The organism is Cupriavidus sp. H39 (genome assembly GCF_050271075.1).
Lineage (GTDB): Bacteria > Pseudomonadota > Gammaproteobacteria > Burkholderiales > Burkholderiaceae > Cupriavidus > Cupriavidus necator_B.
The window spans coordinates 1,071,950-1,129,620 of record NZ_CP189846.1; the positions used below are offsets into that span (position 1 = coordinate 1,071,950).

General features: G+C 68.0%; 44 protein-coding genes and 1 pseudogene (2 of these 45 running past the window's edge). 24 read left to right on the forward strand and 21 right to left on the reverse strand.

The window, feature by feature from the left end:
• From ACOCMH_RS05350 to ACOCMH_RS05405, 12 genes are all read right to left on the reverse strand, one after another.
• Positions 1 to 453: the 5' end (the start) of an ABC transporter permease gene (locus ACOCMH_RS05350; protein WP_427308124.1), read on the reverse strand. 702 nt of this gene lie to the left of the window's left edge; 453 of the gene's 1,155 nt are visible here — the first part of the coding sequence; the start codon lies at positions 451 to 453; the stop codon falls past the left edge of the window.
• A 12-nt stretch (positions 454 to 465) separates the two neighbouring features.
• Complete coding sequence (locus ACOCMH_RS05355; RefSeq protein WP_427308125.1) at positions 466 to 1,158, reverse strand: ABC transporter ATP-binding protein; 693 nt, start codon at positions 1,156 to 1,158, stop codon at positions 466 to 468.
• A 10-nt stretch (positions 1,159 to 1,168) separates the two neighbouring features.
• Positions 1,169 to 2,383: an efflux RND transporter periplasmic adaptor subunit gene (locus ACOCMH_RS05360; protein ID WP_427308126.1), complete on the reverse strand. Its 1,215-nt coding sequence runs from the start codon at positions 2,381 to 2,383 to the stop codon at positions 1,169 to 1,171.
• Between the two features lie 124 nt (positions 2,384 to 2,507).
• Positions 2,508 to 2,864, reverse strand: coding sequence for an ArsR/SmtB family transcription factor (locus ACOCMH_RS05365; RefSeq protein ID WP_427308127.1), 357 nt, complete (start codon positions 2,862 to 2,864; stop codon positions 2,508 to 2,510).
• Positions 2,845 to 3,309, reverse strand: coding sequence for an SRPBCC family protein (locus tag ACOCMH_RS05370; RefSeq protein ID WP_427308128.1), 465 nt, complete (start codon positions 3,307 to 3,309; stop codon positions 2,845 to 2,847). Before ACOCMH_RS05370 ends, ACOCMH_RS05365 begins: the two co-directional genes overlap by 20 nt.
• A gap of 100 nt (positions 3,310 to 3,409) precedes the next feature.
• Positions 3,410 to 4,363 (reverse strand): PDR/VanB family oxidoreductase, encoded by a 954-nt coding sequence (locus ACOCMH_RS05375; protein ID WP_427308129.1) that lies wholly within the window; start codon positions 4,361 to 4,363, stop codon positions 3,410 to 3,412.
• An 88-nt stretch (positions 4,364 to 4,451) separates the two neighbouring features.
• Positions 4,452 to 6,098 (reverse strand): APC family permease, encoded by a 1,647-nt coding sequence (locus tag ACOCMH_RS05380; RefSeq protein ID WP_427308130.1) that lies wholly within the window; start codon positions 6,096 to 6,098, stop codon positions 4,452 to 4,454.
• Between the two features lie 338 nt (positions 6,099 to 6,436).
• Positions 6,437 to 6,748 (reverse strand): CBU_0592 family membrane protein, encoded by a 312-nt coding sequence (locus ACOCMH_RS05385; RefSeq protein ID WP_427308131.1) that lies wholly within the window; start codon positions 6,746 to 6,748, stop codon positions 6,437 to 6,439.
• Between the two features lie 46 nt (positions 6,749 to 6,794).
• Positions 6,795 to 7,685 carry a TorF family putative porin gene (locus tag ACOCMH_RS05390; protein WP_427308132.1) on the reverse strand — a complete coding sequence of 297 codons (891 nt, stop codon included), beginning with the start codon at positions 7,683 to 7,685 and terminating at the stop codon, positions 6,795 to 6,797.
• A 173-nt stretch (positions 7,686 to 7,858) separates the two neighbouring features.
• Positions 7,859 to 9,595, reverse strand: coding sequence for a choline dehydrogenase (betA, locus tag ACOCMH_RS05395; protein ID WP_427308133.1), 1,737 nt, complete (start codon positions 9,593 to 9,595; stop codon positions 7,859 to 7,861).
• Between the two features lie 87 nt (positions 9,596 to 9,682).
• Positions 9,683 to 11,149: an aldehyde dehydrogenase family protein gene (locus ACOCMH_RS05400; protein ID WP_427308134.1), complete on the reverse strand. Its 1,467-nt coding sequence runs from the start codon at positions 11,147 to 11,149 to the stop codon at positions 9,683 to 9,685.
• 29 nt (positions 11,150 to 11,178) lie between these two features.
• Positions 11,179 to 12,297 carry an aromatic ring-hydroxylating oxygenase subunit alpha gene (locus ACOCMH_RS05405; protein WP_427308135.1) on the reverse strand — a complete coding sequence of 373 codons (1,119 nt, stop codon included), beginning with the start codon at positions 12,295 to 12,297 and terminating at the stop codon, positions 11,179 to 11,181.
• A gap of 235 nt (positions 12,298 to 12,532) precedes the next feature.
• Between ACOCMH_RS05405 and ACOCMH_RS05410 the strand changes: the two genes are divergently transcribed.
• Complete coding sequence (locus ACOCMH_RS05410; protein WP_427308136.1) at positions 12,533 to 13,546, forward strand: PAS domain-containing protein; 1,014 nt, start codon at positions 12,533 to 12,535, stop codon at positions 13,544 to 13,546.
• Between the two features lie 313 nt (positions 13,547 to 13,859).
• Here ACOCMH_RS05410 and ACOCMH_RS05415 read toward each other — a convergent pair whose 3' ends face one another.
• From ACOCMH_RS05415 to ACOCMH_RS05425, 3 genes are all read right to left on the reverse strand, one after another.
• The gene (locus ACOCMH_RS05415; RefSeq protein ID WP_427308137.1) at positions 13,860 to 14,951 is read right to left on the reverse strand and encodes a methyl-accepting chemotaxis protein; all 1,092 of its coding nucleotides are present in this window, start codon (positions 14,949 to 14,951) and stop codon (positions 13,860 to 13,862) included.
• A gap of 178 nt (positions 14,952 to 15,129) precedes the next feature.
• Positions 15,130 to 16,452 carry an MFS transporter gene (locus ACOCMH_RS05420; RefSeq protein WP_427308138.1) on the reverse strand — a complete coding sequence of 441 codons (1,323 nt, stop codon included), beginning with the start codon at positions 16,450 to 16,452 and terminating at the stop codon, positions 15,130 to 15,132.
• 62 nt (positions 16,453 to 16,514) lie between these two features.
• The gene (locus tag ACOCMH_RS05425) at positions 16,515 to 17,684 is read right to left on the reverse strand and encodes a M20 aminoacylase family protein (RefSeq protein WP_427308139.1); all 1,170 of its coding nucleotides are present in this window, start codon (positions 17,682 to 17,684) and stop codon (positions 16,515 to 16,517) included.
• Positions 17,685 to 17,806: 122 nt separating this feature from the next.
• On the opposite strand from ACOCMH_RS05425, the gene ACOCMH_RS05430 reads away from it, so the two are divergent.
• On the forward strand, positions 17,807 to 18,766 hold the full coding sequence (locus ACOCMH_RS05430; RefSeq protein WP_427308140.1) for a LysR family transcriptional regulator: 960 nt from the start codon (positions 17,807 to 17,809) through the stop codon (positions 18,764 to 18,766).
• A 65-nt stretch (positions 18,767 to 18,831) separates the two neighbouring features.
• On the opposite strand, the gene ACOCMH_RS05435 is transcribed toward ACOCMH_RS05430, so the two are convergent.
• Complete coding sequence (locus ACOCMH_RS05435) at positions 18,832 to 19,452, reverse strand: flavodoxin family protein (RefSeq protein WP_427308141.1); 621 nt, start codon at positions 19,450 to 19,452, stop codon at positions 18,832 to 18,834.
• 327 nt (positions 19,453 to 19,779) lie between these two features.
• On the opposite strand from ACOCMH_RS05435, the gene ACOCMH_RS05440 reads away from it, so the two are divergent.
• From ACOCMH_RS05440 to ACOCMH_RS05485, 10 genes are all read left to right on the forward strand, one after another.
• Entirely contained in the window at positions 19,780 to 21,975 is a 2,196-nt protein-coding gene (locus ACOCMH_RS05440; protein ID WP_427308369.1) for a TonB-dependent receptor family protein, read from the forward strand.
• A gap of 99 nt (positions 21,976 to 22,074) precedes the next feature.
• Complete coding sequence (gene mdtD / locus ACOCMH_RS05445; protein WP_427308142.1) at positions 22,075 to 23,499, forward strand: multidrug transporter subunit MdtD; 1,425 nt, start codon at positions 22,075 to 22,077, stop codon at positions 23,497 to 23,499.
• A gap of 129 nt (positions 23,500 to 23,628) precedes the next feature.
• Complete coding sequence (treF, locus tag ACOCMH_RS05450) at positions 23,629 to 25,416, forward strand: alpha,alpha-trehalase TreF (RefSeq protein WP_427308143.1); 1,788 nt, start codon at positions 23,629 to 23,631, stop codon at positions 25,414 to 25,416.
• Positions 25,417 to 25,757: 341 nt separating this feature from the next.
• On the forward strand, positions 25,758 to 26,306 hold the full coding sequence (locus ACOCMH_RS05455; protein ID WP_427308144.1) for a fimbrial protein: 549 nt from the start codon (positions 25,758 to 25,760) through the stop codon (positions 26,304 to 26,306).
• Between the two features lie 131 nt (positions 26,307 to 26,437).
• Positions 26,438 to 27,199, forward strand: coding sequence for a fimbria/pilus periplasmic chaperone (locus tag ACOCMH_RS05460; RefSeq protein ID WP_427308145.1), 762 nt, complete (start codon positions 26,438 to 26,440; stop codon positions 27,197 to 27,199).
• A 120-nt stretch (positions 27,200 to 27,319) separates the two neighbouring features.
• Positions 27,320 to 29,911 (forward strand): fimbria/pilus outer membrane usher protein, encoded by a 2,592-nt coding sequence (locus tag ACOCMH_RS05465; RefSeq protein ID WP_427308146.1) that lies wholly within the window; start codon positions 27,320 to 27,322, stop codon positions 29,909 to 29,911.
• A gap of 169 nt (positions 29,912 to 30,080) precedes the next feature.
• Positions 30,081 to 33,440, forward strand: a complete 3,360-nt coding sequence (locus ACOCMH_RS05470; protein ID WP_427308147.1) for a response regulator — start codon at positions 30,081 to 30,083, stop codon at positions 33,438 to 33,440.
• A 132-nt stretch (positions 33,441 to 33,572) separates the two neighbouring features.
• Positions 33,573 to 34,217, forward strand: a complete 645-nt coding sequence (locus ACOCMH_RS05475) for a response regulator (RefSeq protein WP_427308148.1) — start codon at positions 33,573 to 33,575, stop codon at positions 34,215 to 34,217.
• 248 nt (positions 34,218 to 34,465) lie between these two features.
• The gene (locus ACOCMH_RS05480; protein ID WP_427308149.1) at positions 34,466 to 35,122 is read left to right on the forward strand and encodes a LuxR C-terminal-related transcriptional regulator; all 657 of its coding nucleotides are present in this window, start codon (positions 34,466 to 34,468) and stop codon (positions 35,120 to 35,122) included.
• A gap of 93 nt (positions 35,123 to 35,215) precedes the next feature.
• Positions 35,216 to 38,527, forward strand: a complete 3,312-nt coding sequence (locus ACOCMH_RS05485; protein ID WP_427308150.1) for an ATP-binding protein — start codon at positions 35,216 to 35,218, stop codon at positions 38,525 to 38,527.
• Positions 38,528 to 38,552: 25 nt separating this feature from the next.
• On the opposite strand, the gene ACOCMH_RS05490 is transcribed toward ACOCMH_RS05485, so the two are convergent.
• Positions 38,553 to 39,635, reverse strand: coding sequence for a LysR family transcriptional regulator (locus ACOCMH_RS05490; protein ID WP_427308371.1), 1,083 nt, complete (start codon positions 39,633 to 39,635; stop codon positions 38,553 to 38,555).
• Between ACOCMH_RS05490 and ACOCMH_RS05495 the strand changes: the two genes are divergently transcribed.
• Both ACOCMH_RS05495 and ACOCMH_RS05500 read left to right on the forward strand, forming a co-directional pair.
• Positions 39,616 to 40,737 carry a pyridoxal-phosphate dependent enzyme gene (locus ACOCMH_RS05495; RefSeq protein WP_427308151.1) on the forward strand — a complete coding sequence of 374 codons (1,122 nt, stop codon included), beginning with the start codon at positions 39,616 to 39,618 and terminating at the stop codon, positions 40,735 to 40,737. The two genes, ACOCMH_RS05490 and ACOCMH_RS05495, sit on opposite strands and share 20 nt — an antisense overlap.
• A gap of 26 nt (positions 40,738 to 40,763) precedes the next feature.
• Positions 40,764 to 41,732, forward strand: a complete 969-nt coding sequence (locus ACOCMH_RS05500) for a tripartite tricarboxylate transporter substrate binding protein (protein WP_427308152.1) — start codon at positions 40,764 to 40,766, stop codon at positions 41,730 to 41,732.
• 72 nt (positions 41,733 to 41,804) lie between these two features.
• Here the strand turns inward: ACOCMH_RS05500 and ACOCMH_RS05505 are convergent, their stop codons facing one another.
• A complete protein-coding gene (locus ACOCMH_RS05505) occupies positions 41,805 to 42,839 on the reverse strand; it encodes an AraC family transcriptional regulator ligand-binding domain-containing protein (RefSeq protein WP_427308153.1) in 1,035 nt (344 codons plus the stop codon).
• Between the two features lie 167 nt (positions 42,840 to 43,006).
• Here ACOCMH_RS05505 and ACOCMH_RS05510 point away from each other — a divergent pair, with 167 nt between their 5' ends.
• From ACOCMH_RS05510 to ACOCMH_RS05525, 4 genes are all read left to right on the forward strand, one after another.
• Positions 43,007 to 43,483, forward strand: coding sequence for a 2,4'-dihydroxyacetophenone dioxygenase family protein (locus ACOCMH_RS05510; RefSeq protein ID WP_427308154.1), 477 nt, complete (start codon positions 43,007 to 43,009; stop codon positions 43,481 to 43,483).
• 54 nt (positions 43,484 to 43,537) lie between these two features.
• Positions 43,538 to 44,962 (forward strand): DUF1254 domain-containing protein, encoded by a 1,425-nt coding sequence (locus ACOCMH_RS05515; RefSeq protein ID WP_427308155.1) that lies wholly within the window; start codon positions 43,538 to 43,540, stop codon positions 44,960 to 44,962.
• A gap of 220 nt (positions 44,963 to 45,182) precedes the next feature.
• Positions 45,183 to 46,778, forward strand: a complete 1,596-nt coding sequence (locus tag ACOCMH_RS05520; protein ID WP_427308156.1) for an MFS transporter — start codon at positions 45,183 to 45,185, stop codon at positions 46,776 to 46,778.
• A gap of 31 nt (positions 46,779 to 46,809) precedes the next feature.
• Complete coding sequence (locus tag ACOCMH_RS05525) at positions 46,810 to 47,271, forward strand: MarR family winged helix-turn-helix transcriptional regulator (RefSeq protein ID WP_427308157.1); 462 nt, start codon at positions 46,810 to 46,812, stop codon at positions 47,269 to 47,271.
• An 11-nt stretch (positions 47,272 to 47,282) separates the two neighbouring features.
• On the opposite strand, the gene ACOCMH_RS05530 is transcribed toward ACOCMH_RS05525, so the two are convergent.
• Together ACOCMH_RS05530 and ACOCMH_RS05535 are read right to left on the reverse strand one after the other, a co-directional pair.
• Positions 47,283 to 47,948 (reverse strand): response regulator, encoded by a 666-nt coding sequence (locus ACOCMH_RS05530; protein ID WP_427308158.1) that lies wholly within the window; start codon positions 47,946 to 47,948, stop codon positions 47,283 to 47,285.
• 275 nt (positions 47,949 to 48,223) lie between these two features.
• Entirely contained in the window at positions 48,224 to 49,180 is a 957-nt protein-coding gene (locus tag ACOCMH_RS05535) for a LysR substrate-binding domain-containing protein (RefSeq protein WP_427308159.1), read from the reverse strand.
• 808 nt (positions 49,181 to 49,988) lie between these two features.
• Here ACOCMH_RS05535 and ACOCMH_RS05540 point away from each other — a divergent pair.
• The 5 genes and pseudogenes from ACOCMH_RS05540 (at position 49,989) to ACOCMH_RS05560 (ending at position 54,274) form a co-directional block, all read left to right on the forward strand.
• Entirely contained in the window at positions 49,989 to 50,279 is a 291-nt protein-coding gene (locus ACOCMH_RS05540; protein ID WP_427308160.1) for a transposase, read from the forward strand.
• Positions 50,280 to 50,349: 70 nt separating this feature from the next.
• The gene (locus ACOCMH_RS05545) at positions 50,350 to 50,730 is read left to right on the forward strand and encodes a hypothetical protein (protein WP_427308161.1); all 381 of its coding nucleotides are present in this window, start codon (positions 50,350 to 50,352) and stop codon (positions 50,728 to 50,730) included.
• A 52-nt stretch (positions 50,731 to 50,782) separates the two neighbouring features.
• Positions 50,783 to 52,129 carry a DUF3300 domain-containing protein gene (locus ACOCMH_RS05550; protein WP_427308162.1) on the forward strand — a complete coding sequence of 449 codons (1,347 nt, stop codon included), beginning with the start codon at positions 50,783 to 50,785 and terminating at the stop codon, positions 52,127 to 52,129.
• Between the two features lie 3 nt (positions 52,130 to 52,132).
• Positions 52,133 to 53,010: pseudogene (locus tag ACOCMH_RS05555) on the forward strand (DUF2950 domain-containing protein).
• Between the two features lie 175 nt (positions 53,011 to 53,185).
• A complete protein-coding gene (locus ACOCMH_RS05560; RefSeq protein WP_427308163.1) occupies positions 53,186 to 54,274 on the forward strand; it encodes an extracellular catalytic domain type 1 short-chain-length polyhydroxyalkanoate depolymerase in 1,089 nt (362 codons plus the stop codon).
• Between the two features lie 71 nt (positions 54,275 to 54,345).
• Here ACOCMH_RS05560 and ACOCMH_RS05565 read toward each other — a convergent pair whose 3' ends face one another.
• Positions 54,346 to 55,656, reverse strand: a complete 1,311-nt coding sequence (locus tag ACOCMH_RS05565; protein WP_427308164.1) for an MFS transporter — start codon at positions 55,654 to 55,656, stop codon at positions 54,346 to 54,348.
• Positions 55,657 to 55,964: 308 nt separating this feature from the next.
• On the opposite strand from ACOCMH_RS05565, the gene ACOCMH_RS05570 reads away from it, so the two are divergent.
• Positions 55,965 to 57,671, forward strand: the 5' end (the start) of a protein-coding gene (locus ACOCMH_RS05570; protein ID WP_427308165.1) for a DUF748 domain-containing protein. Its footprint extends 2,241 nt past the window's final position; only the first 1,707 of its 3,948 coding nucleotides appear in the window; the start codon lies at positions 55,965 to 55,967; its stop codon lies off the right edge, out of view.

A 57,671-nucleotide genomic window follows, 5' to 3' on the forward strand; every position in this document is an offset into this window, starting at 1 on the left:
GATCACGTCGCCCACCTTGAAGCCGAACTGGTCGGCCAGCTGGCGCCCCACCAGCGCGCCCTTGCGGTCGCGCTGGTAGTCGGCGCGCTGTGCGTCCGGGACGATGAATTCGGGGTAGAGATCGAGGTAGTTGTCGGAGACCGCGAACTGCGCGAAAAAGTTCTTGGGATCGCGATAGACCCCGCCAAACCAGTTGGAGCGGGCCACCAGGGTCACGCCGTCGATGCCCTTGATGCGGCTTTCGTAGCTGAGCGGCAGCGGAAACACCAGCGAGATCGCATTGCGCGTGACCAGCCGCGCGCTGGAGGCAGCCGAGGCGCCCGCATACCAGGCATCGATCACGGTCTGCAGCAGCCCGAAGGCCAGCACCGCGATCACCAGCCCGAACACCGTCAGCGCGGTGCGCAGCTTGTGCCGCAGCGCATTGCGCGCGATCAGCTTGAGCGTGTACATGGTGAAGGGAAGCTACGCCGGCTCGCCACGGATCAGCTCGCCTTTTTCCAGATGCACCAGCGATCCGGCCGCGGCGGCGGCGTGCGCGTCGTGCGTGACCATGATGATGGTCTTGCGCGCATCGGCGTTGAGCCGCTGCATCATCGACAGGATTTCGGCCGCTGAGGTGCGGTCGAGGTCGCCGGTGGGCTCGTCGGCGACGATCAGCGCGGGGTCGGTGATCAGCGCGCGCGCAATCGCCACGCGCTGCTGCTGCCCGCCCGACAGCTCCGACGGATAGTGGCTCATGCGGTCTGCCAGGTTGACCATGTCCAGCACCAGTTCCACGCGCGCGCGCCGCTCCGCGCGCGGCAGGCGGGTCAGCATCAGCGGCAGCTCGACGTTCTCGAACGCGGTCAGCACCGGCATCAGGTTGTAGAACTGGAAGATAAAGCCGACATTGGCGGCGCGCCAGTCGGCCAGCGCCGCTTCGGGCAGCTGCGTGATGTCCAGCCCCGCCACGCGCAGCGTGCCACGGTCGGGCCGGTCGATGCCGGCAATCAGGTTCAGCAGCGTGCTCTTGCCGGAACCGGAGGGTCCCATCAGCGCGACGAAATCGCCTTCGCCGATGTCCAGCGAGATATCGGTCAGCACCGGCACGGTCTGCACGCCGCGCCGGTACGACTTGGCGACGTGGTCGATCTGCACCAGCGGCGCGGCGCTCATGCGGGCCTCCTCATGGCTTTGCCGTGGTGACGCGGCTGCCGTCGCCGATCCGCTCGCCCGGGGACAGCACCACCACGTCGCCCGGCTTGACGCCCTGCACCGCGACCAGTTCGCCAAGCTTGTCCCCGGTCCTGACCGTCATCTCGTGCGCCTTGCCGTCCCTGACTACGTAGATTACCTGCCGGCCGTCGCGCGTGGCCACTGCCGCCGGCTGCACCGCGACCACCGGCTGGCGGTCCCGCGCGGTGGCAGCGCGGGACAGGAAGGCGATCTTGGCGCTCATGTCGGGCAGCACGCGTGGATCGCGGTCGACAAAGCGCACCTTGACCAGCACGGTGGCCTTGGAGCGGTCCACCGTGGGCACGATGCGCGCTACCTGCCCGGCCAGCCGCAGGCCGGGCAGGGCGTCGAGGAGCAGCTCGCAGGGCTGGTCGACGCGGATCCGGGCGATGTTGGATTCGGCGACATCGGCCTCGACTTCCAGCGTTTCCATGTCGGCGATGGTGACGATCGCGCCCTTGGTGTCGGCGGCGGCGGAGAAAGGCGTGATGTTGTCGCCCACGTTGGCATGCTTGACCAGCACCACGCCGTCGAACGGCGCGCGCACCACGGTCTGCTCGACCGCCACCTCGGCCGCGCGGGCATTGGCCTGCGCCGACACCACCGACGCCCGCGAGCTGTTCACCGACGCCCGCGCCTTGTCAAAGCGCGCCACGTCGGCGTCGTACTGGGTGCGCGAGATCGCGTTCGGCACGATCAGCACTTTGGAGCGGCGCAGATTAACCTCGGCGTCCTTGAGCTCGGCCTGCTGCAGCGCCAGGTTGGCCTGAGCCACCTGGACCTGCGCCTGCGCCTGCGCGAACGAGGCGGCAACGTCCTTGCTTTCCAGCCGCGCGATGACCTCGTCTTTCTTCACGCGCGAGCCTTCCAGCACGCCCAGCCATTCAAGCCGGCCCTGCGCCTTCGACGCGACCGCCGCCTTGCGCTGCGGCACGACATAGCCGGTGGCGTTCAGCAGCGTGAAGTTCTGCGTGGGGTAGGCGGAGGTGACGGTGGCGGTCTGCACCGGCCGCGGGCCGGCGAACCGGATGGCAATGCCGGCCAGTGCCAGCAGCACCAGCGCGATGGCGGCGTAGCGCAGCCATTTGCGCCGCGGGTGGATACGGGCGCCGGCCGCGGCGGCTTGCCGGTCGATCTTGAGCCTGGACAGGTCGTGGTCAGCCACTGCGCGCTTCCTCTCGCTGGAATGGGCGGGGCTGTCAGTATAGCGGTGATGGAGAAGGGTTTCGTCGCTTGCGAGGGTAGCCAACGTCCTCGGGTTTGCTCCCGTCTCCCGCTTGCGGGAGCAGCTAGTGCCGGCCCTCCACCGCCACCTTCAGCTTGCCCAGCGCAAACTCCCACTGCCGCCCGATCGCTTCCAGCGACCGGCGCGCGGCTTCCAGCTGGCCGGGTTCGAATTGCCACAGGCGTTCGCGTCCGGCGCGGCTGTCGCGCACCAGCCCGGCCTGCGCCAGTACCTGCAGGTGCTTGGTGACCGCCTGTCGCGTCATGGCGCTGCCCGCCGTCAGTTGCGCGATCGACATCGCGCCGCCGGCGCACAGCGCCGCCACCAGTCGCAGCCGGGTTTCGTCGCCGAGCGCGGCAAAGACCGCGGCGGCGTCTGGCAGGCCCAGGGAGGGTGGGGACTCAGGCCGCGCCGCCGACATGCTTGCGGATATTTTCCATCTGGCCATCCCAGCCGCCGCTGTTCATGCGGAAGGCTTCCATGCGGCGTTCCGGCGGGATCTGGTCGAAGCCGGATTCCACCACGGTCAGCAGCGTGCCGTCGCCGGTTTCCTTCAGTTCGAATTCCACCAGCGTCGGCGGCTCGGCCGAATAATCGCGGCCACGCTCCAGCGGCGCCGGATGCCAACGCCAGGACAGCAGCCGGGGTGGCTCCATGCGCTCGACCACCACGTCGAACTTCAGGTACTCGTAGCCGGGGTAAGTAATGCTGCCGACGGCGCGCTGGCCGGGCGCGAAGGTCGCGCCGTCGAATTTCACGCCAAACCAGCTGCCGAAGGTCTCGGCATCGGCCAGCGCGTGCCAGACGCGCTGGATGGGGGCGGCCAGCAGGATGCTGCGCTCGATGCGGTCGGTGGATGAAGCCATGTCCGGTCTCCTTGTGGGGGTGTCAACATGCAACGCTATGGTTGCATGTTAGGCGCCCGCACCCGGAAACGCAACCAAAAGGTTGCGAGTTGCCGGTCACTCACAGATCCAGCACCAGTCGCTGGCCCTTGCAGCGCGACACGCACAGCATCATGGTCTTCTGCGCAGCCTTCTCGGCGTCGGACAGGTACTGGTCGCGATGGTCGGCCTGGCCCTCCAGGATGGCGGTCTCGCACGAGCCGCAGATGCCCTCGCGGCACATGCAGTCCACCTTGACCCCGGCCTTCTCGATCGCGCGCAGCAGCGATTCGTCGGCGCCCACCTGCAGCGTCAGCCCGCTCTTGTTCAGGACGGCCTCGAAGGCGCCGCCCGTTGCGTCGACCTCGTTGCGGAACTGCTCGAAGTGGATGCGCGCGGCGTCCCAGCCGGCGGCGCGCGCGGCGTTGACCACGGCATCGTTGAGCGGGGCCGGGCCGCACACATAGACGTGGGTGTCGGCAGGCTGTGCGGCGATCAGCGCGGCGATGTCGAGCAGGGTGCCGCGGTCGCTTTCGTACAGATGCAGCTGGCCGGGCTGCAGCGTGGCGGGCAGCACGTCCAGGAAAGCGGCGGACTGCGCGTTGCGGAAGCAGTAGTGCAGTTCGAACGCGGCGCCGCGCGCGGCCAGGGCCTGGATATGCGTCATGAACGGCGTGATGCCGATGCCGCCGGCGATCAGCAGGTGGCGGCCGGCGTTGTGGTCCAGGCTGAACAAGTTGCCGGGCGTGCCGACCTCCAGTTCGTCGCCTTCGCGCACTTGTTCGTGCATGAAGCGCGAGCCGCCGCGCGAGGCTTCTTCCAGCCGCACCGCGATCTGGTAGTGGCCGGGCTCGCCCAGCGTGCTGGTCAGCGAATAGGCATTGCGCAGCCGGCCGCCGTCCATATGGACGACGACATGGCTGCCGCTGTCGAAGGCGGGCAGCATGCCGCCGTCGCGGGGTTGCAGGGTGAAGCGCTTGATGCCGGCGGCCAGCGGCTCGACGCGGCCGACGCGCACGCGGAGCGTGTCAGTCATGGCGGTACCTCGGAATTCAGGAAATGCAGGAAGTGCGGGAAGTACGGCAGGGAAGGCGGGCCGGCACGGCGCCGGCCCGCCCGGGCCATCAGGTAATGACCGTCAGCCTGGCGGCAATCCACACCACCAGGCCGCCGGCGACCAGCGCCACATAGGGCAGCACGCCGGCGCGCGCATTGGGCAGTTCCATGTCACGGCGCATCGACTCGGGGAAGCGGCCCTTGTCCTGGATGTAGTGGCGGTAGACGAACACCGGCACGATCAGCAGCGCGGCGATCAGGCCGTTGCGCAGCGTGTGCTCGCCCTGGAAGTTGGCGCCGGCGCCGACGAAGGCCAGGTCGAAGAAGCCGAAGAACGCGCCCAGCGCCAGCAGCCAGTTCTTGCACTTGTACGGCCGCGCCCAGTCCGGGCGGTCCATGCGGTGGATCCAGCCCGACTGCAGGTTCAGGAACACGAAGATCATGTAGCAGACGTTCGAGATCGACAGCACTGCCATGTAGTTCGACATCAGCAGCAGGAACAGGTTGAATACCAGGTCGGTCCACATCGCGCGGGTGGGCGAGCCGTGCTCGTTCACGTGCGAGAGGTAGCGCGGCAGCCAGCCGTCGACCGAGGCCTGGTACAGCGTGCGCGACGAGCCCATCATCGAGGTCATCACGATCAGCAAAATCGCCAGCACCAGCATCACCACGATCACGTTGAACACCACCGCGCCGCCGCCGACGAACCGCGCCATGGCCGCGCCCACGCCGGAACCGTCGACGATGTCCGGCGCCAGCATGCCCTGCAGCCCGAGCGAGCCCTGGAAGGCGATCGGCACCGCGATGAACATGAACAGGCACAGCACGCCGGACCAGAAGATCGCCTTGAAGGTGTCCTTCTGCGGGTCCTTGAACTCGCGGGTGTAGCACACCGCGGTCTCGAAGCCGAAGGTCGACCAGCATGCCAGGAACATTGCGCCCATCGCCGTGCTGATGCCCGCGGCGTTCCAGCCGCCCAGCACCGCGGCGCCGGCGGCGTCGTGCGTCAACGGCAGCAGCGGCAGGAAGCTGGTCGACGGCATGTCGCCGGTGAACAGCGGCACCAGCGCGATCACCACCAGCGGCGTCAGCGAGGCAATGCCCAGGATGCGCTGCGTGGTGGCCGCGGCGGAGGCGCCGCTGTGTTGCAGCTTGAAGGTGATCAGCAGGAACGCGGTGGCCAGCAGGAAGGTGGAATTCACCCGCAGCGTCAGGCCTTTGCTGACAAAGCCCAGGTCGAACAGCGTCAGCTGCCAGGTGTTGATCACCGAATCGGCTGGGAACAGCGCGCTCAGCATATAGCCGGCGGCCAGGCTGGTGCCGAGCGCCAGCATCGGCGACCACGCCACCCAGTTGCACCAGACCGAGACCGGCGCCACAAACTTGCTGTAGCGGACCCAGCCCAGCGCGCCGTACACCGACGCGCCGCCCGATTTGTGCGGGTAGAGGCCGGAGATCTCGGCGTAGACGAAGCATTGGGCAAAGCCGACCAGGATGGCGAGGATCCAGATCACCCAGGCCGGGTTGCCGATGGTGGCGGACACGCCGCCGATGGTGAAGAGCACGCCCGCGGGCACGCCGCTGGTGACCCAGAAGGCGTCCTTCCAGGTCAGCGTGCGCTGCAGTTCATGCGATGGGGTTTGTTGCTGGGTTTGCTGCGCGGGGGCGAGCGGCGCCTGCGCGCCGAGCGACAGCACGTCTTTCTGTGAATACACGATGTCTCCTTGCTTCCCGGGTCGCCGTGTTGCGGGAGCGGGGCTCCGTCACGGTCTGCCGTCTGCGGTCTGGGTAGGTACGTTGCGCTACTGCCTGCCGGGGTTACGACGGTCGGGAATGTCTGGCGGCGATTCTGTGGGCGTTTCTCATCGTTGTCTCCTGTTGTCATCCCGGGTTGCCAGTGGGCCTGTTTCCAGGGTGCAGCGGCATTCCGGTGGTTTAAATTCACTAAAAGTAAATTACATAACTTTTGGTGTTTCGGCCGAGTATAGAAACGACAGGGAGCTAAGGCAACGGGTGTTTTGTATCGCGTTGCAAAGCGTCCCGGCCGTAACGGCTACTGCTGCACGGGCTGGCCGGGGCGCGGCGCACCCAGCGTTTCCACCACCGCCCCCCCGGCCCGCAGCGATCGGCGCTTGCGCCACCAGCCCAGCAGCGTCAGCGCCAGCCAGAAGCACTGGGTCAGGAACGACGCCAGGTTGAACGCGCCGGTCAGCGAGATCAGGATGCAGCCCGGCCCGATCACGTTGAGGACGACGGCCAGCCTGCCGGTCGGGGATTTGTGCAGGACCTGCACGGCAAAATGCGCGGCGACGTAGGCGGCAACGCCGACAAGTCCGGTCGCGTCGGTAAGACCCAGGGAGGCCATGGTGGTGTGCTTCGTAAGGCGGTGGTACAGCGGTGGATGAATGCCGTCAGAACGTCTTGGTCAGCGAAACCAGGAACGTGCTTTTCAGCGGGTTGGACACCGCCGGATGGCCGGACGAATCCAGCGCGCCGGTGGTGTATTGGTCGTAGACGTCGGTGCGGCCCCAGCCGCGCGTGTAGGCGCCGGTCACGGTCCAGCCGCCTTCAAGGGCCTTGGACAGCGCCACCCGTACGTCGCGGAAGTTGTAGGCGGCGAAGTTGCGCACGCGCTCCTGGCCGTAGTGCAGCAGCAGCGAGACGCCGTGGCCCAGGTCGAAGGTACCGTTCACGTCGAGGTAGCCGGAACCGCGGCTATGCAGGTTGTTGCCGGCCATCAGCGAGGCGCTGTTGTAGCCGAAGTAGTCGGGCGTATAGGTCAGCCAGTACTTGACGTTGAACCACTTCCACGTCACCGACGCGACCGCCTCGCCGTAGTTGTACCTGGTCTGCGCGTATTGCAGCTTGGCGCCCGGGTACAGGTAGTAATAGACCTGCCCGGCATAAGTGAAATCGCCCACGGTGCCGGTGTAGCCGGCATACAGGTCCCATTCGACCGTGCCGCCCTCGATGAACTTGTCGCTGATGCTCGACATCCACGTGCCGGCGGAGAAACCGCTCGGATGGGCGTAGTCGATGCCGCCCTGCACGGCGGGCTTGCCCCAGGTCTGGCGGAAACCGCGCGAGACGTATTGCGAGGTCAGCGTCAGGTTGGCGCTCAGCGGCGCGGTGGCTGCGGCCTCGGCCGGCGGTACGGTTGCGGTGACTTGCGGCACCGGAGCCACCGCGAGCGTGGTTTCGCCACTGGCATTGGCCTGGGCCTGCGCGCCGAGTGCCTGGCACAGCAGCAGGGGCAGGGCGCCTTGCAGGGCCCGTTTCGAAGCAAAGCATTTGCGCAGCATGTGTGTCTCCTCCTTGCAGCCGGTCTGGTGGGTTGTTGGGGTAGCCGGCTTTGTGTTTGGGAAGGGGGGCGGCGCGCCAACCGCGCGCACGCTGCCCGCCGGGGACCGGAGTCCTCGGCAGTCCATGCGTCGGTCAGGGTTCTGGCGGGAAGCCCGCGCGCCGCGCCGCCCGGTCAGGCAGGCATCGGCATCGGCATTCGCGCGGTGGCGGGGGGATGCCGCGGCGCGTTCGCATGCGCCTCGGTGCCGGCCGTCGCCGCCTTGTAGTACGGCGCTGCCGAGCGCTGCAGCGGCGCGCGGCCGCGGATCACGTCCGCCAGCTTCTCGGCCATCATGATGGTGGGCGCGTTCAGGTTGCCGGTGACGATCTTCGGCATGATCGAGGCATCGACCACGCGCAGCCCCGACAATCCGTGCACGCGGCCCTGGTGGTCGACCACCGCCATCGGGTCGGAGGCATCGCCCATCTTGCAGGTGCAGGACGGGTGCAGCGCGGTCTCGGCATGCTCGCGCACGAAGGCATCGATCTCGGCATCGCTCTGCACCATCATGCCGGGCTTGATCTCGCGGCCGCGGAACTGGTCCAGCGCCTGTTGGCCGATGATCTCGCGCGTCAGCCGCACCGCGGCGCGGAACTCGCGCCAGTCGACCTCATGCGCCATGTAGTTGAACAGCAGGCGCGGCTTCACGCGCGGGTCGCGGCTGGCCAGCTTGACGAAGCCGGTGCTGGGCGAGCGCATCGAGCCCACATGGCACTGGAAGCCATGCGACTTCACCGGGTTGCTGCCGTCGTAGTTCATCGCCAGCGGAATGAAGTGGTACTGCAGGTTGGGCCAGGCAAACTCGTCGCTGCTGCGGATAAAGCCGCCCGCCTCGAAGTGGTTGGAGGCCGCCGTGCCGGTGCCGCGCAGATACCACTCGATGCCGATCGCCGGCTTGTTCCACCACTGCAGCGCCGGGTACAGCGAGACCGGCCTGGTGCATTCGTACTGCAGGTACATCTCCAGGTGGTCCTGCAGGTTTTCGCCCACGCCTTTCAGGTCCGCCACGGCGTCGATGCCGAAGGCACGCAGTTCATCGGCATTGCCCACGCCGGAGCGCAGCAGCAGCTGCGGCGACGCGATCGCGCCATTGCTGACGATCACCTCGCGGCGCGCGCGGGCTTCGCGCACGTGGTCGCCCTGCAAGTACGACACGCCGATGGCGCGCTGTCCGGCGAACAGGATGCGGTCGGCCAGCGCACGCGTATGCACGGTCAGGTTGGGACGCTCCCGGGCCTGGTCGAGATAGGCCAGCGAGGTGCTGCAGCGGCGCCCGCCCGCCGTGGTGGTGCGGTCCATCGGGCCGAAGCCTTCCTGCCGGTAGCCGTTCAGGTCGTCGGTGCGGCCATAGCCGGCCTGCTCGCCGGCCTGGATAAAGGCCTCGAACAGCGGGCTGATGCCGGCCTTGGGCGTGGTCACGTGCAGCGGGCCGTTGCCGCCGTGGTAGTCGTTGGCGCCCTTGTCGTAGGTCTCGGCCTTGCGGAAGTAGGGCAGGCAGTCGGCGTAGCTCCACTGCTCCAGCGACGTGTTCTCGGCCCAGCCGTCGTAGTCCATCGCGTTGCCGCGGATATAGACCATGCCGTTGATCAGCGACGAGCCGCCCAGGCCCTTGCCGCGGCCCTGGGTCATGCGCCGGTGGTTCATATGCGGCTCGGGCTCGGTGACGTAGGCCCAGTTGTAGGTGGTGCCCTGCAGCGGATAGGCCAGCGCGGCCGGCATCTGCGTGCGCCAGTCCAGGCGCCAGTCGGGGCCGCCTGCCTCCAGCAGCAGCACCGAGACACCGGCATCCTCGGTCAGCCGCGCCGCCAGCACGCAGCCGGCCGAGCCTGCGCCGACGATGATGTAGTCGTACTCATGGATTGCCTGCATGGTGCAATCTCCTTGTTTGCGTGACGCCGTGCGTGGCGGCCCCAGGGGGCGGCGCCGCCGCGCACGCGATGGCGAAGTCAGCTGCGCTCAGGCGCCAAACCAGCCCATCGGCTGGGGGGCCAGGTTGATATAGCTGTGCTTGAGTTCGGTGTACTCGTCCAGGCCGATGCGGGCCAGCTCGCGGCCGATGCCGCTGGCCTTGTAGCCGCCCCACGGCGCCTCCGGGAAGTACGGGTGGTAGTCGTTGACCCATACCGTGCCGAAGCGCAGCGCGCGCGACATTCGGTTGGCCTTGTCCAGGTCTCGAGTCCAGACCGCGGCGGCCAGGCCATACGGCGTGTCGTTGGCGGCACGCAGCGCTTCTGCTTCGGAGCCGAAGCGCTCGGCGGTGATCACCGGCCCGAAAATCTCCTCTTTCGCAATCTTCATGTCTGCCGTCACGTCGGCCAGCAGCGTCGGTTCCAGCCAGTAGCCCTGCTTGTAGACGTCACCGGCGGGACGCTTGCCGCCGTGGACCAGGCGCGCGCCCTCGGCAATACCGGCCTGCACCATGCCGAGGATCTTGTCGTGCTGTTGCGCCGACTGCACCGGGCCCATCTGGGTTTCGCCATGGAAGCCGTTGCCGATCACGATACGCGGCAGGCGCTCGGCCAGCCGGCCGATGAATGCATCATAGATGCTGTCCTCGACCATCAGGCGCGAGCCCGCCGAGCAGACCTGGCCGGCATGGAAGAAGGCGGCGTTGAGCGCGTAGTCGACCGCGGCATCCAGGTCGGCATCGGCAAAGACGATGTTGGGGTTCTTGCCGCCCAGCTCCAGGCCGATGCGCTTGAAGTTGCCGGTGGCGGCCTTCATGATGCTCTCGCCGGCCAACGCGCCCCCGGTGAAGGACACCAGGTCCACGTCGAGGCTTTCCGCCAGTTCCGCGCCCACTTCGGCGCCGCCAGTCACCAGGTTGAACACGCCCGGCGGCAGGTCCAGTTCCGCCACCAGTTGCGTGAAGTGGTGCGTAGTCAGCGGCGTCAGGTTGCTGGGCTTGATCACTACCGTGTTGCCGGCGCCCAGCGCCGGTGCGATCTTCCAGGCGGCCTGCAGCAGCGGATAGTTCCACGGCGTGATCAGCCCGCACACGCCCACCGGCTCGCGCAGCGTGCGGCTGATCACATGGTGCGGCGCTTCGTTGACGGCGCCCGATTCCGACGCCACCAGCCCGGCAAAGTAGCGGAAGGTGGCGGCAATGTCGCCCATGTCGGTGCGGCTTTCGGTCAGCGTCTTGCCGGTGTTGAGCGATTCGAGGTGGGCGAGCTTCTCGGCATCGCGCTCGATCAGTCCGGCGATCTGGTTCAGCAGCTTCGCGCGGTCGCGGATCGTGGTCTGGCGCCAGGGGCCGTCAAAGGCCCGGCGCGCGGCGGCGATGGCCAGGCGCGCGTCGGCGCGGGTGGCTTCGGCGGCGTGGGCGATCACGGATTCGTCGGCGGGGCTGACGATGGGGCGCGTGCCGCTGTCGATGGGCGACTGCCACTGGCCGTCGATATAGAGCTGGGTCTGGATCATTGCTGCGGTTCCGGTTGATCTTGGGGGTTTCAGGCAGCCAGGGCGTCGAGCACCATCTGCTGGAAGTGCTGCACGCCGTGCTCGCCGATGGCGGAGGTCTTGTCGTCGGTGACCAGCAGCGGGCCCTGCCCGTTGCGGTAGCCGCGCGACTTCAGGCCGCGCTGCACGGATTCGACGATGCTCAGGTCTTCCGGCTTGAGCACGTTCTTGTAGTACTCGATCAGCTGCTCCTGCTCGGCGGTGGGGGTGCTGTCGCGGAAGTAGAACTCGAAGTGCTGGATGGTGGTGTCGGCGTCCACCGGGAACATGTAGAACACGCCGTAGTTGCCGTCGCCCGGCAGTACGTTCAGCGTGACGTTGGGCCACAGCCAGTACGCGGCGAAGTCGGTGTTGGGCGCGTCGCTGTCATAGGTGAAGGCGTCGCTTCCCGGGCGGGTCTGGCCGACCTGGCTGGTGTAGAGGCCGCGCACTTCGTGCTTGTAGGTCTCCATCCTGATCGACTCGACCAGCGCCGGATGCGCGGTCTGGCAATGCAGGCATTCCAGGTAGTTGTCGACCACGACTTTCCAGTTGGCCTTCATCTCGTAGGTGAGCTTGTGCGCCGGCACCAGCGTGTCCACGTCCGGGCAGCGCGCGCGGATCTCGTCGTTCAGGCCGGCGGCCAGTTCGGCCAGCGGCCTGGCGTCCATGTCGAGGTTGACGAACACCAGGCCGCAGAACTCTTCCACGCGCACCGGCGTCAGGCCGGCGTTGTCCTTGCAGAAGCCCGGCACGTTCTCGGCGTTGCGCACGTGGATCAGCTTGCCGTCCAGGCCGAACGACCAGGCGTGGTAGGGGCAGGTGATCACGTTCTTGGCCTTGCCGGCGCCGTCGGCGAACAGCTCGTGCGCGCGGTGCGGGCACACGTTGTAGAACGCGCGCAGCACACCGTCGCGGCCGCGCACCACGAACACGTTTTCGCCGGCCACCTGGGCGGTGGCGTACTGGTTGTTCTCGGCCACCTGGCTCTGGTGCATCACGCAGACCCAGCTGCGCGCGAAGATGGTCTTCTTTTCCTGCTCGAAGACTTCCTGCGAGGTGTAGTAGTGGGCCGGCAGCGTGTAAGCCAGTGGCGCGGTGATGCAGGCGGGGGCGGCGGTCTCTTGCATGGGTGTCTCCTCGTTTTGATCTCTTTGCTTTGTCAATTCACTGATAGTTAATTAAATTACTCTCGGTGATGTGGGACCAAGTTTAGTGAGCGGCGCTGGTGTGTTGCAATTCAAAAAAGCGATGAAGTTATTGCGGACAATTGATGAAAGCTATGAATTCCCGTGTTTTCCGGTGATGGTGTAAGGTTCGAGTTACTCAATTCACCATCGGTTGAAAAAAAGCGGAGGAGTGCCCATGACGGAAGACACTTTTGCCACGCGCCTGAAGGGGGTGCTGGAGGGCAAAAGGATCATGCTCAAGCAGGTGGCCGAGGCCCTGTCGGTGTCGCCGTCGGCAGTGCACAAGTGGACCCGCGGCGGCGAGATCGAGTACGAGCGGCTGCTGGCGCTGGCGCGCTTCCTGGGCGTCAACTGGCTGTGGCTGCGCTACGGCGAGCAGGCCATCGCCGACCTCGAGGCCAGCACCGCTTCCGACCCGCACATCAAGGAACTGCGCCAGAAGCACCTCGCCGAAATCATGGAAAGCGAGGCGCGCATGAAGTTCGCGCAGGAGGTATCGGGCATCGTTACCTGGGAATGGAACGTGCTGACCGACGGCCTGACCTATTCCTCCAACGACGTCACGCTGTTCGGCCGCCATATCCGCAACATGGACGACTTCTGGGCCTGCGTGCATCCCGGCGACGTGGCGCGCCTGAAGGAAGTGCTGGCGCGCACGCTGGGCGCGCAGGAGATGCATGAGTGGGAATTCCGCGTGGTGCACGAGGACACCACGCGCTGGATCTCGTCGCGGGCCACGCTGGTGCGCGATTTCGACCAGCGCCCGGTCAAGATGATCGGCGTCAGCCTCGACATCACCGAGCGTCGCCGCGCCGAGGCCGCGCTGCGCCAGAGCGAGGCGCTGCTGGCTAAGGCGCAGCAGATTGCGCACCTGGGCGGCTGGTACTGGAACATCCAGACAGACGACTGCGCCTGGACCGACGAGGCCTATCGCATCTTCGGCTGGGCTCCGCAGGCGTTCAAGGTGACCATGGACCGCTACCTGGCGTCGATCGTCGAAGCGGACCGCCCGCGCGTGCAGGCGGCGATCCGCGCGGCCATCGTCGACAAGGCGCCGTATCGCGTCGACTACCGCATCCAGCTGCCGGACGGCAGCCTCCGCGACATCCATGAGGAGGGCGAGGTCACGCTGGACGAGCACGGCAACGCCCTGACCATGGTCGGCGCGTCGCAGGACGTCACCGCCTGAGCGGGCGGTGATACAGGTGGTACATCCCGGCCGGGCAGCGGCCGGGTCATCCGGTCATCCGGGGGAAGGGGCGGTAGGCATTGCCGCCCCTTTTTCGTTATGAGGGGCCGTTCCCGCCGCCCCGGACTGGGCCGGGATCGTTTGTTTCAGCGTTAACCATGGTGGAACATATGTTTCATCATCCGCTATGATGGCATCTCCTGGCGCCGGATCCCGCGCGCCTGTACAGGGAGGAGATCCATCATGTCCCTGGCCAAGCCAGCCGATGCGCCTACGCCGCAAGGATCCTGCCGTTAAGGACTGGCCCTCAACCCTACAGCCTGAATTCCCCCACCACCTGCTGCAGTTCCGTCGCCTGCCCCGCCAATGCCTGCGACGCGCTGGCCGCCTGCTCCACCAGCGCCGCATTCTGCTGCGTCACGGTGTCCATCTGCGCCACGGCCTCGTTGACCTGGGCAATGCCGGCGCTTTGCTGTTCCGACGCCGCGGTAATCTCGCCCAGCAGCCCGGTGACGCTGGCCACCGCCTGGACGATCTCCTGCATGGTTTCGCCAGCCCGGCCCACCAGCGCCGAGCCGCTGTCCACCTGCTGCACCGAATCGTCGATCAGCTGCTTGATCTCGCGTGCCGCGGCGGCGCTGCGCTGCGCCAGCGTGCGCACCTCGCCCGCCACCACGGCGAAGCCGCGCCCCTGTTCGCCCGCGCGCGCGGCTTCCACCGCGGCGTTCAGCGCCAGGATATTGGTCTGGAAGGCAATGCTTTCGATCACTTCGATGATGTCGGTGACCTTGCGCGAACTGGCGCTGATCGCCGACATGGTCTGCACCACGTCGCCCACCACTTCGCCACCGCGCGCGGCAATGCCGGAAGCGTTGGCCGCCATGCCGTTGGCGGCGCGGGCGCGTTCGGTGTTCTGCTGCACCATCGCCGTCAGTTCGTCCATGCTCGACGCCGTTTGCTGCAGCGCGGCGGCTTGTTCTTCGGTGCGCTGGGACAGGTCGGTATTGCCCGCGGCAATCTGGTGCGAAGCATCGGTGATGGAGTCGGTGGCGGTGCGGATGCGCGTCACCAGGCCGGTCAGCATGTCTTCCATTTCGCCCAGTCCGCCCAGCAGCCGGCCGAACTCGCCGCCCCGTTCGGTGTTGAACTCCTGGCTGAGGTCGCCCGCGGCCACGGTTTCGGCAATGTGGACGGCTTCGGCCAGCGGTGCCTCGATGCCGCGCGCCAGCCGCCAGACCGCGCCCACCGCCACGCACAGGCCGGCCGCGGCCAGCGCGATCAGCAGGCGCCGCGCGTCGGCGGCGTCCTGCAGGCGCGGCAAGGCCACCGCGGTCCCGATCGCCATCAGCGACCACATGGCGCCAAACGCCGCGCCCAGGCGTATGCGAATCCCCAGGTTCTGCATGTCAGTCTCCCTCCGTCCCACTGCGACTCTATTGCGACCCCATTGCTTAACGGCCGGGAGGGGCGAGGGCTTTAGCAGATTCTTTTAGGGACGATCGGGCCTGCACTGCCGCCCAGTCGCCGGGGCGGTCCGGGGCAGGGGACCGTCCCGGCCGTGCGTCCCGCGCAGCAGGCCGTACTCAATCCAGCCGCCTGCCTGCGGTCTCCTGCACCATCGCCAGTCCGACCAGCGAAATCAGGCCGCAGCCGATCACGTACAGCGCCGGCGCGCTGGCGTTGCCGGTCAGCTCGATCAACCAGGTGGCGATCAGCTGCGCAAAGCCGCCGAAAACCAGCACGCCGATGCAATAGACCACCGACAGGCCGCTCGCGCGGATGCGCCGCGGGAACAGCTCGGTGATCAGCACCACCGACGGCACCGTGTTCAACACCAGCAGCACGGCCAGCATCGCGACCACCGCCAGCAGCATCGCCAGCGACGGCCGCGCGTTGAGCAGCATGAAGGCGGGATAGACCAGCGCCAGCATGGCCACGCGCGACCAGAGGATGGCAGGCTTGCGCCCGATCCGGTCAGAGAGCCGGCCGGCATACGCGGACAGCGCGACCTGTACCAGTGCGGCGACGCAGCCGGCGGACATGCTGAGCCCGAGCGGGATCTTCAGCACCGTCGCCGCGTAGCTGCTCATGTAGTGCAGCACGATATAGGTCGCCGAGGTGCCGCCGATCGTCACCAGTACGCCGGCCACCACGACGCGGCCGTGGGCGCGGAAGATCTCGGCCAGGCCGGCGCCTTCATGGCTCGCCGCGCCCGCGGCCGGCGCTGCGGCGGTTTCCTCCAGGTGGCGGCGGATATAGAGGCCCAGCGGGATGACCAGGATGCCGATGGCGAACGGCACGCGCCAGCCCCAGCTTTGCAGGGCGTCGGCCGACAGCCCGTTGGTCAGCGACAGCCCGACCACCGCGCCAAGCAGCACGCTGACGCCTTGGCTGAACAGCTGCCAGCTGCCGTAGTAGCCGCGCGAATGGTCATCGGCATACTCCATCAGCAGCGCCGTGGAGGCGCCCACTTCCCCGCCCAGCGCGAAGCCCTGCAGCAGCCGCGCCAGCACGATCAGCAGCGGCGCGGCCATGCCCGCCTGCGCATAGGTCGGGGCCACCACGAACAGCAGCGAGCCCAGCCCCATCAGCCACAGCGTCAGCGCCATCGCCGGCTTGCGCCCGACACGGTCGGCATAGAGTCCGATCATCAGGCCGCCGAGCGGGCGCGCGACAAAGCCCACGCCAAAGGTCGCCAGCGATAGCATCAGCTGCCCAATACCGCCGGAAACCGGAAAGAACAGCTTGCCGATCAGAACGGCGAAGAAGCTGTAGACGGTGAAATCATAGAACTCGAGGCCATTGCCGATGGTGATGGCGGCAATCACGCGGCGGCGGGGCCTGGCATGGCCCGATGACGCGGCGAAGGCGCCGTCCAGCGGCGGCGCGGGAAGGGAAGTCGACATTCGGTGTCTCCGGTGAAGGGCGGCCGGCCTCAGGGCCGGTCTGCGCTGATGGCGGGCGCGGCTCAGCGCAGGTAGCGCTCGACCAGCTTTACCCAATAGGTGGCCGCGAGCGGCAGGCAGGCGTCGTTGAAGTCGTAGCCGGGGTTATGGACCATGCAGCCGCCTTCGCCATCGCCGTTGCCGACGATCAGGTAGCAGCCCGGGCACTCTTGCAGCATGAAAGAGAAATCCTCGCTGCCCGTCAGCGGCACCATGTTCTCGATCAGCCCTTCCTCGCCCAGCCAGTCGCGGGCGACCTCGCGTGCCATCCCGGTGGTGGCCGGGTCGTTGACCAGCACGGGGTAGCGGCGGTCGTAATGCACCTCGGCACAGGCGCCAAAGCTCTCGGCCTGCGCATGCGCCAGCGCAGTGATGCGTGCCTGCAGCAGGTCGCGCACCTCGGCCTTCAGTGCGCGCACCGACAGGCGCAGCTCGGCGCTTTCTGGGATCACGTTGGGAGCCTTGCCGGCTTCGATCGCGCCAACGGTCACGATGGCCATGTCGAGCGGATTCACGTTGCGCGCCACCACCGACTGCAAGGCCATCACCATCGACGCGCACGCCACCACCGGATCGACCGCCCGGTGCGGCACCGCGCCGTGGCCGCCGCGCCCGGTGACGCGGATCGTCACGGTATCGGACGATGCCATGAACGGGCCGTCCAGGAAGCCGAATTTGCCGACGGGGTGCCCGGGCATGTTATGCAGCGCAAATACCGCATCGCACGGGAACAGGCGGAACAGGCCGTCGCGGATCATCTCGCGGGCGCCGCCCATGCCTTCTTCTGCCGGCTGGAAAATGACATGCAGCGTGCCGTGGAAGGGCTTGTGCTGGGCCAGGTAGCGGGCCGCGGCCAGCAGCGTGGCAGTGTGGCCGTCATGGCCGCACGCGTGCATCTTGCCGTCGATCCGGCTGGCATACGGCAGGGACGTGGCTTCCTGGATCGGCAAGGCATCCATATCGGCGCGCAGGCCGATGGCGCGGCCCTCGCCGTGACGCAGCGTGCCGACCACGCCGGTGCGGCCCAGGCCGCGATGCACGGCATAGCCCCAGGCCTGCAAGCATTCGGCCACCAGGTCGCTGGTGGCGAATTCCTCGAAGCCCAGTTCGGGATGGGCGTGGATGCGGTGTCGCAGGTCCACCATCTCGGCTTCGATGGCGCGAATGCCGGGCAGGACGGGATCGGGATGCATGGCGTCTCCGGGAAGGTATTGGCGGGGCTTGGTGTGGAGCGATCTTAGGCAGCGCCAGCACGTGCCGATAGCCGCAATACTGTTATCCTGACAACCATTGGTTGTCACCTTGCCGAGCCGCCATGTCGATGAAACTGCACCAGATCCAGGCCCTTGTGGCGGTGGCCGATGCCGGCACCATCCGCGCCGCGGCGCGGCTTGCCGGGCTGTCGCAGGCGGCGGTGACCAAGGCACTGCGCGAGCTGGAAAGCGAGGCGCGGCTGCCCTTGCTGTCTCGCACCGCCAGCGGCGTGGCGCTGACCGAGGCGGGGCAGCGCATGCTGGGCCATGCCAGGCTGGTGGTCGGGCAACTCGCCCGTGCCCGTGAGGAATTGGCCACGCTGCGCGGTGAAGGGGTGGGCCGCCTGAGCCTCAGCGTCACGCCGTGGGTCATGCTGACGTTCCTGCCGCGCGTGCTGCTGCGCTTTCGCGAACGCATGCCGGGCGTGCAGGTGGAGATCTTCGAAGGCCTGACCGCGGTGGCCTTGCCTCGCTTGCGCGAAGGTACGCTGGACTTCGCGGTGGGGCCGTTCACCGCGGCAATGTCCACGCAGGAGTTCGAATGCGAACCACTGCTTGGGTACACCTCATGCGTGATCGCGCGGCGCGGGCACCCGTGCGCGGATGCGCGCTCGCTGCACGAACTGCTGGCGCAGGACTGGGTCGTCAACTACACCGCTGCCAGCTACGAGCCGTTCATGCGCAACCTGTTCTGGCAGCATGAAGCCCGCATCGATCCCGCGCGCCTGCACTGCGCACACTCGACCGCGTTGCTGCTGGAGTTGATCCGCAATGCCGGCATGATCAGCTATTGCCCGCAGCCGCTGCTGCTGACCGATCCGATGCGGGGCTGGATCCATCCGCTGGCTCTGGCCGAGCGGTTCGAGACCAGCCGGCTCGGCATCATTACGCGCCATAACGCCGTGCGCAGTCCGGCGGCGCAGTGCTTCACCGACTGCATGCTGCAGGAAATCCGGCGCCGCGCGCGCTCGGCAGCGCAGAAGGACATCGAATTGTTCGAGGTACTGGAGGTGCTGTATTGAGCGGAGGGCCCGCGCCGGGGTCAGTCCCCGGACATCGGGCCCGCCGCGACCGGCGCGCGACGCGCTCAGGCAGCTTCTTTCAGCGCCGCCAGCGCCTGCCGGCCCGCGACCAGCTGCTGCGCAACTTCGGCCACGCGCGCGCCCAGGTGCTCGGCGGTACGCAGGTCGGCCGGCGGCGGCGCTACCTCGGCGCTGACATCCGCATCCGACTGCGCGGCCGCGCCGAGGAAGAACCCGTGGCGGTTCAGCGAGTCCTCGGTCGACTTGGAGTTGTTGTGGCCCGGCGGCAGGCCCAGGTTGACCCAGTGCATGCCGTGCTGCGCCGCGAAGATGGCGATCTGCTGCAGCGTGGCCAGCTTGTCGCCGGAGCGCGAGGCCGCGTTGGTAAAGCCGGCGGCGACCTTGTTGGCCCATTTGCCGCCCTTGGCGAACACGTTGCGCGAGGTCGCGTCCATAAAGCCCTTGAACTGGGCCGAGGCGCTGCCCATGTAAGTCGGCGCGCCGAAGATGATGGCATCGACCTGTTCGAGGGTATCCCAGTGCTGGTCGATGTCCTCGACCGGAATCAGCAGGCTCTGGGCGCCCGCGACGCTGCCGGCGCCGCGCGCTACGGCCTGGGCTTGCCGGGCGGTGTGGCCGTAGCCGCTGTGGTAGACGATGGCAACGCGGGTGGTGGCGGTGGTCATGATGTCGGTCCTTTGATTTCGAAAATCTGAATATCCTTATGCTGCGTCGCGTATAAGGAGGGGCGCGGGATGCAGCGGCTGGTGAAAGCAGTGTAGGGTGGAGAAGGGCCGACGATTGAAGCCGTTGTGCAATCAGTTGTTGAAATTTTCTGAACTTCTATTCCAGGGGCGGCCCCGCCCCGATCCCCGGGTTTTCCCGGCGTCGTGGCGCGTAGCCATCATCACGGGGCCGGGATAAAGTTGCGCCATATCCACCCCCACCGGCGCAGCCCGTATTCGCGCCACGGCCCCCAACCGCAACTCCATCCGCAACCGCTTCCGATGCCCATCAACCCAGGCGGCAGGCAGATCCCGGTGCGGCAGCAGCGCCGTGCCTCCTATCGCTTCCCGGCTATCGATGCGCTGGCCTGCGCGGTGCTGGTGCTGGCCAGCGCCGCCGCGCGGGCGGCGGCGGGCGCGGATGCGTCCGGCACGGCCGTGGCCGCGGCCACCGGCGAGACCCTGCCCGACGTGGTGGTCAGCGCCACGCGCAGCGAGCAGCGCCGTTTCGACGCGCCCGCCGCGGTGGACAGCGTGCCGATCGACCCGTTGCGCAGCGCCACGCCGCTGGTGAGCCTGTCGGAGGTGCTGGCCGGCGTGCCGGGCGTGGCGGTACGCGACCGGCAGAATTATTCTCAGGACCTGCAGTTGGCCGTGCGCGGCTTTGGCACGCGCTCGACCTTTGGCGTGCGCGGCGTGCGTCTCTATGTCGACGGCATTCCCGCCACCATGCCGGACGGGCAGGGGCAGGCGTCGACGGCCGACCTCGCCAATGCCAGCCGTGTCGAGGTGCTGCGCGGCCCGTTCGCGCAGCTGTATGGCAATGCCTCGGGCGGTGTGGTGCAGGTGTTCATGCCCGATCCGCCCACGGACGGATTCACCGCGCGCGCATCGACCGGCCTCGGCAGCGACGGCCAGTGGCAGGCCGGCGTGGCGCTGGCCGGCGGCAATGACCGGCTCGGCGGCTCGCTCGATGCGTGGACCTACCAGACCGATGGCTACCGCGACCACAGCGCGGCGCGCCGCTACCAGCTCAATGGCCGGGTGGTGGCGCAGCCGGCCAGCGGCACGCGCGTGACCGGCCAGTTCAATTACTTCAACCAGCCGCTGGCGCAGGACCCGCTCGGCCTTACCCGGGCGCAGGCCGATGCCAATCCGCGCCAGGCCGTCGCCGCGGCCACGCAGTTCGATACCGGCAAGACCGTTGAGCAGGCCCAGGCCGGGGTGGTGGTCGACCACCAGGTCAGCGGCACCGACAGCCTGTCGGCACGCCTTTACGGCGGCACGCGCAACCTGTACCAGCGGCTGGGCTTCAGCGGCGCCGCACCCACCTCATCCGGTGGCATCGTCGACCTGGACCGCACTTACGGCGGCGCCGCGCTGTCCTGGAACCGGCGCACCACCACCGCCGCCGGCTTGCCCATGCTGTGGAGCGCCGGGCTCGAAGCCAATGGCATGCGCGACGGCCGCCAGGGCTACGTCAACCAGGACGGCACCCAAGGGGCGCTGCGCCGCGATGAAACCAATACCGCGACCGACCTCGGCGCCTTCGCGCAATTCGACTGGACCTTTCATCCGGCCTGGCAACTGGTGGGCGGGGCGCGCGCCAGCCGGGTGCGGCTGGGCATAGCCGACCATTTCATCACGGCGGCCAGCCCCGACGACAGCGGCCATGCCCGCTACAGCAACGTCAGCCCGGTGCTCGGCGTGGTCTGGCATGCGCTGGACGCCCTCAACGTCTACGCCAACCTCGGACGCGGCTTCGAAACCCCGACGCTGACCGAGGTGGCCTATGGTCCCGGCGGCACCGGCAGCAACCTGGGCCTGCAGGCCTCGACCAGCCGCCAGGGCGAGATCGGCATCAAGTGGCAGGCGGCGCGACAGCGGCTGGAAGCGGCGCTGTTCGATGCCGACAGCCATGACGAGGTGGTGCCGCTTTCGAACAATGCCGGGCGCACGGTCTACCAGAATGTCAGCGGCGTGCGCCGTCGCGGCCTGGAGCTGGGCTGGCGCGCCGGCTTTCTCGACGAAGTCGGCACGCCGGGGCGGGGCGGCGGCAGCCGGATCGAGGCGGGACTGGCCTATACCTGGCTCGATGCCAGCTTCGGCGACGGCTTTATCAACGCGCAGGGACAGGCCGTGGCGGCCGGCAACCGCCTGCCCGGCACCGCGCGCCACAGCGTGGCCGCGGAGCTGTCGTGGCGGCCGCTCGCGCCGCTGACGCTGGGGGCCGAGCTGCGTGCCGACAGCCGCGTCTATGCCGACGACCTCAACACCCAGGCGGCGCCGGGCTATGCCGTGTTCAACCTGCGCGCCGGCTATGCCTTCCGGATCGGCCCGACGCGTCTCTACCTGTTCGGGCGCATCGACAACCTGGCCGACCGGCGCTACCTCGGCTCGGTGATCGTCAACGAGGCCAACGGGCGTTACTTCGAGCCGGCGCCGGGCCGGCGCTTCTTCATCGGGCTGCGGGCCGCGCTGTAAGCCTGGCGCCGATTGCCTCGGCCGTCGTTGCCCTTTAAGGTGTTGGCTTTGGCCGGCGCGCACCGGGTCACCCTGCGCCGGCCGGACCGGAGCCGCACCATGACCACGCCCGCGCCCGACGACCGCACCCGCCGCATCATGCTGTGGGTGGTGGCGGTCGGCTTTTTCATGCAGACGCTGGACTCGACCATCGTCAATACCGCGCTGCCGTCGATGGCGCGCAGCCTGGGGGAGAGTCCGCTGCGGATGCAGTCGGTGGTGATCGCCTACTCGCTGACCATGGCGGTGATGATCCCGGCCTCGGGCTGGCTGGCCGACCGCTTCGGCACCCGCACCGTGTTCCAGACCGCGATCGCGCTGTTCGTGGCCGGCTCGCTGCTGTGCGCCTACGCGCCGACGCTGAACTTCCTGATCGGCGCGCGCGTGGTGCAGGGCGTGGGCGGCGCGATGCTGCTGCCGGTGGGGCGGCTCTCGGTGCTGCGCACCTTTCCGCGCGAGCAATACCTGCAGGCGCTGAGCTTCGTCGCCATCCCCGGCATGATCGGGCCGCTGATCGGTCCCACGCTGGGCGGCTGGCTGACGCAGGCGCTGTCCTGGCACTGGATCTTCCTGATCAACGTGCCGGTCGGCGTGCTGGGCGCGCTCGCCACCGTGCGCTACATGCCCAATGCGCGGCTGGCCGGCGTCGGCCGCTTCGATCTCGCGGGCTACCTGCTGCTGGCCACCGCCATGCTGGCGCTGTCGTTCTCGCTTGACGGGCTCGGCGGACTGGGCTTCCAGCACGCCACCGTGCTGGTGCTGCTGATCGCCAGCATGGCCGCGCTGACCGCCTACGGGCTGCACGCCAACCGCCGCAAGCAGCCGCTGTTCCCGTTGCGGCTGTTCCGCATCCACAGCTTCAGCGTCGGGCTGCTGGGCAACCTGTTCGCGCGCATCGGCAATGGCTCGATGCCGTTCCTGATCCCGCTGACGCTGCAGGTCAGCCTGGGCTATGCGCCGTTGGACGCCGGCCTGATGATGCTGCCGGTCACCGCGGCCGGCATGGCGTCCAAGCGGCTCGCCACGCGGCTGATCCAGCGTCATGGCTACCGGCGCGTGCTGGTGTCGAACACCTTCGTGGTGGGCCTGGTGATGGCGGCGTTTGCGCTGATCTCGCCGCAGCTGCCGCTGTGGCTGCTGGTGCCGCTGCTGGCGCTGTTCGGCATGGTCAATTCGATCCAGTTCACGGCGATGAACACGGTCACCTTGAAGGATCTCAGCGGCGCCGGTGCCAGCAGCGGCAACAGCATGCTGTCGATGGTGCAGATGCTGTCGATGAGCCTGGCCGTGACGACGGCCGGCGCGCTGCTGGCGACCTTCCAGCACCGCTTTGGCGATGATCCCGCGGCGGTGCTGCCGGCCTTCCATGCCACCTTTGCCTGCATGGGGCTGATTACCTGCGCGTCGGCCTGGATCTTCATGCAGCTGGGCGTGCGCGAGGCCGCGCCGGCGATCCCGGTGCAGCATGGCGAGAAGGAGGTATAGGGCGCGGAGCGGTTCGCCCTGGCGTGGCACATGCGGCGCTTTGCGCCGCGGCGGCGAACTTACCGTGCGCTGCGCGGCTCCTATTTCTATGCCATAGGAGCCGGCCGTGGCCGGTACGAGGAGGTGTCCATGCGGCCGACCGGCACGCCCGATTCCGAAACCGCGGTGCCACCGTCGCCCGGCACCGCGGCAAGCGGCAGCACGGTGCCGCGCAACGCCCCGGCCACGCCGGACGGCGCCGGCGCGGTGGCCGGGCCGGCCGCGGCGCCCGGCAAGATCCATGCGGCGGCGCGCCCGGAATGGATCACGCACCGCGACTGCCCGCCGCCGCAGGCGCTGCCGGGCTGCGCCTGCGCCGACATGCTGTCGCCCGCGGCGCGCTATTGCGAGCTGTTCGTCGACGTCCAGCACAGCGGCCTGTTCGCCGACAGCAAGACCTTTCCGGACTGCATCCCCAACTGCGACCCTGAGCTGATCGTGGCGCGCTATCGCGAGATGCGCGATACGCCCGGCTTTTCGCTGGCCGATTTCGTGCAGGCGTATTTCACCCGCGCCACCGTGCCGGACAGCCACTACGTGTCCGACCCGGCCAGCACCCTGCGCGAGCATATCGACGGCCTGTGGCCGGTGTTGACGCGCGAGCCCGTGGCCCATCCCCCACTGTCGTCACTGTTGCCGCTGCCGCACCGCTACGTGGTGCCGGGCGGACGCTTCGGTGAACTCTATTACTGGGATTCCTACTTCACCATGGAAGGGCTGGCCAGCAGCGGGCACGGCGACCTGATGGTGGAGATGACGCGGAATTTCGCTTACCTGCTCGATACCTACGGCCTGGTGCCGAATGGCACCCGCAACTACTACCTGAGCCGCTCGCAACCACCGGTGTTTGCGTTGATGGTGGACCTGCTCGAGCGCGAGCGGCTGGCCAGCGCGCTCGACTTCCTGCCGCAGCTGCGCCGCGAATATGCCTTCTGGATGGACGGCGCCGACGGCCTGTGTCCCGGCCACGCGCACCGCCGCGTGGTCTGCCTGCCCGGCGGCGCGGTGCTCAACCGCTACTGGGACGATCGTCCATGGCCGCGCGAGGAGGCGTTTCTCGAAGACATGGAGACCGCGCTGCGCAGCGGCCGCCCGCACCATATGGTGTTCCGCGACCTGCGCGCCGCGGCGGAGTCGGGCTGGGACTTCAGCTCGCGCTGGCTCGACGCGCCGGACCTGCCCGCCGGCCAGCCCACTGACCTGGCCACCATCCGCACCACGGCGATGCTGCCGGTCGACCTCAATGCGCTGCTGTGGCACCTGGAGATGCGGCTTGCCGCGCTGTGCGAGCGGGCCGGCGATGCCGCGGCAGAGGTGTACCGCGCCGCGGCGCAGCGGCGCGAGGCCGCCATCCTGCAATACCTGTGGGATGGCGCCGCGGGCGTCTTTGTCGACTACGACTGGTGCCGCGGCGCGCCGCGCCGGTCCCTCACCGCGGCCACCGTGATGCCGCTCTATCTCGGCCTGGCCCGCCCGGCGCATGCGCAAGCGGTGGCGCACGCGGTGCAGGACCGGCTGCTGGTGGACGGCGGCCTGGCCACCACGGAGTGCACCTCGGGCCAGCAATGGGACCATCCCAACGGCTGGGCCCCGCTGCAATGGCTGGCGGTGTGCGGCCTGGAGCGTTATGGCCACGCGGCCCTCGCGCGCGATCTCGCGCGGCGCTGGCTGGCCACCGTGGCCAGCCTGTACTCCCACCAATGCAAGCTGGTGGAGAAATACCGTATCCGGCGCATCGAAGGGGCCGCCCAGGGCGGTGGCGGCGGCGAGTATCCGTTGCAGGACGGCTTTGGCTGGACCAATGCGATTGCCGGTGCGCTGATGGCACGCTACGGCGAGGTGCCGGCAACGTGCCGCGCGGACGGCGCGGCGGCCTGAGGCGCGCACGTCAGGCGCATCGGCGCAGCGCCGGCCGCCGCGGCAAGCAGGGCTGCAGACGCTGCACGACATCAGTAGCGGTGACCCTGCAATAGGCTCGCTCTGCAAGCACGGGTGGTGCCGACGCATCATGCCGTGGCCCTGGTGTAGCAAAGGGAAAATTCCGAACCAGATCTAAGGCTTGCCTGATTGGTGGCATTAAGCCTCCTCCCTATATTCCACTTGTCCCCGGCGCCGGGCGGCAACGGCACAGCGTTATCGGCATTTGCACGACGGTACGGGGAAGGGCGGGATCCGCCGGATCCGCAAGCCATGACCCACCAACCTTTGAATCACCCATCATGACCCATCACAAGCTTCTCGCCGCACTGATCGTTGCCGGTACCGCCATGGGCGCGCAGTTTGCCCATGCCGCCGATGGCACCATCACCTTCAATGGCAAGATCACCGCCCAGACCTGCACCATCAACGGCAATGGCAGCGGCGCCCAGAACTTCAACGTGCAGCTGCCAGTGGTTTCGGCCACGACCCTGAACGGGCCCGGCAAGGTCGCCGGACAGACGCCGTTCAACATCGCCCTCACCAACTGCACGCCGAACACCGGCAACGTGCATACGTTCTTCGAGGCAGGGCCGACCACCGACGCCACCACCGGCAACCTGATCCTGGATGCGGGCGGCGCCCAGAACGTGCAGATCCGCCTGCTGAACGGCGGCACCGCCAACACCCCGATCAAGGCGGGCTTCACCGACCAGGCGCAGGGTTCGAATTCCGTGCCGCTCACCGATGGCGCCGCCACGCTCTGGTACTACGCGCAGTACTACGCCACCGGCCAGGCAAGCGCCGGTATCGCCAACTCCAGCGTGATGTACTCCATCGCCTACGAGTAAGCCTGCTGCCTCAAGGGGCGGAGCGTGTTACCGGCGCGCTCCGCGCCTTGCATCACCAGACCTCGCCGGTATCCTCTTCTCGCGGTTCACCCGGTTGCCGGTTCAGCCGAACCCGCCATCGCGCTGTCATCATGAACATGACGATCAAGTCCCTGATTTCCGCCGGCGTCGTTGCGCTCGGGCTCCTGAGTGCGATGCACGCCCAGGCCTCCGTGGTCATCGCCGGTACGCGGGTCATCTATCGCGCCCAGGAGACCGAGGCCACCATCAAGCTGACCAACGAAGGCAAGGCGCCGGCGTTGACGCAGGCGTGGATCGACACGGGCGATCCGAAGGCGGCACCGGCAGCCATCGAAGCGCCGTTCACCGTGACCCCGCCGGTGTCGCGTATCGATCCTGGCAAGGGCCAGACCCTGCGCATCCTCTACACCGGCGAGCCGCTGGCGCCGGACCGTGAATCCGTGTTCTGGCTTAACGTGCTGGAGATCCCGCCCAAGCCCGCGGCCGAAGACGCCGGTGCCAACACGTTGCAGCTCGCCTTCCGCTCGCGCATCAAGCTGTTCTTCCGGCCCGATGGACTGAAGGGCACGGCCGACGAAGCCCCGGCCAGCATCCGCTGGCGCCTGGTCCAGGCCGGCGGCAAGCCTGCACTGGAGGGCAGCAACCCCAGCGCCTACCACGTTTCCTTCGCCAGGATCGAACTGGTAGGGGGCGGCAAGACCGGCCGGTTTGAAGAGGGCGGCATGATCGCTCCGGGCGAAACCCGAACCTTCCCGCTTACCGGCGAGATTGCGCCCGGCCCCGACGCCAGGGTCCGCTTCCACACCATCAATGACTACGGCGGCGCCGCGCGCGGCGAAGCCGCGCTGGACGGCGGCGCCCCGGCCGCTTAGCGCTAGTCCTCGCCGGGCGGCGCCCGGCAATCTTCCAGGCTGCATTGCTTCGATTGATGATGCCGCGCCCGCGGCAGGGGCAAGTCTTGCCCGCGCAGTGCCAGATATCCGGCATAAACCATGAAAACCCAGAAGACCTCGTCGTTCCCGTCCCGGCTGCGTCCAGCCAGCGCGGTGGTATTGTCCCTGTTTGCCAGCGCGAGCGCGTGGGGGGCGTCTGGCAACACCGGCCGTCCGGCGTTGCTTGCCGAAGTCGAGTTCAACGACACGTTCCTGCAGCAGCCCGGTGGGGTCCGCATCGACGTGAGCCGCTTCAACAAGGGCAACGTGGCCTTGCCGGGCAACTATCGCGCCGAGCTATACGTGAACGACGTCTGGCTGGGCCGGAGCGAGGTAACGCTGCGCCCGGTGGGCGACGACACCCGCAATGTGCAGCCGTGCTTCGACCGCGCGGCGGTCGAGCGCATGGGGATCGACCTGGCGAAGCTGTCGCCGGAAGCCTCGGCAAGCCTGGTGGCCGGTTGCGTGGCGCTGCCCGGACTGGTGCCCGATGCCACCGCCAGCTTCGACAACGGCGAACAGCGGCTGGACGTGAGCGTGCCGCAGGTTGCCATGTCGCGGACGGCGCGGGGCTATGTCGATCCCAAGTACTGGGACGACGGCGTCACCGCGGCGCGGCTGCAGTACAACGCCAACGTCTACCATTCGGATGCGAGCGGGTTCTCGACCACGCAGAGCTACGTCGGCCTGAACGCCGGCCTTAACTTCGGCGGCTGGCGCTTCCGCCATGTCGGCAACCTGACGCATGGCGATTTCGACGGGACCCGCTACCAGAGCGTGCAGACCAGCCTGCAGCGCGCGCTGGCACCGATCCGCAGCCAGCTGGTCATCGGTGAAGCCTATACCGACGGCGCGCTGTTCGACAGCTTCGGCTTTCGCGGCGTGCAGGTGGCCAGCGACGACCGAATGTATCCCGAGTCGCAGCGCGGCTATGCACCGGTCGTGCGCGGCATTGCCAACAGCAATGCCCGCGTGCAGGTGCGCCAGGGCGGCAGCATCATCTATGAAACCACGGTTGCCCCCGGCGCGTTCGAGATCAGCGACCTGTATCCGACCGGATATGGCGGCGACCTGGAACTGGTGATCACGGAAGCCGATGGCAGCGTTCGCACCGCGCGCGTGCCCTATGCCGCGGCCGTCAATGCGCTGCGCCCGGGCATCACGCGCTACAGCATTACCGTCGGGCAGTACCGCAATGTGACGCTCCACAGCCGTCCGATGATGATGCAGGCAACGGTCCAGCACGGCATCAGCAATATGGTGACGGGCTACGGCGGCTTTATTGCCGCGCAGGACTACACCGCGGTCATGGGCGGCGGGGCGTTGAACACGGACCTGGGCGCCTTCGGTGCTGACATCACGCAAGCCTGGACCAGCCTGGACAACGCCGGCGGCCGCAGCGGCCAGAGCGTGCGGCTGTCGTACAGCAAGCTGGTGGCGCCGACCAACACCAACCTGACGCTGGCCGCCTACCGCTACTCCAGCAGCGGCTACCTCAGCATGGCCGATGCCATGGCGCTGCGCGACCTGGAGCAGCGCGGCATGGCGGCGGGCATGTTTATCGGCGGGATCCAGCGCGGTCGGCTGCAGGTGACCATCAACCAGATGCTGCCGCAGGGCTACGGCTCGTTCTACCTGACCGGGTCCACGCAGAACTACTGGAACCGCGGCGGCAGCGACACCCAGTTCCAGGCGGGCTACAACAACAGCTACAAGCGCATCAACTACGGGATTTCGGCGTCGCGCCAGTTCAACGTCAATGCCGGCAAATGGGACACCCGGGTGATGCTCACGGTGGGGATTCCGCTCGGCAGCGGCCAGCATGCGCCGTACTCGATGACCAGCGTGTCCCACGATACCCAAGGCGGCACCTCGCTGCAGCAATCCGTAACCGGCACGCTGGGCGACGATAACGCGTTCACCTACGGCGTCAATGCAGGCTACACCGGCGGCGGCAACAGCACCGACACCGCCACCGTCGGCGCCAATGTCGGCTACGTGTCGCCCTTCGCCAACCTCACCGCCAGTGCCAGCAAGGGACGCAATTACTCGCAGGCCGGTCTGGGCATCAGCGGCGGCATCGTCGCCTATGCCGGCGGCGTGGCGTTCACCCCGATGCCCGGCGACACCATGGCGATTGTCGAGGCCGCTGACGCCGCGGGCGCGCGCGTGGCCAATGGCAGCGGCTTGCGCGTGGATCCGTGGGGCCATGCCATCGTGCCGAGCCTGACCCCGTTCTCCACCAACCAGGTCGAGATCGATCCCAAGGGCCTGCCGATCAGCGTGGCGCTGAAGACCACGCAGCAGAACACGGCGCCGACCGCGGGCGCCATTGTCAAGATGAAGTTCGAGACCGACAACCCCGGGCGCGCGGCGATCCTGCGGGTCAGGGGCCCGGACGGAACGCCGCTGCCGTTCGGGGCGGAGGTCACCGATGCGCAGGGCCAGGCGGCTGGCACCGTGGGGCAGGGCGGACGCATCATCGTGCGCGGGCTGAAGCAAGACCATGGCGAACTGATGGTGAAATGGGGCAGCGATGCCAACGCCTCGTGCGCGCTGCGCTATGCCCTCCCGCCTGAAGCGGCGCGTCCGGCCAACCCGTTCGCCGTGCTTGACGCAGTGTGCGCGGCACCGGCACCGGCTGCGCGGTGACCTGGGGCCCCGCCTCGTCCTGGGCCGCCAGCGTCGTGACGCGGCTGGCGGGCCGCGACAGGCCGGGATGATGATGCATAATCCGTAGGCAATTCCTTAGCCATCGGGCGCGTAGTGACGCCCGGTCCCTGAGCGGGGTCAGACAGGTTGCTGAGAAGGAGCATCGCCAATGGCCAGTTGGCTGTCTCGCGCAGGCACGCAGTTTCCCGGTCGCCTTCTCGCCCTCGTTGCCACCCTGCTGATCGTGGTGGTCAGCGGCTGTCTCGCCTTGTTTCTGCATAGCCGGTTCCAGCGCGTGGTGTGGGAGCAGGCGTGGGCCTCGCGCCAGCACTTTGGCGCCGTGCTAACGGCCAAGGCCACCCACGAGTACTTTATCCGGCGCATGGCAGAGATCGCCGGGCCCGAGTACCGGCTGGTGCGCAGCGACCGGCCGGCAACCCAGCTGGAAGCCTTGCTGATGGCCGTGCCGGGCGGCAGTGCGCGTGCCATCGAGTTGCCCGGGCTGATCAATCCCGCCACCCTGATGCGCGGCGCGCCGGTGCCTGGCGCAGAGCGGTCCGCGGCGGTGTCGCACTTCATCCGCTTTGCCATCTTCGAGCGCGCGTACTGGGGCACGGCGCCGCAGGGCGTGCGCTCGGTGTTCCTGATGGCGGACGGCAGCGAGGCGCTGGTGACCCCCGCGCTGCCGGCGGCACTGCCGCTGAGCGGGCCGCTGGTTGCCGACGCCGTCAGCAACTGGGCCAAGGCGCTGGCGCGCCGCGCCCGCGAGGCGCAGGCCTCGACACCGCCGGGCACGCCGCTGTGGGCCGGACCCTATCCCGGAACGATCGGGCAGGAAACGATGCTGAGCTGTTTCCTGCCCGTTCGCAATGCCGCGGGAACACTGCTGGGCTATGCCGCGACGGCCATTCCGGTGCGCGTGCTGATGGGCGATGTCAGCATGCCGGGGGCCAGCCAGCCGGTATCCGGCAAGCGCGCCATATTTTTCGATGAACGCGGCAAGCTGCTGTTCCAGGGCCGCGATGCCGGCTGGTTGCGCCCCAACGCCCTCAACGAGCGGGTCGCCCGTGAACTGGCCGCCAGCGAGGCCGGCGTGGCCTACTGGTTCGAGCAAGGCAGCCTGATGATCGGCAGCATGGCGCGCGACCAGGGCTGGCGCGCGGCCTATGCCTATCCGCTGTCGCAAGGGCTGGCCGACCACGGACTGGCGCTGGCCGCGGCGCTGGGGCTCTACGGGCTCGGCATCGCGACGGTGCTGCAAGGTGCGCGCATGGTCAGGCGCCGGGTCCTGGTGCCGATGCAACGCAACGCCGAACGCATCGAGGACAGCGAGCGCTTCAACCGCACCGTGATGCAAGCCGCGCCGGTGGGCCTGCGGGTGGTGCGCATTGCCGATGCGCATGTGCGGGCCGAGAACGCGCTGGCCGCGCAATGGCTGCCGCTGGATGCGCGCACGCAAGGCCGGCCATGGCTGGACGCCATTCTCGCGCAGCGTGGCGAGGCGCCCGTGCAGCTGGAGGTGCGGGTGCCGGCAGGCGCGGGTGGGGCGCGCGACGTGCTGGTGGTCGGCCGCCGTACCCGTTTCGAAGGCGAGGACGTGCTGCTGTGCGCGATCCATGACGTCACGGACGAACGCGAGGCGCACCGCAAGCTGGCGCGCGCGCGCCAGCTTGCGGACGAGGCCAGCGCCGCCAAATTGCGCTTCCTGGCCACCATGAGCCATGAGATCCGCACGCCGTTGTACGGCATGCTGGGCACGCTGGAACTGCTGTCGCTGACCAGCCTCGCGCGTAGCCAGCGCGAAATGCTGTCGACCATCCAGTCCTCGTCGCAGGTCCTGCTGCAGATCCTGGACGACCTGCTCGACTATTCGCGCGCGGAAGCGGGGCAGATGCAGCTGGACAGCGTGCGGTTCGACCCGGTCGAGCTGCTTGAATCGACGGTGCGGTCGCACGCGCCGATCGCGCTGCAAAAGGGCCTGGCGTTGTCGTGCTATCCGGAGCCCGGCCTGCCCTGCCTGGCCGGCGACCCGGTGCGGGTGCGCCAGATCATCGGCAACCTGCTCGGCAATGCGCTGAAGTTCACCGCCACAGGCCATGTCATCGTGCGCCTGGGACGGGTACCTCAGGGCGATGTGGCGGATGTGCCAGCGCAGCCCGACGCGGCAGGCAGGATCGCGCTGCAACTCGAGGTGGCGGATACCGGGCCCGGCATCGCCCCGGAAGTCCAGGAACGGCTGTTCGAGCCGTTCGTGCAGGCCGATCCTTCCACCGCCCGGCGCTATGGCGGGACCGGCCTGGGCTTGTCGATCTGCCGGCGGCTGGCCGCGCTGATGCATGGCAGCGTATCCGTGCACAGCGAGCCCGGCCAGGGCAGCGTGTTCCGGGTCTTGCTGCGGCTGCCGCAGGCGGGCCCGCGCCGGCCGCTGGAACCGGTGCTGCCGCCGGTGGCGATACTGTCCGAGGACGACGACATCCGCAACCATGCCATCGACACGCTGCGCGCGATGGGGTGCGAGGCGATCGCTTGCGACGGGCCGGCGCCGCGAGCCGGCATGGTGCTGTTGGTCGCCTCCCGCCATATTGCGGCGATTCCGGAAGGTTATGCCGGCGTGGTGTTCGGCCGTGCCGATGGTCCGGTCGAGCCGCAGCTGGTCGGCGGCAGCTGGCTGGTCAACGCCTACCACCAGGCCGGCATCCTGCGCGCGCTGTGCCTGGCCGCCGGCATGACGCCCGCAAGCGCGCCGCCAGTGGCCACGGCAGCCGATCCCGTCCCGCAGCTGGGCCTGCAGGTACTGGTGGTGGACGACCATCCCTACAACCGGCTGCTGATGCAGCAGCAACTTGATCGCCTGGGCTGCCGGGCCACGCTGGCGGCCAGTGGCGAGGAAGCGCTGGCGGCGTGGCGGCAGCGCAGTTTTGACCTGGTGCTCACCGATGTCCACATGCCCGGCATGGACGGCAACGAACTAAGCCGCAGGCTGCGCGCGCAAGGGGCAACCGTGCCGATCGTGGGGCTGACCGCAAGCATCGCGCAGGACGAGGCACAGCGTTGCCTGGAAGCCGGCATGGACCGCTACCTGTCCAAGCCGGTCTTGCTCGGCCCGCTCGCCGAGTGCCTGCGCGCGCTGCTGCCAACGCATGCCGACGGGCCCGCGCAACCGGTCGCCGACCAGGCCGGCGTGCGGCCGATGGCGGACAGCGTTGCCAGCCAGGCGTTGCTGGCGCATACCATGCGGGATGATTTTGCGGCGCTTTCCGCCGCCGCGCGCAGCGGCGAACTGAAAGCGGTCCGAGACCATGCCCATCGCATGCGCGGCGCCATGGCGCTCGCCGCAGACGGCGAAGAAATCGTCGCGTTGTGCCGCGAGCTGGAACTGGACGTGGCCCAGGCCCGGGAAACCGTGCAGGCCCATATCGACAACCTGGCTTTGTATCTTGCAGCATACTTTGGCGGACCCGACGATCCGGCAAGGGGCCGGAACGGCAGTCCGAATGGCGGGCTCGGCGATTGGCCGAGTCATATTTAAGGAATGCCTTAATTCGGACTTTTCAGAAGACTCCTAATATTCAAGGCAGCGAAGATGACCGGTATTGAATGCCGGCTCAGTTCCCGGCACACCGGTGCGTGGCCACGGAACCGAAAAATCAAGGGGGTATGAATGATCAAGGTAATCATTGCCGATGACCACCCCGTCGTCCTGGACGGAATGAGCCGGGTGCTGGCGCTCGAAGTTGGCATGCAGGTGGTGGGCAGCGCGACCAATTCGACCCAACTGGTCGCATTGCTCGAAAGCACCGATTGCGACGTCATCGTGACCGATTACTCCATGCCGGGCGGACAGTTCGGCGATGGCCTGCCGATGCTGCAGATGCTGCGGCGCCGTTATCCCACCACGCGCATCGTGGTCATGACCATGCTGGATAATCCGGCGCTGATCCGCAATATCCAGAAGGTCGGTATTTCGGTGATTCTCAACAAGACCGATCCGGTCCAGGAATTGATTCCGGCGGTGCGCGCGGCGTTCAGCGGTTTGAGCTACCAGCCGGCATCGGTGCGCGCCATCCTGGCGTCGGGCGGGCTCGATGAACTGTCGCGCCGCCCCATCCTGACGCGGCGCGAACTCGAAGTGATCAGGCAGTGCGCGGCCGGCGTGCCAGTCATCGAGATTGCGCGCCAGGCCAACCGCAGCAGCAAGACCATCAGCGCGCAAAAGAGCATTGCCATGAAGAAGCTGGGTCTGGCCAACGATTATGAGCTTTATGAATATGCCCGCACCAACGGCTTGCTGGGCGGCGCCCGATAATCGCCGCCGCAGCGCGGCGGCCGCGTGAGCGCCGCGGTTTCTGCTTCTTTTTCTCTTTCTCTTTTCCTTTTCACTGTCGATTTCCGCGCGGGCGCTGGCCGGCAGGCATTGCCACGCCTCGAGCGCGCGCAGCCTGCTGAGCGGCGCCGGATCAGAAAATACCGCGGACTTTTCAGGCTTGGCTGATTTCGAAAGCCAGGCGAATGGCCCATCCTGAAACCGGGATAACGCTGGAGCGTAAGGCGGCCATGGAAAAGATCCGGGTGATCGTCGCGGACTCGCAACCTGTCATGCGGCGCCTGATGGGCCGGCGGCTCGCGGCCAGCGCCTGCATCGAACTGACTGGCCTGGTGGCCGATGAACGCGACCTGGTGCACGCACTGCGGCAAGGCGCTTGCGACGTGGTGGCAATGCGTTTCCCCCTCAGCCATGGCAACGATTCCGCTCCGTCCGGCTACGCCCGCCTGGGCGCGCGGCTGGCCGCGCTGGGGCGGCAGCGCGTAGTCGCCATTGCCAACATCGCGGATCGTGCCGGCGTGCTGCAGCTGATCAAGGAGGGCTGCCGCAATGTCGTGACCGCACGCGACCACGCCGACGAGGTCGTGAAGGCGGTCCGGATGGCACACCTGGAACTGGCCTCGGTCTCGGAAATCGCCTGTGACCTGATCTGGGGGCGGCGCTGCCGCAGCCTGGGCGACTACGGCGACTGGGCCGAGTTGCTCACCACCCGCGAAAGCGAAGTCCTGCGGCTCTATCTGTCCGGCTTGTCCGTGACCGAGATCGCCGTGCGTACCGGGCGAACCGTCAAGACGATCAGTACCCAGAAGCAGAGCGTCATGCGCAAGATCGGCGCCGACAACGACGTGGAGCTCGCCGCCTTCGCCATCCAGCGCGGCATGTTGTGACAGGCCAGGCGCTGCCTGCGGCGAGCGCACGCGTCACGACTTTCAAACCGGCCGGCGGCACCGGCCGGCCGCGACTTTGATACGAGGTAAGCAATGAAAAGGCTGATGCCGACCGACAGCAGCGCCGCATTGCCGTTGAGCATTCGCCAGATCCGCTATCTGGTCTACCTGTTCTCGGCCTGCGTGGTGGGCCTGACCGTCTTGTCCTGGGGCGTGCTGCTGCACTACCGCCTGCGCGAGGCCATCGACCGCCAGGGCCTGGTGCTGCGCGCACAGTCCGAACAACTGCAGTCGACGCTGCACCGGGCCGAGGCGCTGACGGTGCGTGCGCAGGGCTCGCTCGCGCGGCTGTCCGATATCGGCCTCGTCGACGCGGTGGCGGCTGCCCGCGACACGCAGTGGACCGACCGCCTGCAGCGGCGCGGCGACCGCCAGTACATCGCCCTGCTGGTCTCGTCGGCGCAGGCCGGCACGCCGGGCAAGCGCCTGAAGGACCTGGCCGACGTGATGACGTTCACCTTCCGGGTCAACAACCTGCAGTACCGCGACGTGCAGAACGCCTACCTGATCGACCTGCAGGCCGACCAGCTGTACGTCATCCCGCGCCGGCTGAATCCGGCGCGCGCGCTGCTGCAGGGCGACGACGCGCGCCGGACGTTCCTGCGCGACACCGTGCAGCGGCTGCGCAATGATGCGCTGCTGGCGCGCCTGCGCGCACACCCGGGGCAGGCGGTGATGCTGCCGCTGGCTCAGGACTGGATCAGCGGCATGCGCACGGTCACCTTTGCCACCCTGGTGCAAGATGGTGGCGAGCCGGCCGCGGTGCTGGCGATGGAGTTCCCGCTATCCCCGATGTTGCCCGACGTTCAGGCCGTGGACGGCGACTTCCTGCTGCTGACCGATGCCGGCATGGTGCTGACCGCCGATGGCATGCCTGCCGGCCCCCTTGATGCGCCCGTGGCCGCGGCACTCGCCGCCGCGGGCGCGCAGCCGGGCACGGTGCGTTCAGCGCTGGTGCGGCACGGCCTGTTGCAGCATCTGGTGGTGCTGGAGTACCCGCTCGACGCCTGGGGCTGGCGCACCGTGGGCGTGCTCGAGGTCGGCCGCGTGTGGCGGCAGTTCCGGGCAAACACCTTGTGGATGCTGGCGCTGACCGGCTCGTTGTCGCTGCTGATCTTTGCGTGGATCTGGCTGATCGACCGGCGCATCATGCGTCCTGCCCAGCGCCAGTCCCTGCGCCTGCAGGAAAGCGATGCGCTGGGTCGCTTCGTGATCGAGGTCGCGGGGGTGGGGCTGATGATCGTCGAGCGCAGCACGCGCCAGGTGCTGCTGGCCAATGCCGCCGCCCAGTCGCTGATCGACCAGGCCACGCCCGCCGGGCTGGCGCAGCTGCAGGACGCCTGCGCAGCGCGCCTGGCCAGCTGCGACGCCGGCGCCGAAGGGCCGCCGCAGGTGCTGCCTTGTTTCGACGTCGACATGGCCGGCCGCGACGGCGAGACGCGCTCGCTGGAAGTCCGCCTGGTGCAGATCACCTACGAGGTCCGCGCGGCGGTGCTGTGCGCCCTCAACGACGTCACCGGGGCACGGCGCGCAGAGGCGCGCCTGCGCGAAGCGATCCGCGCGGCGGATGCCGCCAACCGGGCCAAGTCTTCGTTCCTGGCCACCATGAGCCATGAAATCCGCACCCCGCTCAACGGCATGCTGGGCAGCATCGAGCTGTTGGGCATGACCCGGCTCGATCCGCGCCAGCGCGACCAGCTGGCCGTGATGCAGCACGCCTCGCAATCGCTGATCGACATCATCAACGACGTGCTCGACTTCAGCAAGATCGAGGCCGGGCAGATGTCGCTGCAGCCGCGGCCGTGCCGCCTCGATGCGGTGGTCGAGGAGGTGACCCGTGGCTTTGCGGCCGAAGCCGCGCGCAAGCACCTGCGCCTGCTGTGCATCCCCGATCCGTCGCTGTCCGAGCCGGTGATGGCCGATGTGGTCAAGTTGGAGCAGATCCTGAACAACCTGGTCAGCAACGCGGTCAAGTTCACCGAGCAAGGCAAGGTGATCGTCACGGCGCGGCGCGTGCGGGCTGGCCATGGCGGCAGCGCCGAGGGCGTCGAGATCCGTGTCATCGATACCGGCATCGGCATCGCGGCGCAGGACCAGCGCCGCTTGTTCGAGCCGTTCGTGCAGGCGGAGCAGCCCGATACGCGCCACTATGGCGGCACGGGCCTGGGTTTGTCGATCTGCCGGCGGCTGGTCGAACTGATGCGCGGCGAGATCCGCGTGGTCAGCGAGCCAGGGTTGGGCAGCTGCTTTATCGTCAGCCTGCCGCTGCCCGGTGCCGGCATCGAGCCGCCCGCGCAGGCATGGCCGCAGGCTGCGCTGCGCGGGCTGACTGTCGGCCTGAACGTCACCCTGCGCGAACTCTACCGGGGCGTTGAGCAACTGCTGCGGTTCTACGGCGCACGCGCGGTCAGCTACGATCCCGGCGCGCCCCCGGCAACGCCGGTCGACGTGCTGGTCTGCGACGAACAGGCCCTGTCTGCCTGCGCCGATGCCGATGTGGTGATTTCCGCGCTGGCGCCGGCCTCGCCGGATCTGACCCAGACTCCCGTGGTGGCCTCCCCGTACGCCTGGCAGGGCCTGGTCGCGGCAATCGCCACTGCCGCCGGCGCAGAGGTCGCAGCGGTGCCTGCGACGGCGCCGGCGCACGCCGAGGCGCCTGCCGCGCAGCTTGCCTTGCTGCTGGTGGAGGACCATCCCATCAACCAGTTGGTCATGCGCGAGCAGCTGGAAAGCCTGGGGCAATCGGTCGACCTGGCCGGCGATGGTCCCGAGGCCCTGTCGCTGGCATCGGGACGGCGCTACGACCTGATCCTGACTGACCTGCAGATGCCTGGCATGGACGGCTTCACGCTGGCGCGGCGCTTGCGCGACACCGGACATGCGATGCCCATCGTCGCCATTACGGCGAGCGTCGGTCCCGACGTGGCCGAGCGCTGCCGGCAGGCCGGCATCGACCGCTGCCTGACCAAGCCGGTCGGCCTGGCCACACTGCGCGAGCTGCTCGAGGACTTTGCCGGCCCCCGCGTGGGCGCACGCCCGGCGCCGGACCGGCATGCCGGCGGCGGCGCCGTGCTGCACGCCGACGCGCTGCGCCGCGATCAACGCGAACTGGCCGAGGCGCTGCGCGCCGGCGATGCCGAGACCTTTGCGCAGCGCCTGCACGGGCTGGCCGGAGCGTTGTCGGTGATCGGCCATCCGGTGCAGAGCCAGGCTTGCCGCTGGCTGGAGCAGACCGTGCGGCGCGCCGGGCTGGGCGCCATCGGTGCCGACTGGCAGGCAATCGATGCTGAACTGGAGCAACTGGCGGACAAGCTGGAAGCGCAGTGCGGCAGCCACGCCGCCTGACGCAGGCGCCGCAGTCGCGCGTGCATCACTGCAGATCGGCCAGGCGCTGGCGGCACAGGCTCACGAACTGCTGTGCCGCCGTGGACTGGCCCAGGGTCGGATGGAATGCCAGGATGGCGCGGAAGCGGACCGGAGCGGTCAGCGGTACGCTGCGCAGCCCGAGCGCGACGTAGGTGCGGGCGACCAGCGGATTGGTGATCGCCAGGCCGGCGCCGGCCAGGGCCAGTGAGCATTGCGTATGGCTGTACGGGGTCGTCGCCACGAAACGCGGCGCGATGCCGAGTTCGGCAAAACACGCCTGCAGCCAGCGTTGCGCGGGATCCGCGGCGTCCAGGCCGATCAGCGGCACCTCGACAAGGTCCTCGATGCCGACTTTCGCGCGCGTCGCGAACGGATGCGTCGCCGGCGCGACGCAAACGGCCTGCACCGCGTAGAACTCGGAAGCGGTCAGGCCGCTGGTGTCCGCTTCGTCGCCCATGAACGCGATATCGAGTTCGCGCTGAAGCAAGCGCTCGCGCAGGGCCCTGGAGCTGTCGACCTCGAGCTGGCAACGCACGCGCGGATAGCGGTGGACGAAGTCCGCCACCGCGGTCGGCATCACGCTGGACGCCATGGCGTGCAGCACCCCCACGCGCAGGACCGTATCTTCATGGGCCCGCAATTGATCGATCCGGCGTTGCACGGCGTCGAGGCCGACATAGACGCGTTCGACTTCGTCCATCAGGGACGCCGCCTCGGGCGTCGGCACCATACGTCCTTTGCTTCGATCGAACAGCCTCAGCCGCGCCGCCTTTTCCAGCTGCAGCACGATCTGTGTCACGGCGGGCTGGCTGATATGCAGGGCTTCGGCGGCCCGGCGCGCCGATCCGAGGCGCATGACCATGCGGAACACCTCGATCTGCCGGGCGCTGATGCCGGCTTCGGTGGCTGTCTCCATCTCTATCCTATAAGTTTTGCTTAAGTCGATCATCGGCGCGCCTGCGCATCCGTGGCGCCGCTTCGCATAGACTCGAGCCACTTTCACTCCGGCCTTTACCATGCGTGCCAGCCGCCATCCGCCTTCGACCAGACCGCTCCTGAATCCGGCAATGCAACAGCTGCGATGCATCACGTGCCAGGCTCCCTATCCGGTCGCGGACTTGCCCGAGGGCTGCCCCGCGTGCGCGGCCGCCGGTCGGCCAAGCAGCCTTGAGGTCGTCTATCAGCCTCACGGGCTGGGTTTTGCCCCGAAAAGCGGAAGTTATATATGGGGCCATTGGCAGCCCTACCTGGATGGCGTGTCCCTGGGGGAGGGCGCCACGCCATGCGTGCCGGTGCCAGCGCTGGCGACGCTGGCCGATGTGGCCTCGGTCTGGATCAAGAATGAAGGCGCGAACCCGACCGGCTCGCACAAGGACCGCATGTCGGCGCAGGCCGTCAGCCGGGCGCTCGATATCGGCGCGCGCGAGGTGGTGCTGGCGTCAAGCGGCAACGCCGCGGTCTCGGCCGCGGCCTATTGCGCCGCCGCGGGACTGTACTGCGAAGTTGCGACCTACCAGGCGCTGCCCTCCGTGTTTGACGCGGCGTTGCGCCATTACGGCGCACGCCGTGTCGTCTGCGAAAACGGTCATGCGCGCTGGGCGCATGTGCGCCGGCGCGTCCAGCAGGAGGGAGCCTTCGCGCTGACCAACTACAGCGTGCCCGCGGTAGGCAGCCCCGTATTCGGGGTAGAAGGTTACCGGGCCGTCGCGCTGGAGTGGGTTGCACAAGGGTGCCGGCCCGACCATGTCGTCGTACCCACCGCGCGCGGCGATCTGTTGTGGGGCATCTATAGCGCGCTGCGGGACCTCGTCGCGCTCGGGCATCTGCCGAACATGCCGCGGCTCTGGGCGGTCGAGCCGTTTCCGCGGCTTTCGCGGGTGCTGGCGGGGGCGTCGCAGCAGTCCGATTTCGCGGGCACGACCCGGCAGTTCTCCACGGCCGGCTCAACCGTGACCGCCCAGCAGGTCCTTGCTGTCAGGCGCTCGGGCGGCGGCGCGGTGTTCGTCGACGACGCGGCGGCACGCGACGGCACGCGCCATCTCGCTGCCGCGGGATTCTGGGCCGAACTGTGCGCCGGAGCGGGATTTGCCGCGGCGCAGGCCCTGCGCGCCGACGGCCGCTTCGCCAGGACCGAAGCCGTGATGCTGATGCTGACCGCGCGCGGCGACCGCGATCCGGGGCAAGCCTGAACTTCAAACACCTTGGGGAGACACTCATGAAGCTGCGTTACCTGTTGGCCGCCATCACCTGCTGCCTCGCGGTCCACCTGCCCCCGGCCCTGGCCGGCTATCCGGAAAAGCCGGTCCGGCTGATCGTGCCCTGGGCTGCCGGCGGCAGTACCGATGCGCTGGCCCGCGCGGTCGCGCAGCGCATGAGCGAATCGATGGGCCAGTCCGTGGTGGTCGACAACCGCGCGGGTGCCTCCGGCCGCATCGGCGCCGACATGCTCGCCAAGTCCGCGCCAGACGGCTACACGCTGGGCATCATCGAGCTGGCGCACACCGTTGCGCCGTCCGTGTTCCGCCAGATGCCCTACGATGTGTTGCGCGACTTCACGCCGGTTTCACTGCTGGGCGAGGCGCCGCTGATCCTGTTCGCGGACAGCACGCAATACCGCGCCGGAGAGATCCAGCGCTTCCTGGCGGACTCGCGCAAAGCGGGAAAACCGCTGCAGCTGGCCACCAGCGGCAACGGCACGATCAGCCATCTGGCCGCCAAGATGCTTGAAAGCCAGGCCGGCATCGCGGTCGACCCGGTGCCGTACCGGGGCTCGGCGCCGGCGCTGACCGATGTGTCCGCGCAATTGGTCAAGGGCCATTTCGCTACGCTGGCAAGCGGCAGCAGCCTGCTCGGCGGCAACAAGATCTCGGCCTTGATGGTGACGGGCCCGGTGCGCGTGCCGGCGCTTCCTGGCGTGCCGACCGCGGCCGAAGCCAGGCTGCCGGGCATGCAGGTCAGCCAGTGGTGGGCCCTGGTCGCGCCCGCGCGGACACCAACAGCGGTGGTGACCCGGCTTGCCGACGAAGTCCGCTCGGCGTTGGCAAGTCCGCAGACCAAAGCCCGGCTCGACAGCCAGGGCATCGAACTCAAGTTGTCCAGCCCGGCTCAACTCGGCGACCGGCTGCGCACGGAGGTGGACCGCTGGGGGGTTCTGGTAAAGCAGGCGGGGATTCAAGCCGAATAACGCCCACCCTTGTCGCGCAGTCGTCCCGATCCAGGGCATCACAGGGCTTCGTCGCAGCGCCTGACGCGGCGGTCACAATGACCGGCCGCCACCACCGCGAAAATCCGACGGGCTGACCCCGTTGGCCCGCCGAAAGGCGCGGCTGAAATTGGCCACGTCGGTGAATCCGAGGCGGTAGGCGATCTGTGAAATCGGCATCTGCCCCTCGCGCAGCAGCTTTTGCGCGCGTCCGTTGCGGACTGCGATGGCGAGGTCGCGGAAGCTGCTAGCCTCCTTCTTCAGGTAGCGGTCCAGCGTGCGCGCCGAGATGCCGATCAGGCCGGCAAGTTCCTCCAGCGTCGGCTGGCTATCCTCCGCTTCGGTCAGCATCATGACCACCCAGCCGGCCCAGTTGCCCTGTTCGGTGTTCCGTTGCAGCTGGATGCGGCAACGCTGCTCCGCCATGCGGACCGCGTGGGCGTCGGCCATCGGCAGCGGCGCGTCCAGGCTCCAGGTATCGGCCACCATGCGGATCCCGGGCAGCGGCGACGCGCCGAAATGCACGCGCGCAGGCGCCAGTTCGCGATAGCGAGCCGCATGCGGCGGCGCTTCCATTGCCATGTAGATGTCGTAGACCGAGGACGGGTTGCGCAGCAAGGGCTTGCATTGCAGGTGCACCGATACGGCAATCGCCTCCTGGAGCAGGTTCAGCGTTTGCCGGACCATCGGCAGCGCCGGCCGGAAGATGACTTCCGCGCGATCGCCGGTACGCTCGTAACGCATCCTGAACATCGGCGTCAGCAGCTGGTAGTAGCGCGAACACAGCCGCAGCAACTGGTCCAGCGTGGTGCACGAAAGCATGGCATACCCGAGGATATCGTGCGAATTCAGCTTCAGGCGGCACCCCCACTCGAAGCCGAGGTCGCTGCGTCCGGTCACTCGCACGGCTTCTGCCAGCAGGCGGTCGATCTGCGGCGAGGTGAGGCCGAAATCCGTTTCGCGGAAGCGGTCCGGATCGATGTCCGCCGCACGCGCCAGTTCCTCCAGCGAGGTGCCGGCGGACTTGAAGTAGTCGCACAGCAGCAAAAAATAACGGGCCGGTAGCAAGGGGCGGGCGGTGGCTCTCATCGTTGAAGGGATGCGGGGGGAACGGGCGCGCAGTGCGGGGCATGCGGTGTCTGGAAATGATAGATCGCTGTCTGAAAATGACAAGCCTGGCCCGGGACTGTCTCCGCAGAATGGAAGCCAAATTCTGCCGCGTCCGTCCCGGAGGCGGCCACTACAGGAGACAGGCCATGCTGTTCGAATCGATCAACACCGGTTGCCTCGACGGCGACGACACGCCGTGGATGCCGTTTGCGCCGTACAGCAACGACGTGATGATCAAGTACTTCAAGATCGATCCGGTACGGGGGGAAACCATTACGCTGCTGAAGGCGCCCGCCGGCATGGAAATGCCGCGCCATCACCATACCGGCACGGTGATCGTCTACACCGTCCAGGGAAGCTGGCGCTACAAGGAGCACGACTGGACCGCCCACCCCGGCAGCGTGGTGTACGAGACCGCCTCGACGCGGCACACGCCCCAGGCGGCGTATGCCGAAGGCCCGGACATCATCACCTTCAATATCGTCTCGGGCGAGCTGCTCTACCTGGACGACAAGGACAACATCATCGCGGTCGAGAACTGGAAGACTTCGATGGAGCGCTACCTTGGCTACTGCCAGGCCAACGACATCCAGCCCAGGGACTTGTCCACCTTCGAAGGCTGATCCGCCCGCCGAGAGCCGATCCAGAACCAGGTCCCAGCAAAGACAGGAGCAGGCATGACGACCCTGACCAACATCCCGTGGCTGCGGCGCGCCTGCGCCGCGGTGCTTGGCATGGCCGCGCTGATTGGCAGCGCAGGCGCGGCGCCGCGCGGCCTGGCCGAGGCGCAGGAGATTGCCACGGAGGCGTATCTCTATGCTTATCCGATGGTGCTGATGGAAGTGACGCGACGGGTCTCGACCAACGTCGCGGCGCCAGACCCCAGGAGCGGCATCCGCGCCCCCATGAACCAGTTCGCGCATGTGCCCGCCTTCCCGGACGACAAGTTCGACGCCGTGGTGCGGCCGAATGCGGACACGCTCTACTCGTCGCTCTGGTACGACGTCTCGCGCGAGCCGCTGATCATTTCCGTGCCGGATTCCGGCGGCCGCTACTATCTCCTGCCGATCCTCGACATGTGGACGGATGTCTTTAGCTCGCCTGGCTCGCGCACCACCGGCAACGGTCCGCAGCAGTTTGCCATTGTCGGCCCGCGCTGGCATGGCAAGCTTCCGGCCGGCATGTCCGCCTATGTCTCGCCGACAGCCACAGGCTGGATGATCGGCAGGACGCAGACCAATGGCAGTGCCGACTATGCCGCCGTGCACAGATTCCAGGCCGGCCTCCATGCCACGCCGCTCAGTGCCTGGGGCCAGCGCGGCTACAAGCCACTGACGGGCCAGGCCAACCCGCGACAGGACATGAGCGCGCCGGTGGAGCAGGTGGCGAAGATGGACGCTGCGCGCTACTTCGCCATCTTTGCCGAGCTGATCAAGCATAACCCGCCGCACGCCAACGATTACCCCATTCTCGACCGCATGGCGCGCCTGGGGCTGGTGCCGGGACAGGCCTTCGCCATGCACCGGCTCGCGCCGGATCTGCAGGCGGCGCTTCAGGCCGCTCCGGCGCAGGCGCGCCAGCAGATGGCCCAGGCGCTGCCGCGCTCCGGCGCCGTCAGCAACGGCTGGAGAATGATCGGCAACCCGATCGGCACCTACGGTACTGACTACCTGCGCCGTGCCGTGGTCGCCTTTGCCGGCCTCGGCGCCAACGTGGTCGAAGACGCGGTCTACCCGCTGGCGATGGCGGACGCCGATGGCAAGCCCTTCGACAGTGCGGCCAGGTATGTGATCCACTTCGACAAGGATCAGTTGCCGCCCGCGCGCAGCTTCTGGTCGCTGACGATGTACACCGATCGCCAGTTCTTTGCCGCCAATCCGATCCACCGCTTCGCCATCGGCGATCGCGATCCGCTCAAGTACAACGCCGATGGCTCGCTGGACCTGCTGATCCAGCGCGACCCGCCCGCGGGCGCCGAATCCAACTGGTTGCCCACGCCGGCAACGGGCGGCTTTTCGCTGAACCTGCGCCTGTACCGGCCCGCACCCGAGGCGCTGGACGGTACCTGGAAGCCACCGGCGGTCCGGCGCGACGCTGGCTGAGACCTGAGTGCGCGCAGCCCGGCCGCCAAAGCTCGATGGCCGGTGCTGCTGAAGTCGGCACAAGTTCTCGGGCCAGCCGCTGAAATGAACCGACTTCCCGTATCGGCGCTGGCGGCTATCGCCTGGCCGCGGTCGCGCCAAGCCTTCGCTGTTCCATCCGGCAAGGCCTTCGGAGATGCCCTATAATTCTTGACAATACAACGATTGATCGAGCAATAAAATGAACCCCGAGCCACACAGTGCTCCGCCCGCCGGCCAAATCCTGCCTTTTCGCGAATCGCTGATGGCCATGCTGGGGGTGGCCTTCGTGGTGATGCTGGTGGCGCTGGACCAGACCGTGGTCGGCACTGCGCTGCCCACGGTGGTAGCGGAGCTACAGGGGTTCGAGTACTACGCGTGGGTGGCCACGGCCTACCTGCTGACCTCGGTGATCACCGTGCCGGTGTTCGGCAGGCTGGGAGACTATTACGGCCGCAAGCCATTCGTGCTGGCCTCGATCGTGGTGTTCTCGGTTGCCTCCGCGCTGTGCGGCATGGCGCCGAGCATGCCGTTCCTGGTGCTGGCGCGTGCGCTGCAGGGTATTGGCGGTGGCATGCTGGTCGGTACCGCCTTTGCCTGCATTGCCGACCTCTTTCCGGATTCCCATGTGCGGCTGCGCTGGCAGGTAATGCTGAGCGCGGCGTTCGGCGTTGCCAATGCGGTAGGGCCGTCGCTTGGCGGCCTGCTGACGGAGTGGTACGGCTGGCGCGCGGTGTTCTATGTCAACCTGCCGGTCGGCGTGCTGGGTCTGTGGTTTGCCTGGCGGTACCTGCCGCATCTGCGCCAGCAGGCGCACCGCGGGCCGATCCGCGTGGACTGGCTGGGTGCGGTGCTGATCGCGTCCGGTCTCGGCAGCCTGCAGATGAGCGTGGAATTGTTGCCGGCGCGTGGCCTCGATGGCTACACCGCGGGCCTGCTCGCGCTGGCCGTGGTCGCACTGGCGGCGCTGTGGCAGTGGGAGCGGCGCTGCGCCAATCCGATCCTGCCGGTGGAGATGTTCCGTGACCCGGGGCTGGCGCCGCTGTTCAAGCTGGCGGTGTTCACTGGCTTCACCATGTTCGCACTGTTGCTGTATGCGCCGCTGCTGTTCCAGGGCGGATTTGGTTATTCGCCGAAGCAGGCCGGCGTGTTGATCACGCCGCTGGTGGTTTGCATCACCGTGGGCAGCATCCTCAATGGCCGCATCGTGACCCGCATCCGGCGCCCGAACAACATGCTCTATGCCGGCTTCGGCATGCTGGCGTTGTCCTGCCTGGGGTTGTCGCAGGCAACCCGCGGCATGCCGCACAGCGTGCTGCTGGCCATCATGCTGGTGGGCGGGCTCGGCCTGGGTTTCATCATGCCCAACCTGACGGTATTCGCGCAGCAGACCGCGGGGCGCGAGCACCTCGGCATCGCCACCGCCATGCTGCAGTCGCTGCGCATGGTAGGCGGCATGGTCGGCACGGCGATCGTGGGCACGCTGGTGACGCGCAGCTACACCGGCGGCATCGAACAGGCGCTGTCCGGCGCCAATGCCAGCCAGTGGGCGTCGCGCATGGCCGACCCGCAGGTGCTGATCGACAAGGCGTCGCAGGTGGCACTGCTCGGCCAGCTGGAACAGGCCGGGCACAATGGCGCATTGCTGCTGGAGCAGGCGCGGGTGTCGCTGGTGGGATCCATCCACCTCGGCCTGGTGGTGGCAGGCGCGGCGGCCGCGCTGGGCGTATGGTGTGCGCGCCAGGTGCCGTCGATCAGGCTGACCCGCGCCCCGGCGCCGGCGATGGCGGCGGACTGAAGCCGGCGGCAATTTACCCTGAGGAGAATGGATGGAACTGGAGCGACAGAGCGTGGCCGTATTGCAGCAGTTCGGCCGAACCTACCGCGCCTATGCGGGGGCGTTCGAGCAGCGCATGGGACTGCCCTTGCCGCGCTGGCGCATCCTGCATGCGCTGCATCACCAGGAGGGTGCCATCGGCCAGAAGGCACTGGCCGACCTCGTCGTCATGGATCCCGGTGCGCTGACTCGTCAGCTCAAGGCCATGCAGGAACTGGGCTGGGTCGAGCGCTCCACGTCCGAGCGCGACAACCGCGTGACCCATGTCACGCTGTCGGCGGCCGGCCGCGAGGTGGTGGCCCGCGCCATGCCGCTGCGCTCGGCGTTTCTTGAGGACGTGCTGTCCGAGGTGTCGCCCACGACCATGCGTGAGCTGTCGCGCGGCCTCGCCCGCCTCGAGGCGGGCATTGCCCACGCGCAGGCGCGCGCGACGGAGCAGGCCGACGCGGCGTGATGCCGTGGCGCTCAGCCGCTCAGCAGCAGGCCGTTGAGCGCGGCAAACTCGAACAGCTCGCGGTCGTTGGTCACGCCGAGCTTCTGCATGGCGCAGTTCTTCTGCCGGCTGATGGTCTTGACGCTGCGGCACAGCTGGATGGCGATCTCGCTGACCGAGCGCCCGGTCAGGTATAGCCGCAAGACTTCCATTTCCCGCCGCGACAGGCGTTGCGCACCGGCCCGCCCCGTTCCCAAGGGGCCGCCCGGATCGGCCTGCGACAGGACTTCCATGGCCGACTTGCCGATGTAGTGAAAGCCGCGCTGGATCCGGTAAACCACCGTGACCAGTTCGGTCAGCGGGGCGTCCTTCAGCACTAGTCCATGGATCTGGGTGTCGAGAATCGAGCGCAGCACCAGCGGGTTGGTAATCATGGTCAGCACGATCACGGCCATTGACGGGTGCCGTCGCCGCAGGCTCGCCAGCAGCCGCAGTCCGTCGCTGTTGCGTTCGCCCTGCGCGGGCATGTGGTAGTCCGTGATGACGACATCGGGGCGCAGGCTGTCGATGCTGTTGAGCAGCGCCGTCGCGCTGGTGACGCTGCCGCAGACTTCCCAGCCGGTCTGGGTGTGCAAGCGGTCTGCGACGGCTGCCGAGACCAGCGGGTGGTCGTCGGCAAGCAGGATCCTCAATGCCATCGGGTTGCTCCTCGATTCTTGTTCAGGCGGCGCAGCCTTCGGCGAACGTCAAGAAAACGCCGCACGCCAAGGGGACGTGCGGCGCAAAAATGACGCCAGACAGGAAGGCGCCGGACAACTGCTCGCATCGCTGCCGGTCCGGGCCAAACGGGAGACGGCCGGACTGCGGCAATGCCATGGCAGCATAGCGGCGCACCAGTCCGCCCGAACTAGGAGGATTCGTAAATCATGGCCCGGCATGACGCCTGGGCCCGCCAGCGCGCCGCCCCGCAGCCTCAGGTGGCAGCGGTCTCGGCCTGGAATGCGGCGCGTGCGTTGCGGCGTCCGTCGATGGCCTTGAGCGGGTCGCGCAGCACGGCGCTGCCGACTTCCATCACGTCGCGCAGCACGCCCTGGTCGCGGCTGCGCTCCGGCCCCCAGAAATGCAGCGCGGCCCATTCGGGGAAACTGCTTGGCGGCGCCAGCAGCCGGGTCTTGCGCTCGCGCGTGACCAGCGGCACGTTGAAATCCAGCACCGGGCAGATGCCGCCGGCGGAATGCAGCAGCGTGATCTGTGTATGCCAGGATGGCACCACGGTCTCGCGATGGCCGGGCGTGATGGCTTGCCGGCTCAGGAAGGCGCGCAGCGGGCTGCCGGCCTCGCTGTCTTCCTGCAACAGGATCCAGGCACTCTCGCTGTCCGGGCTGCCGCCGCGCGTGGCGCTGACCAGCCGCCGCGGCGTCGCCATGATGTTGTGCTGGCGCACGCGTTCGGGATCGTGCCCGCTGTCGACGACGAAGGCGCAGTCAAGCTCGCCATCTCCCAGCTGGCCGGCAAGCGCAGCGTCGGCAATCACCGGGCGCGTGACAAAGCTGTCTTGGGGAAATTGCTCGCACAGCGCGGTCAGGATCTCGGTGATGACCGGATCGCCGATCGACGAAGAAAAGCCGATGGAGACACGCCGGCCGCCGTCGTGGCGCTTGCTCAGGCCAGCTTCGCCGGGCCGCACCAGGTGGTTCCATTTGGCCAGGATCTGGCGCGCCGTCTGTTCCAGGCGCAGCGCGTGCGGCGTGGGCTCGAGCATGCCGTTGCGCTTGACGAAGAGCGGGTCGCCGGTGATTTCGCGCAAGCGCGCCAGGCTGTAGGCCACGGTGGGCACGCGTCCCTGGGTACAGGCGGCAACCGCGGTCAGGTCGCGGTACTCCATGACGAGAACAAAGACATGCAACAACTTCGTGCTGACATGACGCATTCCGACTTCTCCCGATACATGACTTCGCTTTCTTTTTCTGTCGGTCCGACGCAAACAGCAAGGCGCCAGTCATGACGCGCATGAAACCAGGGCGCACCGCGCGCTTCGGCCAGGCACGCTGGCGATTGGCACCGCGCCGGGCGAACTGAGTGGACTAATACGAAGCGCGCATGCAAAGCCTCCGGCACGATGCTTCACGACACGCGTGACACGCCGGCGTGTCGCCAGGACTCGACCAACTGCGTAGCGATGCTTTGATCCACCAAAATCCGGCGTATGCCGGCGGCCGGGATGGAACCGGCGTACTGGGGCGACTCCTTGACGGTGCGCGCTGCCGGAACCGCGCTTCTGCCGGTGCCGTGGGGCATCGTGCGAAGGCGTTTGAAATTTAGTTGGTGCCGAGGAAGCTTAATACATGCTTAGAAAAAGTCATAGAAACTTGAATTGATGACAGTCTTATTGAATTCATTTTCCCCGCTTTGTATCGCTCCCAAGACATGGCTTCAAATCAGCGTTTGCGGCCCGGTTTGGCGCCAAATGCCGGTTTTCCCGGAAGCTCGTCATCCCCCGCTCGGGTGAGGTTTAGTAACAATCAGTCCACGCTCGTTCCAAATTGGAATAACGAAATTTCGTAATCCGTACCTGGGTTACGGTACTGGCGTGCTCCAGATAATTTTCTTAACTCGCAGCGCGAAGACACTGAATTGCCTTTTGCGGCGGCCGTGGGCTAACTTACGGCGAGAGTCGGCACGGTTGGCGTCGCGGCTGTGCGACGCCTGCGCCTCGCCGTTGCGAAGCGGAGAGATTCGTGAACAGACGGTATTCGGAAGAGCAGATCCGTGGATATCTGGCCGAGGCGGCCAGCGGCGTGCCGGTGCGCGAGTTGTGCGCGCGCTATGGCTTCAGCGATGCATCGTTCTACGGATGGCGCAGCCGCTACGGCCAGCTCGGCAACGGCGAGGGGCGTGACGGGCGCAAGCTGCGCGAACTGCAGGAAGAAAATGCGCGGCTGAAGAGTATGCTTGCGGATGCACTGCTCAAGCTTGAGTTGATGCGCAACCGTACCGGCGGCCGTGGCGGCAGCGACAAGGACCGCTAGCGGCGGACGGTTCCTGCAACCCCGCCCACGGCAGGCACAGATTTGTCGTGGACGGCTCTGGAGTCTGGGTTTGACGAAGTTTCTTATCAAGGCGGGCATGCTGGCCTGCACCGCCATGGCGGCCGCCCCGTTGTGGGCAGCCGGCAATGCCAGCGCGGCTTCGGCCGCGGCGGCCGGCACGCCGATGGTGGCGCCGCCACCGCCGCGGATGCTGGATGAGGCCACGGCGGTGGTGGAAGGGCCTGGCGGCACGCTTTCGGCGTCGCAGCGGCAGCACTGCCAGGGCTTGCTCGACCAGATCAATGCATTGCCCGGCGGGCCCGAATGGTCCACCGGCAAAGATTCGGTCACCACGGCTGACGGACGCACCTACCCGACGCTGGAACGCCAGGCGGATCGCAAGCGCCTGGAAGAAGCGTATCGCCAGCAGTGCGCGCAGGAGCGCCGCTGAGCGGCGCACCGCGGCCGGCCGGCTGTCACTTGCCGACTTGTGGAGCGTCACTATGCATCGTCTTCAACAGCTCTTCGCATGGTGCCTGGCACTGATGTTGATGGCGCCGCTGCAGCCCGCGCTGGCACAAACCACGCTGAACCACGCACAGCTGGACCAGCTGACCGCGCCGGTGGCGTTATATCCGGATGCGCTGCTGTCCCAGGTGTTGATGGCGGCCACATATCCGGCCGACGTCGCCGCGGCGGCGCAATGGTCCAAGGCCAATCCCAGCCTGTCGGGCGACGCCGCGACCAAGGCAGTGGCCAGCCAGAACTGGGATCCCAGCGTGCAGTCGCTGGCCGCCTTCCCGTCGGTGCTCGACATGATGGGACGCCAGCCGCAGTGGGTGCAGTCCATCGGCGATGCGTTCCTGGCGCAGCCCAACGATGTGATGGACTCGGTGCAGCGGCTGCGCTTGCAAGCGCAGAAGGCAGGCACGCTCAAGACCACCGAGCAGCAGAAGGTGGTGACCCAGAGCTCAGGCGGCACCACCATCGTGCAGATCGAGCCGGCCAATCCGCAAGTGGTCTACGTGCCAGCCTATAACCCGACTACGGTGTACGGCACCTGGCCGTATCCGGCCTATCCGCCAGCGTATTACCCGCCGCCGCCAGGCTCGGTGTTCGCCACGGCACTGGTGTCCGGCATCGGCTTCGGGCTGGGCGTGGCCGCGGTCGATGCGATGTGGGGCGGATTTGACTGGCACGATCACGATGTCAATATCAACGTGAACCGCTACAACAACATCAATGTCAACCAGCGCCTGGACGTGAATCGCGCCAACGTGAACTGGCAGCACGACCCCGCCCGGCGCGGCAATGTGCCCTACAACAATGCGGCGGTGCGCGGCCGTTATGACCAGCAGCGCCAGGCCGGCCTGGCCAATCGCCAGGCAGGCGCGCAGCCGGGCCAACGCGTCGGCGGCGCCGGGGCCGTGCCGCGCGAGCCCTCCGCGCGCGACCAGGCACGCGACCGCGCCGCCCGTTCGTTCGAAGGCCGTACCGGCCAAGCGATTCCTGGCCATGCCGGCGGCGTGGCCGGTCGCACCGCGGGCGCGCAGCCCGGCGCGGGCGGCGCGGGCGCGCGCACGCCGCGGCCCGCGGGTGCCGAGCACCAGCGCGCGGACCAGGCCGCAGCGCGCGACCGCGCGCACCACGCCAATCGCGACAGCGCGCTGCGCGACGCCGGCAATGGCGACCGCGTGCGCCAGCAGACGCAGCGCGCCGCGTCGTTTGAGCACCATGCGGCGCCGGTGCGTCCGGCCGGGTTTCACCAAAGGGGCGTGCATCAGGGCGGCGGGCCAGGGGGAGGGGGCCGGCTGGGCGGCGCTGAACATTTTGGCCATGGCCGGAGGTAAAGCATGATGCGCAAGACCGGTAACCTGATTTCTGCGCTCGGCTTCGCGCGCGGGGCGCGCGTGCTGCCGCTGGTGGCTGTTGCCCTTGCCTTGTCGCTGGCCGTCCCCGCCGCGGCGCAACAGGTTTTTCCGAGTCCGGAAGCGGCGGCCGATGCGCTTGGCGATGCCATCGCGCGCAGCGATGGCGACGCGCTGCAGCGCGTGCTTGGCCGGCAATACCAGTTACTGGTGCCGCAGGGCTCGATCGACCAGGACGACGTCTATGACTTCCTGGGTGCATGGGCCCGCCACCACGCCGTGCAGCCCGACGGCGACCGCCGCGCGCGCATTGCAGTGGGAGAGAGCGGATGGACCTTCCCCGTGCCGCTGGCCCGGCAGAAGGACGGCTGGCAGTTCGACCTGCCGGCTGGCACGCAGGAAGTGCGCCGCCGCCGCCTCGGGCGCAATGAGCTGGTCACCATGGAAACCCTGCTGCAGCTGGCAGACGCGCAGCAGCGCTATGCCGAGCAGGTGGGCCAGGGCGCTACGCCAGGCGGCTGATCAGCACGGCAGGCAAGACCGACGGACTTTACTGGCCTGCCGCCAGTGAAGAGGATGCAAGCCCGCTTGGCCCCGACGCACTGGCGATGGGCCCCGAAACGCCTGCCGCCGAGGCGTTCTACGGCTATCACTACCGCATCCTGCCTGCTGGCCCGGGCAGCGGTGGTAGCTACGGCCTGATCGCATGGCCGGCGCGCTACGGCGATACCGGCGTCCATACCTTCCTGCTCGGCAGCGACCGCGTGTTCTACGAACGCGACCTGGGTCCCGGCACGGCCGCGCGCGCCAGGGCCCTTCGCAGCTTCTCGCCCGACGGCTGGAAGCGGGTGGCCGATCGCTGACCGCTGCGGCTTGCGCCGTCCGGCGGTCTTGGGGCCGCCGGCGGGCACCGCGGCACTTCCGCCGTTGCGCTCCGGTTTACCTCGCCGCCGATGGCGGGTGGACTTCTCTTGGCTGTGGTATGCTGCAACGCAACAATACAGGCATAGGGGGAGATTCCGTCATACAGGAGTCCTCATGACCAAGAGTCTTGCCACCGACTGGCAGGCGCGCATGCGGCGCCTAAGCCGCGTGCAGGCCCGCACGGAAGCCCAGGTGAAGTCCTGGCTCGAGCACATGGATTCTCTTAATCCGCTCACGCCGGCACGTCCGCCGGACCCGTCCCCGCGGGGCCGAACCGCGCGGCCATTACCTGCGTCAGACGCCTTGCGAGGCACCTGGCAGGCGCACCGGCTGCGCCTCGCGCCCATGCCGGGCGAACTGGTGCCCCAGCTTTCCTACCACCTCTACATCCCCTCCAAGGCCCACCGCGGTCCGTTGCCGGTGGTGGTGTTGCTGCATGGCTGTCGGCAGACGCCGGATGATTTGTCCGCGGGCACGCGCATGAATGCCCTGGCCGAACGCGAGGGCTTTATCGTCGCCTACCCGCAACAGCCATTGCGCCGCCAGGTGCAGCGCTGCTGGCAGTGGTTTGACCTCGGCGCCGCCGACGGCGGACGCGAGGCGCAGGCGGTGGCGGCGCTGGTCGACGCGCTGGCGGCGCGCCATGATGTGCGCGAGCGCGAGATCTACCTGGCGGGCATGTCCGCGGGCGCGGCCATGGCCGCGGTGGTGGCGCTGCGCTACCCGGACAAGGTGGCGGCCGTGGCACTCCATTCCGGCGTGGTCATCGGTGCGGCCGCCAACCCGCGCGCCGGCTTGCGCGTAATGCAGGCAGGCTCCGAGGCCGAGCCCGCCTGGCTGCTCGATGCTGCCGGCGTGACGCCGGGCGGTCCCGAGATGCCCGCGCTGGTGATCCACGGACTCGCCGACGATGCGGTGCATCCGCTCAACGGGCGCCTGCTGGCGCGGCAATTCCTGGCCTACAACGGCCTGGAAGACCGCCTCGCCGGCCGCCCCGCGCGCTTCGAGCCGGAGGGGAATGTCCCGGGCCGGTCGCATGAATACCGCTTCGGCCGCTGGCGCCGGGACCTGGTGACGCTGGTCGAGGTAGAGGGACTGGGCCACGCCTGGAGCGGTGGCGACGACCGCTACAGTTATCACAGCGAGATCGGGCCGGATGCCAGCACGATGATGTGGCAGTTCCTCCGCCAGCACCGACGCTGAGGCGCGCCCGCGCGTGCCCATGACAAAGGGAGGGCGTCAGCCCTCCCTTCTTGGCTGCCGCAACGCTGGCATCAGCCGCGCGCCCGGTCCTTGACGAACAGCGCTGTCACCATGCCAAGCACGCACAGCGCCACCACATAGTGCGCCGGCGCCAGTGGGTCGTTCTTCAGCATCAGCGTCACCGCCATCGGCGTCAGCCCGCCGAAGATCGCATAGGACACGTTGTAGGAGAACGACAGCCCCGAGAACCTGACCTGCGCCGGGAACGCGTTGACCAGCACGAACGGCACCGCGCCAATGGTGCCGACCAGGAAGCCCGCCAGCGCATACAGCGGCAGCAGCAGGTCCGGGCGGGTGAAGAGGGTGGTGTAGAAGGCATAGACGCAGACCGCCAGCAGCAGCCCGCCGAAGAACAGCGTGCGGCGCGCCCCGATGCGGTCGGCCAGCGCGCCGGAAACGATGCAGCCGGCCGTCAGGCACAGCGTGGCCACGCTGTTGGCAACCAGCGCCGTGCGCGCGTCGAAGCCATACAGCTTCTGCAGGAAGGTAGGCGTCATCAGGATCACCACCACGATGCCGGCCGACAGCATCCAGGTCAGCAGCATCGACACCGCTACGCTGCCGCCGTGGTCCCGCATCACCGACTTCAGCGGCATCTCGGCAGCCAGTGCTTTGCGCTGCTGCAATTCGGCAAAGACCGGCGTCTCATGCAGCCAGCGCCGCAGGTACATCGAGGCGATGCCGAACACGCCGCCGATCAGGAACGGCACGCGCCAGCCATAGTCAGCCAGCTGCGCCGGGGTGAAGACCGTGTTGATGCCGGTCGCCACCAGCGAGCCCAGCAGGATGCCGGCGGTCAGCCCCGCGGTCAGCGTGCCGCAGGCATAGCCGACATGGCGCGCCGGCACGTGCTCGGAGACGAAGACCCAGGCGCCCGGCACTTCGCCGCCGACGGCCGCGCCTTGCAGGATGCGCAGCACCAGCAGCAGCACCGGCGCGGCCAGCCCGATCGACTGGTAGGTGGGCAGCAGCCCCATCAGCAGCGTGGGCACCGACATCAGCAGGATCGACAGCGTGAACATCTTCTTGCGGCCGAGCAGGTCGCCGAAGTGCGCCATGATGATGCCGCCGAGCGGCCGCGCCAGGTAGCCCGCGGCGAAAATGCCGAAGGTCTGCAGCTGGCGCAGCCAGTCGGGCACCGACGGCGGGAAGAACAGCTCGCCGATCACCGTCGCGAAGAACACGAAGATGATGAAGTCGTAGAATTCGAGCGCGCCGCCCAGGGCGGCAAGGGAAAGGGTCTTGTAATCCTGGCCGGTGAGGGCGCGCGCGCCGGCGCGCGGCGTGCCGACACCCGCGGCGGTACTGCTGGTGGTAGACATGGAATGGACTCGCATGGAAGAGGACGCATGCGAAGCGGGCAGCACGGAATAACGTGATGGGTGTGGCCGGAGGGTACAGCGCAGGGGAGGCAGGCACGACGCGGCGGGTAAGCCACAGGCTTGCGACGGGACGCTTCGCAAAGGACGTAAAGATACCAGATCGGCCCATCAGGCGCTGAGCGCTCAAGCTGCCCATCCGATTTCTTTGCTTTGCCTGTAACCGTTGCGATAATGTCGAAAAAATGTGAAATCCGGGGCACAAAGAAGCGTGCAGCGCCGGAGCGCGGGGTCAGATTTTCTGGAACATCATGGCATTCAAGCAATCCATCCAGGCGGCAGCCACCGTGGCTGCCACGCCGCGCGGCCGGCTGGCCATGCGTATCGCGGGCGGCGTGGCGGCGGCGCTGGCGGTGTTCGGGCTGGCGGGGTATTTCGGCGGCCCGCCGCTGATCCAATACCTGGTTGAAAAGCACGCGACCGAGGCACTCGGGCGCAAGGTCACGCTGGGGCAGGCGCATGTGCGGCCGTTCGAACTGGCGGCCACGCTGACCGACCTGACCATCTACGAGCGTGACGGCAAGACGCCGGCGCTGACGCTGGGCGAGGCGCAGGCCGATACCTCGCTCGCCTCCATCTGGCACCTGGCGCCGGTGGTGGACAACCTGCATGTCGACCGCCTGGCCGTGCACGTGGTGCGCGGCGCCGACGGCCGCATGAGCTTTGCCGATGTGCAGGAAAAGTTTGCGGCGCTGCCGCCCAAGCCGGCCGATGCCAAGCCGGCGCGCTTCTCGGTGAACAACATCGCCGTGACCGGCAGCAGCCTGCGCTATGACGACAAGCTGCTCGACACCACGCTGCGCGTCGACAACCTGACGCTGACGCTGCCGTTCCTGTCCAACCTGCCGCACGACGTCGAGATCGTGACCCGGCCCACCCTCAGCGCGCAGGTCAACGGCACGCCGCTGGCGCTGGACGGCGAGGTGCTGCCCTTTGCCGATTCGCGCCAGACCCGACTCAACGTCAACCTGGACGGGCTCGAGGTGGCGGGGATGATGGCGTTCGCGCCGACGCTGCGCGATGCCGAGGTCAAGTCCGGCAAGCTTGATACGCGCCTGACGGTGGCGTTCCGCCAGCAGCAGGACACGCAGGAGATGGTGGTGATGGGCACCGCCGCGCTGCGCGATGCCGAGGTGCGCACGCGTGCCGGGCAGCCGCTGGTACGCAGCGGCAAGCTGGCGGTCGATATCGCCAGGCTGGAGCCGCTGGCACATCGCGCGCAGCTGCGCAGCGTCGAGATCGAAGGGCTGGCGGTGGAGGCGGCGCGGCGCGCCGACGGCTCGCTGAACCTGGCCACGGCATTCCTGCCGCAGGCGGCGAGCCGATCCACCGATGGGGTAGCGCCGGCGCCCGCGCCGGCCTCGGCCCCCGCGGCAGCTTTGGCGGCGCCGGCTACCCCCGCGACGGCGACGCCCAAGGAAGTGCCGTGGCGCTATGCCGTCGACCGCATCGTGGTCCGGCAGGCCCGGCTGGGATTCGCGGACGCGCTGGCGCCATCGGGCCCAGGCAAGCTCGCGCTCGGGCCGCTCGATGCCGAGGTCAAGGGCTTTGCCGGCACCGACGGCGACAAGCCCGTGCGCGTCGAGGCCACGCTGACCGTGGCCGATGGCCTGACCCTGCATCACACCGGCGACCTGCTGCTGCGCGACGGCTCGATGGCCGGCACGCTTGAAACCACCGGCTTGCGGCCGCAGGGGTTTGCCGCCTGGTGGCCGCGCGAGTTGCGCAGCCAGTTCGGCACCACCGCGGTCAATGCGGAACTGCATTACCGCATGGCATGGGGCACGCCGCAGTTCCAGTTCGTACTGGAAAAATCGCGGCTGGAGCTGGCGCCGCTGTACGTGGCCACGCGCGAGCCGGTGGTGATGCCGGCCGCCGCCGCGCCGCCCGGCAGTGAAGCCAATGCGCCGGCCGCGGACCGGGCGCAGGGCGCCGGTCGCCGCACGCGCAACCGCGCC

Coding starts and splice junctions, on each gene's coding strand:
- ACOCMH_RS05355 (WP_427308125.1), bottom strand. CDS start 1,158: ATGAGCGCCGCGCCGCTGGTGCAGATCGACCACGTCGCCAAGTCGTAC.
- ACOCMH_RS05365 (WP_427308127.1), bottom strand. CDS start 2,864: ATGTCGGCGGCGCGGCCTGAGTCCCCACCCTCCCTGGGCCTGCCAGAC.
- ACOCMH_RS05370 (WP_427308128.1), bottom strand. CDS start 3,309: ATGGCTTCATCCACCGACCGCATCGAGCGCAGCATCCTGCTGGCCGCC.
- ACOCMH_RS05375 (WP_427308129.1), bottom strand. CDS start 4,363: ATGACTGACACGCTCCGCGTGCGCGTCGGCCGCGTCGAGCCGCTGGCC.
- ACOCMH_RS05385 (WP_427308131.1), bottom strand. CDS start 6,748: ATGGCCTCCCTGGGTCTTACCGACGCGACCGGACTTGTCGGCGTTGCC.
- ACOCMH_RS05390 (WP_427308132.1), bottom strand. CDS start 7,685: ATGCTGCGCAAATGCTTTGCTTCGAAACGGGCCCTGCAAGGCGCCCTG.
- betA (WP_427308133.1), bottom strand. CDS start 9,595: ATGCAGGCAATCCATGAGTACGACTACATCATCGTCGGCGCAGGCTCG.
- ACOCMH_RS05400 (WP_427308134.1), bottom strand. CDS start 11,149: ATGATCCAGACCCAGCTCTATATCGACGGCCAGTGGCAGTCGCCCATC.
- ACOCMH_RS05405 (WP_427308135.1), bottom strand. CDS start 12,297: ATGCAAGAGACCGCCGCCCCCGCCTGCATCACCGCGCCACTGGCTTAC.
- ACOCMH_RS05410 (WP_427308136.1), top strand. CDS start 12,533: ATGACGGAAGACACTTTTGCCACGCGCCTGAAGGGGGTGCTGGAGGGC.
- ACOCMH_RS05415 (WP_427308137.1), bottom strand. CDS start 14,951: ATGCAGAACCTGGGGATTCGCATACGCCTGGGCGCGGCGTTTGGCGCC.
- ACOCMH_RS05420 (WP_427308138.1), bottom strand. CDS start 16,452: ATGTCGACTTCCCTTCCCGCGCCGCCGCTGGACGGCGCCTTCGCCGCG.
- ACOCMH_RS05425 (WP_427308139.1), bottom strand. CDS start 17,684: ATGCATCCCGATCCCGTCCTGCCCGGCATTCGCGCCATCGAAGCCGAG.
- ACOCMH_RS05430 (WP_427308140.1), top strand. CDS start 17,807: ATGTCGATGAAACTGCACCAGATCCAGGCCCTTGTGGCGGTGGCCGAT.
- ACOCMH_RS05435 (WP_427308141.1), bottom strand. CDS start 19,452: ATGACCACCGCCACCACCCGCGTTGCCATCGTCTACCACAGCGGCTAC.
- mdtD (WP_427308142.1), top strand. CDS start 22,075: ATGACCACGCCCGCGCCCGACGACCGCACCCGCCGCATCATGCTGTGG.
- treF (WP_427308143.1), top strand. CDS start 23,629: ATGCGGCCGACCGGCACGCCCGATTCCGAAACCGCGGTGCCACCGTCG.
- ACOCMH_RS05455 (WP_427308144.1), top strand. CDS start 25,758: ATGACCCATCACAAGCTTCTCGCCGCACTGATCGTTGCCGGTACCGCC.
- ACOCMH_RS05460 (WP_427308145.1), top strand. CDS start 26,438: ATGAACATGACGATCAAGTCCCTGATTTCCGCCGGCGTCGTTGCGCTC.
- ACOCMH_RS05465 (WP_427308146.1), top strand. CDS start 27,320: ATGAAAACCCAGAAGACCTCGTCGTTCCCGTCCCGGCTGCGTCCAGCC.
- ACOCMH_RS05470 (WP_427308147.1), top strand. CDS start 30,081: ATGGCCAGTTGGCTGTCTCGCGCAGGCACGCAGTTTCCCGGTCGCCTT.
- ACOCMH_RS05475 (WP_427308148.1), top strand. CDS start 33,573: ATGATCAAGGTAATCATTGCCGATGACCACCCCGTCGTCCTGGACGGA.
- ACOCMH_RS05480 (WP_427308149.1), top strand. CDS start 34,466: ATGGAAAAGATCCGGGTGATCGTCGCGGACTCGCAACCTGTCATGCGG.
- ACOCMH_RS05485 (WP_427308150.1), top strand. CDS start 35,216: ATGAAAAGGCTGATGCCGACCGACAGCAGCGCCGCATTGCCGTTGAGC.
- ACOCMH_RS05495 (WP_427308151.1), top strand. CDS start 39,616: ATGCAACAGCTGCGATGCATCACGTGCCAGGCTCCCTATCCGGTCGCG.
- ACOCMH_RS05490 (WP_427308371.1), bottom strand. CDS start 39,635: ATGCATCGCAGCTGTTGCATTGCCGGATTCAGGAGCGGTCTGGTCGAA.
- ACOCMH_RS05500 (WP_427308152.1), top strand. CDS start 40,764: ATGAAGCTGCGTTACCTGTTGGCCGCCATCACCTGCTGCCTCGCGGTC.
- ACOCMH_RS05505 (WP_427308153.1), bottom strand. CDS start 42,839: ATGAGAGCCACCGCCCGCCCCTTGCTACCGGCCCGTTATTTTTTGCTG.
- ACOCMH_RS05510 (WP_427308154.1), top strand. CDS start 43,007: ATGCTGTTCGAATCGATCAACACCGGTTGCCTCGACGGCGACGACACG.
- ACOCMH_RS05515 (WP_427308155.1), top strand. CDS start 43,538: ATGACGACCCTGACCAACATCCCGTGGCTGCGGCGCGCCTGCGCCGCG.
- ACOCMH_RS05520 (WP_427308156.1), top strand. CDS start 45,183: ATGAACCCCGAGCCACACAGTGCTCCGCCCGCCGGCCAAATCCTGCCT.
- ACOCMH_RS05525 (WP_427308157.1), top strand. CDS start 46,810: ATGGAACTGGAGCGACAGAGCGTGGCCGTATTGCAGCAGTTCGGCCGA.
- ACOCMH_RS05530 (WP_427308158.1), bottom strand. CDS start 47,948: ATGGCATTGAGGATCCTGCTTGCCGACGACCACCCGCTGGTCTCGGCA.
- ACOCMH_RS05535 (WP_427308159.1), bottom strand. CDS start 49,180: ATGCGTCATGTCAGCACGAAGTTGTTGCATGTCTTTGTTCTCGTCATG.
- ACOCMH_RS05550 (WP_427308162.1), top strand. CDS start 50,783: ATGCATCGTCTTCAACAGCTCTTCGCATGGTGCCTGGCACTGATGTTG.
- ACOCMH_RS05560 (WP_427308163.1), top strand. CDS start 53,186: ATGACCAAGAGTCTTGCCACCGACTGGCAGGCGCGCATGCGGCGCCTA.
- ACOCMH_RS05565 (WP_427308164.1), bottom strand. CDS start 55,656: ATGTCTACCACCAGCAGTACCGCCGCGGGTGTCGGCACGCCGCGCGCC.